The 57,671-nt window shown below is 35.6% G+C and carries 47 protein-coding genes and 1 tRNA gene (2 of these 48 cut by a window edge); 18 read left to right on the plus strand and 30 right to left on the minus strand.

Translation table 11 applies throughout. The features are described 5' to 3' along the window. The 10 genes in view from murC to mraZ are tightly spaced (at most 3 nt apart) and all read right to left on the minus strand, a layout consistent with a single transcriptional unit that may run on beyond the window. Positions 1-428: the start of a UDP-N-acetylmuramate--L-alanine ligase gene (murC, locus tag Q0838_RS04220; protein ID WP_298951748.1), read on the minus strand. 934 nt of this gene lie to the left of the window's left edge; only the first 428 of its 1,362 coding nucleotides appear in the window; it begins with the start codon at positions 426-428; its stop codon lies beyond the left edge, outside the window. Next, complete coding sequence (murG, locus tag Q0838_RS04225; protein ID WP_298951750.1) at positions 425-1,513, minus strand: undecaprenyldiphospho-muramoylpentapeptide beta-N-acetylglucosaminyltransferase; 1,089 nt, start codon at positions 1,511-1,513, stop codon at positions 425-427. Before murG ends, murC begins: the two co-directional genes overlap by 4 nt. After that, entirely contained in the window at positions 1,500-2,702 is a 1,203-nt protein-coding gene (locus tag Q0838_RS04230; protein ID WP_298951752.1) for an FtsW/RodA/SpoVE family cell cycle protein, read from the minus strand. Before Q0838_RS04230 ends, murG begins: the two co-directional genes overlap by 14 nt. Before the next feature lies 1 nt (position 2,703). Next, positions 2,704-4,065, minus strand: a complete 1,362-nt coding sequence (murD, locus tag Q0838_RS04235; protein ID WP_298951755.1) for a UDP-N-acetylmuramoyl-L-alanine--D-glutamate ligase — start codon at positions 4,063-4,065, stop codon at positions 2,704-2,706. Further along, positions 4,065-5,297 (minus strand): phospho-N-acetylmuramoyl-pentapeptide-transferase, encoded by a 1,233-nt coding sequence (mraY, locus tag Q0838_RS04240; RefSeq protein WP_298951758.1) that lies wholly within the window; start codon positions 5,295-5,297, stop codon positions 4,065-4,067. Before mraY ends, murD begins: the two co-directional genes overlap by 1 nt. A 3-nt stretch (positions 5,298-5,300) precedes the next feature. Beyond that, a complete protein-coding gene (locus tag Q0838_RS04245; RefSeq protein ID WP_298951761.1) occupies positions 5,301-6,767 on the minus strand; it encodes a UDP-N-acetylmuramoyl-L-alanyl-D-glutamate--2,6-diaminopimelate ligase in 1,467 nt (488 codons plus the stop codon). Next, entirely contained in the window at positions 6,764-8,755 is a 1,992-nt protein-coding gene (locus tag Q0838_RS04250; protein WP_298951765.1) for a penicillin-binding protein, read from the minus strand. The genes Q0838_RS04245 and Q0838_RS04250 overlap by 4 nt, the downstream gene beginning before the upstream one ends. Next, complete coding sequence (locus tag Q0838_RS04255; protein WP_298951768.1) at positions 8,742-9,071, minus strand: FtsL-like putative cell division protein; 330 nt, start codon at positions 9,069-9,071, stop codon at positions 8,742-8,744. The genes Q0838_RS04250 and Q0838_RS04255 overlap by 14 nt, the downstream gene beginning before the upstream one ends. After that, the gene (gene rsmH / locus Q0838_RS04260; RefSeq protein WP_298951771.1) at positions 9,072-9,989 is read right to left on the minus strand and encodes a 16S rRNA (cytosine(1402)-N(4))-methyltransferase RsmH; all 918 of its coding nucleotides are present in this window, start codon (positions 9,987-9,989) and stop codon (positions 9,072-9,074) included. Continuing rightward, positions 9,976-10,431 carry a division/cell wall cluster transcriptional repressor MraZ gene (mraZ, locus tag Q0838_RS04265; protein WP_298951774.1) on the minus strand — a complete coding sequence of 152 codons (456 nt, stop codon included), beginning with the start codon at positions 10,429-10,431 and terminating at the stop codon, positions 9,976-9,978. Before mraZ ends, rsmH begins: the two co-directional genes overlap by 14 nt. A gap of 293 nt (positions 10,432-10,724) precedes the next feature. Between mraZ and Q0838_RS04270 the strand changes: the two genes are divergently transcribed. Together Q0838_RS04270 and yihA are read left to right on the plus strand one after the other, a co-directional pair. Then, positions 10,725-11,492, plus strand: coding sequence for an alpha/beta hydrolase (locus Q0838_RS04270; protein ID WP_298951777.1), 768 nt, complete (start codon positions 10,725-10,727; stop codon positions 11,490-11,492). A gap of 100 nt (positions 11,493-11,592) precedes the next feature. Next, positions 11,593-12,192, plus strand: a complete 600-nt coding sequence (gene yihA, locus Q0838_RS04275; protein ID WP_298951779.1) for a ribosome biogenesis GTP-binding protein YihA/YsxC — start codon at positions 11,593-11,595, stop codon at positions 12,190-12,192. A gap of 5 nt (positions 12,193-12,197) precedes the next feature. On the opposite strand, the gene Q0838_RS04280 is transcribed toward yihA, so the two are convergent. The 3 genes from Q0838_RS04280 to Q0838_RS04290 are packed head-to-tail and all read right to left on the minus strand — an operon-like array spanning position 12,198 to position 13,786. Next, complete coding sequence (locus Q0838_RS04280) at positions 12,198-12,449, minus strand: DUF3820 family protein (protein ID WP_298951782.1); 252 nt, start codon at positions 12,447-12,449, stop codon at positions 12,198-12,200. 15 nt (positions 12,450-12,464) lie between these two features. After that, on the minus strand, positions 12,465-12,809 hold the full coding sequence (gldC, locus tag Q0838_RS04285; protein ID WP_298951785.1) for a gliding motility protein GldC: 345 nt from the start codon (positions 12,807-12,809) through the stop codon (positions 12,465-12,467). Further along, positions 12,809-13,786: a gliding motility lipoprotein GldB gene (locus tag Q0838_RS04290; RefSeq protein WP_298951788.1), complete on the minus strand. Its 978-nt coding sequence runs from the start codon at positions 13,784-13,786 to the stop codon at positions 12,809-12,811. Before Q0838_RS04290 ends, gldC begins: the two co-directional genes overlap by 1 nt. A 54-nt stretch (positions 13,787-13,840) precedes the next feature. Between Q0838_RS04290 and nadE the strand changes: the two genes are divergently transcribed. Together nadE and Q0838_RS04300 are read left to right on the plus strand one after the other, a co-directional pair. After that, complete coding sequence (gene nadE, locus Q0838_RS04295) at positions 13,841-14,629, plus strand: NAD(+) synthase (RefSeq protein ID WP_298951791.1); 789 nt, start codon at positions 13,841-13,843, stop codon at positions 14,627-14,629. Positions 14,630-14,731: 102 nt separating this feature from the next. Beyond that, positions 14,732-15,355 carry a response regulator transcription factor gene (locus tag Q0838_RS04300; RefSeq protein WP_298951792.1) on the plus strand — a complete coding sequence of 208 codons (624 nt, stop codon included), beginning with the start codon at positions 14,732-14,734 and terminating at the stop codon, positions 15,353-15,355. Here the strand turns inward: Q0838_RS04300 and dnaG are convergent. The 7 genes from dnaG to Q0838_RS04335 form a co-directional block, all read right to left on the minus strand. Beyond that, complete coding sequence (gene dnaG / locus Q0838_RS04305) at positions 15,348-17,345, minus strand: DNA primase (protein ID WP_298951794.1); 1,998 nt, start codon at positions 17,343-17,345, stop codon at positions 15,348-15,350. The two genes, Q0838_RS04300 and dnaG, sit on opposite strands and share 8 nt — an antisense overlap. Positions 17,346-17,451: 106 nt before the next feature. Further along, positions 17,452-17,524: transfer RNA gene (locus tag Q0838_RS04310), tRNA-Met, on the minus strand. Between the two features lie 122 nt (positions 17,525-17,646). Next, complete coding sequence (locus tag Q0838_RS04315; RefSeq protein ID WP_298951796.1) at positions 17,647-17,826, minus strand: CPXCG motif-containing cysteine-rich protein; 180 nt, start codon at positions 17,824-17,826, stop codon at positions 17,647-17,649. Further along, positions 17,823-19,190, minus strand: coding sequence for a TolC family protein (locus Q0838_RS04320; RefSeq protein WP_298951798.1), 1,368 nt, complete (start codon positions 19,188-19,190; stop codon positions 17,823-17,825). Before Q0838_RS04320 ends, Q0838_RS04315 begins: the two co-directional genes overlap by 4 nt. Then, complete coding sequence (locus tag Q0838_RS04325) at positions 19,177-22,395, minus strand: efflux RND transporter permease subunit (RefSeq protein WP_298951799.1); 3,219 nt, start codon at positions 22,393-22,395, stop codon at positions 19,177-19,179. Before Q0838_RS04325 ends, Q0838_RS04320 begins: the two co-directional genes overlap by 14 nt. Next, the gene (locus Q0838_RS04330) at positions 22,392-23,546 is read right to left on the minus strand and encodes an HlyD family efflux transporter periplasmic adaptor subunit (protein ID WP_298951800.1); all 1,155 of its coding nucleotides are present in this window, start codon (positions 23,544-23,546) and stop codon (positions 22,392-22,394) included. Before Q0838_RS04330 ends, Q0838_RS04325 begins: the two co-directional genes overlap by 4 nt. Before the next feature lie 79 nt (positions 23,547-23,625). Further along, a complete protein-coding gene (locus Q0838_RS04335; RefSeq protein WP_298951801.1) occupies positions 23,626-25,554 on the minus strand; it encodes an ABC-F family ATP-binding cassette domain-containing protein in 1,929 nt (642 codons plus the stop codon). A 57-nt stretch (positions 25,555-25,611) separates the two neighbouring features. Here Q0838_RS04335 and Q0838_RS04340 point away from each other — a divergent pair, with 57 nt between their 5' ends. Further along, positions 25,612-25,995 carry a DUF983 domain-containing protein gene (locus Q0838_RS04340; RefSeq protein WP_298951802.1) on the plus strand — a complete coding sequence of 128 codons (384 nt, stop codon included), beginning with the start codon at positions 25,612-25,614 and terminating at the stop codon, positions 25,993-25,995. 86 nt (positions 25,996-26,081) lie between these two features. On the opposite strand, the gene Q0838_RS04345 is transcribed toward Q0838_RS04340, so the two are convergent. The 7 genes from Q0838_RS04345 to topA form a co-directional block, all read right to left on the minus strand. Beyond that, a complete protein-coding gene (locus tag Q0838_RS04345; protein ID WP_298951803.1) occupies positions 26,082-27,137 on the minus strand; it encodes an FAD-dependent oxidoreductase in 1,056 nt (351 codons plus the stop codon). Between the two features lie 101 nt (positions 27,138-27,238). Beyond that, positions 27,239-28,168 carry a gliding motility protein GldN gene (gene gldN / locus Q0838_RS04350; protein ID WP_298951804.1) on the minus strand — a complete coding sequence of 310 codons (930 nt, stop codon included), beginning with the start codon at positions 28,166-28,168 and terminating at the stop codon, positions 27,239-27,241. A 20-nt stretch (positions 28,169-28,188) separates the two neighbouring features. Further along, complete coding sequence (gene gldM, locus Q0838_RS04355; protein WP_298951805.1) at positions 28,189-29,733, minus strand: gliding motility protein GldM; 1,545 nt, start codon at positions 29,731-29,733, stop codon at positions 28,189-28,191. A gap of 47 nt (positions 29,734-29,780) precedes the next feature. After that, positions 29,781-30,434 (minus strand): gliding motility protein GldL, encoded by a 654-nt coding sequence (gene gldL / locus Q0838_RS04360; protein ID WP_298951806.1) that lies wholly within the window; start codon positions 30,432-30,434, stop codon positions 29,781-29,783. A gap of 50 nt (positions 30,435-30,484) precedes the next feature. Next, the gene (gene gldK / locus Q0838_RS04365; RefSeq protein WP_298951807.1) at positions 30,485-31,864 is read right to left on the minus strand and encodes a gliding motility lipoprotein GldK; all 1,380 of its coding nucleotides are present in this window, start codon (positions 31,862-31,864) and stop codon (positions 30,485-30,487) included. A gap of 111 nt (positions 31,865-31,975) precedes the next feature. Continuing rightward, positions 31,976-33,133 (minus strand): formimidoylglutamase, encoded by a 1,158-nt coding sequence (locus Q0838_RS04370; protein ID WP_298951809.1) that lies wholly within the window; start codon positions 33,131-33,133, stop codon positions 31,976-31,978. Between the two features lie 4 nt (positions 33,134-33,137). Then, on the minus strand, positions 33,138-35,681 hold the full coding sequence (topA, locus tag Q0838_RS04375; protein ID WP_298951811.1) for a type I DNA topoisomerase: 2,544 nt from the start codon (positions 35,679-35,681) through the stop codon (positions 33,138-33,140). 336 nt (positions 35,682-36,017) lie between these two features. On the opposite strand from topA, the gene miaB reads away from it, so the two are divergent. The 9 genes from miaB to Q0838_RS04420 all read left to right on the plus strand — a co-directional run bounded on the left by miaB (position 36,018) and on the right by Q0838_RS04420 (position 45,098). Further along, complete coding sequence (gene miaB / locus Q0838_RS04380) at positions 36,018-37,490, plus strand: tRNA (N6-isopentenyl adenosine(37)-C2)-methylthiotransferase MiaB (protein WP_298951813.1); 1,473 nt, start codon at positions 36,018-36,020, stop codon at positions 37,488-37,490. A 1-nt stretch (position 37,491) separates the two neighbouring features. Beyond that, positions 37,492-38,802 carry a sigma-54 dependent transcriptional regulator gene (locus tag Q0838_RS04385; protein ID WP_298951861.1) on the plus strand — a complete coding sequence of 437 codons (1,311 nt, stop codon included), beginning with the start codon at positions 37,492-37,494 and terminating at the stop codon, positions 38,800-38,802. Then, on the plus strand, positions 38,792-39,304 hold the full coding sequence (locus tag Q0838_RS04390; RefSeq protein ID WP_298951816.1) for an LptE family protein: 513 nt from the start codon (positions 38,792-38,794) through the stop codon (positions 39,302-39,304). Before Q0838_RS04385 ends, Q0838_RS04390 begins: the two co-directional genes overlap by 11 nt. Further along, positions 39,298-40,194, plus strand: a complete 897-nt coding sequence (locus Q0838_RS04395; RefSeq protein ID WP_298951819.1) for a hypothetical protein — start codon at positions 39,298-39,300, stop codon at positions 40,192-40,194. The genes Q0838_RS04390 and Q0838_RS04395 overlap by 7 nt, the downstream gene beginning before the upstream one ends. Further along, the gene (secG, locus tag Q0838_RS04400; protein WP_298951821.1) at positions 40,194-40,544 is read left to right on the plus strand and encodes a preprotein translocase subunit SecG; all 351 of its coding nucleotides are present in this window, start codon (positions 40,194-40,196) and stop codon (positions 40,542-40,544) included. The genes Q0838_RS04395 and secG overlap by 1 nt, the downstream gene beginning before the upstream one ends. A 143-nt stretch (positions 40,545-40,687) precedes the next feature. Next, positions 40,688-40,963, plus strand: coding sequence for a co-chaperone GroES (locus Q0838_RS04405; protein ID WP_104515795.1), 276 nt, complete (start codon positions 40,688-40,690; stop codon positions 40,961-40,963). Positions 40,964-41,060: 97 nt separating this feature from the next. Continuing rightward, positions 41,061-42,698, plus strand: coding sequence for a chaperonin GroEL (gene groL / locus Q0838_RS04410; RefSeq protein WP_298951828.1), 1,638 nt, complete (start codon positions 41,061-41,063; stop codon positions 42,696-42,698). Positions 42,699-42,984: 286 nt separating this feature from the next. Further along, entirely contained in the window at positions 42,985-43,503 is a 519-nt protein-coding gene (locus Q0838_RS04415) for a hypothetical protein (protein WP_298951830.1), read from the plus strand. A 233-nt stretch (positions 43,504-43,736) separates the two neighbouring features. Continuing rightward, complete coding sequence (locus Q0838_RS04420) at positions 43,737-45,098, plus strand: M28 family peptidase (RefSeq protein ID WP_298951831.1); 1,362 nt, start codon at positions 43,737-43,739, stop codon at positions 45,096-45,098. A gap of 50 nt (positions 45,099-45,148) precedes the next feature. Here Q0838_RS04420 and Q0838_RS04425 read toward each other — a convergent pair whose 3' ends face one another. After that, the gene (locus Q0838_RS04425) at positions 45,149-47,080 is read right to left on the minus strand and encodes an endonuclease (protein ID WP_298951832.1); all 1,932 of its coding nucleotides are present in this window, start codon (positions 47,078-47,080) and stop codon (positions 45,149-45,151) included. Between the two features lie 402 nt (positions 47,081-47,482). On the opposite strand from Q0838_RS04425, the gene Q0838_RS04430 reads away from it, so the two are divergent. The 4 genes from Q0838_RS04430 (at position 47,483) to Q0838_RS04445 (ending at position 56,414) form a co-directional block, all read left to right on the plus strand. Further along, positions 47,483-50,689: a SusC/RagA family TonB-linked outer membrane protein gene (locus Q0838_RS04430; RefSeq protein WP_298951833.1), complete on the plus strand. Its 3,207-nt coding sequence runs from the start codon at positions 47,483-47,485 to the stop codon at positions 50,687-50,689. Between the two features lie 11 nt (positions 50,690-50,700). Next, complete coding sequence (locus Q0838_RS04435; RefSeq protein WP_298951834.1) at positions 50,701-52,056, plus strand: SusD/RagB family nutrient-binding outer membrane lipoprotein; 1,356 nt, start codon at positions 50,701-50,703, stop codon at positions 52,054-52,056. 220 nt (positions 52,057-52,276) lie between these two features. Then, the gene (locus tag Q0838_RS04440) at positions 52,277-54,742 is read left to right on the plus strand and encodes a zinc-dependent metalloprotease (RefSeq protein ID WP_298951835.1); all 2,466 of its coding nucleotides are present in this window, start codon (positions 52,277-52,279) and stop codon (positions 54,740-54,742) included. A 193-nt stretch (positions 54,743-54,935) separates the two neighbouring features. After that, a complete protein-coding gene (locus tag Q0838_RS04445; protein WP_298951836.1) occupies positions 54,936-56,414 on the plus strand; it encodes a hypothetical protein in 1,479 nt (492 codons plus the stop codon). Positions 56,415-56,440: 26 nt separating this feature from the next. On the opposite strand, the gene galE is transcribed toward Q0838_RS04445, so the two are convergent. Both galE and Q0838_RS04455 read right to left on the minus strand, forming a co-directional pair. Beyond that, positions 56,441-57,457: a UDP-glucose 4-epimerase GalE gene (gene galE / locus Q0838_RS04450; protein WP_298951837.1), complete on the minus strand. Its 1,017-nt coding sequence runs from the start codon at positions 57,455-57,457 to the stop codon at positions 56,441-56,443. A gap of 85 nt (positions 57,458-57,542) precedes the next feature. Next, positions 57,543-57,671 carry the 3' portion of an acyl-CoA dehydrogenase gene (locus Q0838_RS04455; RefSeq protein WP_298951839.1) on the minus strand. The gene runs 1,014 nt beyond the window's last position, so only the last 129 of its 1,143 coding nucleotides appear in the window; the start codon falls outside the window, past its right edge; it ends in the stop codon at positions 57,543-57,545.

Below are 57,671 nucleotides of genomic sequence, written 5' to 3' on the forward strand. Positions count from 1 at the left end.
GTAACTTTTACATCACTTTTGTAAAGTAGATGTGCAAGAATAGCGCTAGTGGTAGTTTTACCATGTGTTCCTGCAATGGCAAGACAGGTCATCGTTTTAGATATTTGACCTAATAATTGCGCACGTTTTAGGATGTTAATTCCGCTTTCGCGAAAGCGAACTAATTCTCCAAAATCCTCGGGAACAGCTGGCGTATAAATTACTTGTGAGGTTTCTATATTCTTAAACGGTTCAGGTATTTTACAAAAACTATCTGAATAATGAATGTCAATACCTTCATCTTCTAACTTTTTAGAAAGAGCTGTTACCACGCGGTCATAACCAGCAACGTGCTTCCCTTGATCATTTAAATAACGGGCAAGCGCACTCATACCTATCCCACCGATACCGATGAAATAGAAATGCGTTATGTGTTCTAGTTCTTTCATTTTAATAATTGCTCTAACTCGTTAACTATAGTTTTAGTAGCATCTGGAAGTGCTTGTTTCTTTATATTTTCAGAAAGTCTTTTCTGTAATTCTATATTTGATAATAAACCAGTCCATGACGTTTTAAAGTCTTGATCTAGGTCTGCTTCTTTAATCAAAAACGCAGCATTTTGAGCAGTAATTGCTTGTGCATTTTTAGTTTGGTGATCTTCGGCAACGTGAGGTGAAGGAATAAAAATCACGGGCTTACCGACTATACATAATTCTGAAATAGAGCCTGCGCCTGCTCTGGAGATAATAAAATCTGCAGCGGCATATGCGAGATCCATTCTATTTAAGAAGGCATGCACCTGAATTCCTGCTTGCGACTTTTCTTTATATTCCTGATAATAAAACTTGCCACACTGCCAGATTACCTGAATATTCTCTTCTTTAAATAGTTTTAAATTACTCTCTATTAATTGATTTACTCTTCTTGCCCCTAGACTACCGCCTAGAACTAGTAATGTTTTTTTGTTTGTATCGAGTTGATAATGTGATAAAGCGTGTGCTCTTAAAGAGTCTACATTAAGTAAATCCTGGCGTACTGGGTTACCTGTTAAAACTATCTTTTGCTTTGGAAAAAATCGCTCTAGACCTGTGCTCGCTACACATATTTTATTTACCTTTTTACTTAGTATTTTATTAGTAATTCCAGGATATGAGTTTTGCTCTTGTATCAATGTAGGAATTCCTTTTTTATTTGCCATGAAAAGCAAAGGACCGCTAGCAAATCCTCCAGTACCGATGGCTATATCTGGCTTAAAAGAATTAATTATCTTACTGGCGTCGTATAAACTCTTTATCACTTTAAATGGGAAGATAAGATTTTTAAGCGACAGACTTCTTTGTATACCACTTATCCACAATCCTTTAATATCATAACCAGCTGCAGGGACTTTTTCCATCTCCATACGATCGCTTGCTCCTACAAAAAGTATCTCACAGTCTGCCCACCTTCTCTTGCATTCATTTGCAATAGAAATAGCTGGGTAGATGTGGCCACCTGTTCCTCCTCCTGATATGATTATTCTATATGGCTTCACTAAGTACGTTTAGAGGGTTCATTTCATCTTCTTTTATTTTCTCTTGAGCCTTTAACTCTTCTCTTTGCGCACTAACACTTAACACTATTCCTACTGCCATACAAGTCATTAAAATAGAAGTACCTCCACTACTTATTAATGGTAAAGTCTGTCCAGTAACCGGTATTAAGTTTACGGCAACAGCCATATTAGTTAGTGCCTGAAAAACAATAGGAAATCCTACACCTATAACTAGCAACTGTCCAAAAACAGAGCTTGCTTTAGTTGATACTATAATAAGTCTGAATAAGAAAAAAAGGTACAGGGACAGAATAATCAAACCACCTATAATTCCAAATTCTTCTAATATGATAGCAAAGATAAAATCACTTGCAGACTGAGGTAATACATGCTTAGTAACACTTTTACCGGGACCTACACCTACTATATATCCATTTGCGATAGCTGTTTTTGCTCGCTCCACTTGATAAGTAGAATCAGAATCGCCTTCACCACCGAATGTGGCAATGCGTGACACCCATGTATCTACACGATTAGGTAATAAACCAGGAAAAGCTTTGGCCGTTAAAATGAAGAAAGTAAGCGCTATAAACCCTACCCCTAACATAGCTATTAAATACTTTAAAGGGTACCCACCTACAAAACAAATTAACATAATCATCGCAAAAATGAGCACCGCAGTAGACAGGTTAAAAGGAACAATAAGTACTAAAATAATCCCTATAGGAACCCATAATGGCAGTATAGACTCTTTAAAGGACACCACTCTATCCTTTATAGAGGCTAGATATTTTGCTGTGTATGCCATAAGAACTACAAAGGCAAAGGTACTGGTCTGAAACTTCATTCCTATAACAGGAACTGTCATCCATCTACTTGCACTGGCACCACCCATAACTGTACCTTGCATAGCAGTATAACCTAGTAAAACTATTACCACTGGTAACAATAAAACACTTAATCCTCTGAAGTATCTGTAAGGTATTTTATGAACTGAATACAACAGTCCTAAACCTATCACTACATGACCAAAATGCTTTACTAAAAACTTAGTAGTATTACCAGTTCCTTTACCTATATAGGCAAGATTTGCACTTGCACTATACACAGGTAGAAAAGAGAACACCAGTAATATGATCACTAGCGCCCACAAAAAGGAATCCCCAGATATGTAGTTTTTAATCTTCAATTTATAATCCTCTTACTGCATTTTTAAACTGACGTCCACGATCTTCATAATTCTTAAAAAGATCAAAACTTGCACAAGCAGGACTCAACAGGACGTTATCTCCAGCCTGGGCTAGCTTATAAGCTACTCTAACCGCGTCTTCCATATTACTAGTCTCTACCATTTGCTCTACACAATTACCAAAAGCTTCTACTATCTTAGAATTGTCCTCTCCTAGACACACGATTGCTTTTACATTACGATTTACGAGACTATAAAGTTCTGAGTAATTATTGCCTTTATCGACTCCTCCTACTATCCATACTGTAGGTTGTTCCATAGTATCTAGTGCATAATAAGTAGCATTTACATTAGTAGCCTTTGAATCATTTATGTACTGTACTTTATTTATTTTCAGCACATTCTCTAGACGGTGCTCCACTCCTTCAAATGAAGTAAGACTTTGTCTAATAGTCTCTTTTCTTATTTGTAAAAGTTTTGATGCAGTAGAAGCGGCCATTGCGTTTGCAGTGTTGTGCTTTCCTTTAATTGATATTTTTTCTGTAGGCATAGTAAATACTGTGTTATGGGTGTTAATGTATAGGTTATTATCGAGCATAAATGCTCCTGTTTTTAATTCTCTTTCCATTGAAAAAGGAATGAGCTGTGCTTTTATATCTAATTTTTCTATGGCGTCGGTAATTGCTTTATCATCGATATTGTAGATAAGGTAATCGTTCTCATCTTGATTTATCGTAATACGCATTTTACTAGCGACATAGTTTTCAAACTTGTAATCATATCTATCTAGATGATCGGGAGTGATATTCAGTATAATCGCGATGTGAGGTTTAAAACTGGTTATTCCATCTAATTGAAAACTACTCACTTCTAGCAATCTATTTTCTGACTTACCTTCAAATACCTGCTGTGCAAAACTCTTACCGATGTTCCCACCAGTGGTATGATCTAACCCAGCCACATTTAAAATATGATCTATAAGACTAGTAACGGTAGTTTTACCATTTGCTCCTGTCACGGCTATAATATTTTCTTCAGTAAAACGGGACGCAAATTCTATTTCAGAAATGACTTCAATACCTTTAGATTTTATCTTTAAAATCATCGCAGCATTATCTGGTATACCAGGGCTTTTTACCACGAGTGATGCATTGAGAATCTTATCCATAGAATGACCTCCAGATTCATAGGTAATGGAATGTTTTTGTAACGCTTTCGCGAAAGCGTAACCTAAATCACCACCATCACTTAAAAAAACCTCATAGCCTTTTTGAGCACCTAATATTGCTGCTCCTATGCCACTAATTCCACCACCAAGTATAACTAGGCACTCCTTATCTATATGTTTCTGCGATTTATTCATTATCGCATTTTAAGAGTTACCACACTTATAATCGCTAGTAAAATACCTACGATCCAGAACCTCACGACTATTTTACTTTCATGAATACCGCGTTTTTGATAATGATGATGCAATGGCGACATTAAGAATATACGACGGCCTTCTCCATGTCGTTTTTTAGTATACTTGAACCAGCTGACCTGCATCATCACAGAAAGGTTTTCCATTAAGAAAACCCCACACAATATGGGTATTAATAATTCTTTTCTAGTCGCAATAGCTAGTACCGCAATAATTCCTCCTATAGTTAAACTACCTGTATCACCCATAAATACCTGCGCTGGAAAGGTGTTATACCATAAAAACCCAACTAATGCTCCTGCAAATGCGGTAACAAAAACTACCATCTCACCAGAGTTAGGTATATACATGACATTGAGATAATCTGAAAAAACAATGTTTCCAGAAATCCAAGCAAATAAGGCCAGGGTTATGACAACTATAGCGCTGGTTCCTGCAGCCAGACCATCGATACCGTCTGTAAGGTTTGCACCGTTAGAGACTGCTGTCACTATTATAATCACTATAGGTATAAATACTAACCAGGCCCAGTTTGCAAGACTAGGATCTATCCAGTCGATTAAGCTCGCATAATCGAACTCGTTATCTCTTACAAAAGGAATAGTTGTTTTAGTCGACTTTTTTGCTGCTTCAAACTCGATAGGTAAGTTTTGAGTAATTAATTCTTGTGAGTTCTTTGCGTTTGCTTTTTCTTCTTTTATAGTAACTCCATCATGAAAAAACATAATAGAACCTATAATAGCACCTAAACCTACCTGACCTATTACTTTAAATATACCTTTAAGACCACCTTTATCTTTTTTAAAGATTTTAATATAATCGTCTGTAAATCCTATTAATCCCATCCACACTGTAGTAATGATGAGCATAACCACATAAATATTATCTAGTTGACATAATAGAAATACCGGTATTAAAGTCGCTAGTATAATTATAACACCACCCATGGTAGGTGTACCAGCCTTTTGTGCCTGACCTTCTAGCCCAAGATCACGTACAGTCTCGCCCACTTGTTGCCTTTGTAAAAATGCAATAATACGCTTACCGTAAATGGTAGAAAATGCTAAAGAAAGAACAAATGCTATGGCTGCTCTGAAGGTTATGAAACCAAAAAGTGATGCACCAGGCATATTGAATTCTTCTTCAAAATATTTGAATAAATAATATAACATTTGTTACTTGTTGAGGTTATTAAGGATATCGGCTATTACTTTACGATCATCAAAATCTGATCGCACACCATTTATCTCTTGGTATGTTTCATGACCTTTTCCTGCTATAAGAATGATGTCGTTATTACCTGCCATTTTTGCTGCTGCTTTTATAGCCTGACCTCTATCTAAGATGGTTATAGTCTTTTTATAGTCTTGGGGCTGTACTCCTACTTCCATATCGTCTAGAATCGATTGTGGATCTTCAGTACGTGGATTATCGCTCGTGAAAATAACTAGATCACTTAGAGCAGCGGCTATATGTGCCATTTTTGATCTTTTTGAAGTATCTCTATCACCGCCGCAACCTACCACTGTAATTACCTTCTCATTTCTAGTTCTAATAGAATTAATAGTCTCTAGAACATTCCTAAGAGCATCTGGAGTATGAGCATAGTCTACAATCGCAGTAATACTATTTTCTACAGTAGTAAAATATTGAAACCTACCTGAAACAGCTTCTAACTGTGAGATTACCTCTAATAGCTCTATCTCTTCTAGTCCTAATTCTATAGCACAAGCATAAATAGCCAAAACGTTATAGGCATTAAATTCTCCTACCATTTTAGACCATACTTCATGATTATTAATCTTTAACAATAGCCCTCCAAATTGATTTTCTATGATCTGAGCGCGATAATCTGTATATGTCTTTAAGGCATATCCTAGCTTTTTGGCCTTTGTATTTTGCAACATTACAGCACCATTCTTATCGTCTAGATTTGTTAACGCAAATGCGCCTTTAGGCAATTCATCAAAGAATCTCTTCTTGACATCTCGATATTCTGCAAAAGTGCTGTGATAATCTAAATGATCATGGGTAAGATTAGTAAACACACCACCTGCAAATTCTAGACCTGTTACTCTTTCTTGAGCTATTCCATGGCTACTTACTTCCATAAAGCAATAATCTACACCTATAGCAACCATAGCTGCTAGATGTTTATTTATAGTCATAGGGTCTGGTGTGGTATGCTTTGTAGGCACTACTTTTTCATCAATTAATATCTCTACGGTAGAAATTAAACCTGATTTAAAACCTGACTTTTTGAACAATTGAAATAATAAAGATGTCGTTGTAGTCTTACCATTTGTACCTGTAACTCCTATCAACTTCAGTTGTCTAGAAGGGTTTCCATAAAAATTAGATGCCATTAAAGCTAGGGCTTTGTGTGCGTTCTCAACTTTTACATAAGTTACATTTTCATCTTGGTAATCTGGCATCACCTCTAGAACAACCGCCTTAGCTCCTTGTGAGACCGCTTTTTCAATGTAGTCATGACCGTCTACAGTTGCTCCTTTTATCGCTATAAATAGATCTTCTTCATTAACAGTTCTAGAATCAAAATGTATATCATTTACTTGAACATCTGTTGAGCCTATAACTGTATCTAGACTTACTTTATATAATATGTCTTTTAGAATCATCATATCAATGTTAGAATTACTTTATCTGACGGAGCTATTTTAACACCTGCTTTTATACTTTGTGATGTTACTTTTCCAGAACCTTTTAAAATGACATCAGCACCTAAATTTTCAACTATCGCGATAGCGTCCATCGCTTCCATACCTATCAAATTAGGAATCTTCATGGAAGCAACTTCACTCTGAGCATGAACTTTATTTAAATATGAATTTGCAGACACAGTCATTTGTGATGGTATATCTTGCTGCAACTCTAGTTGATCTATTAAAGGATTATTAGCATATATTTTTTGCGCTATTGTTTTAAAAACAGGTCCAGCTACTATATTACCATAATAGCCTTTTCTAACACTAGGTTTTGTTATCACCACGATGCAACTATATTTAGGTTTATCTGCTGGAAAATAACCTGCAAAAGAGGCTATGTAATTACCAGAAGACTTCCAGTACTCTGTCTGACAGGTTCCTGTTTTACCAGCCATAGAAAAGTTTTTACTATACAAATTATCTGCAGTACCTCTTTTCACCACGTTCTCCATCATTACCTTCACCTTATCAATAGTATTTTGAGAGCATATCGCAGGATTTATTATCTCTCGATTAAATTTTTCAATTACCTTCTCCTTTGATTTAACTTCTCTAATTAATCTAGGCTTTATCATAACACCATTATTTGCAACAGCATTATAAAACGTAAGTGTTTGTAAAGGTGTTAATTGAACCCCATAACCGAAGCCCATCCATGGCAGTGATAATCCACTCCAGTTTTCATCATCAGGATGAGGTATCATTGGGACACCTTCACCTTTAATAGGTAGATTCAATTTCTCATTAAGATTCATACTATATAATCTATCTACATAATCTTCTGGATTAGATTTATAATTATTTTGAATCATTTGTACTAGTGCTGTATTTGAAGAAACTTCAAACGCTTTGGCCACGCTTATTTTACCATAACCACCATATTTAGAATCTCGTACATTACGTCCGTAATAAGTAATTTTACCACCTTTCGTATCAAAAACAGTATTAGTATCTACTACTTTATCTTCTAGTGCAGCGATAACACTCATTAATTTAAATGTAGAGCCAGGTTCATGAGATTCCCACACGGCATAGTTTCTTTTTTCAAAATATTTACCTTTATCACCTCTTCCTAAATTAGATAAAGCTTTTATTTCACCGGTCGCCACTTCCATCACTACTGCAGTACCATGATCTGCCTCAAAATACTCTAACTGTTTTAATAACGCATGATGTGCGACATCCTGCATATTTACGTCTATAGTGGTGTATACGTCATAACCATCGTTAGGGGCTAATTCATTCTCACTATTAATAGGTTTCCATTGGTTCTTACCTATTTTTTGTTCTAGCTTAACACCATCACTACCTCGCAGGTAAGGAGCAAAAGCACCTTCTAATCCCACAGGAGCACTTCCCTTGCGATCATACCCTACTATACGCTCTGCCATTTTCCCTAATGGGTGCTCACGTACTATTCTTTTTTCTACAATTAAACCACCACGGTAAGGACCTTTTTCAAAAAGAGGAAACTCTCTTATCTTTTTGTAATCTCCATAGTTAAGGTTTTTTGCAATGAGCATGTAGCGATTTTTATTACTATGCGCCTTTCTTAATTTCTGTAAATAATAACTTTTAGACTTGTTAAATTTCTCTCCTAACTCCTCAGCAAGAGCCGCTATATTCTCATTAAAATCTTTACTAGACGGCGCTAAGGCATCAAATCGTATATCGTACTTACTTATAGAAGTTGCTAGCAACTGCCCATTTGCATCATATAAATTACCTCTAGTAGAAGGAATCGTATCGTTTCTAAAAACACGTTGCTCCGCTCTGGCGCGATACTCATCACCTTCAATAAATTGAATATTAATAATTTGAACCACTACTAATAACGCAACAACCACAAACAGTGCACTGACTAAGTACATCTTGTTCAAAATATCTTTATTAGTTGTCGCCATCTTTGTTTTTTACAATTACTATTTTCTGCGGTGGACTCTTAGCAGGAGCAATCCCTTTATTCCTTATTTTTCTTGCTATGCTAGACTCCATTTGCATAAACATTAATCTTCTTTCTAAATCAGTATACTCACTATGCAGCTCTGTAACCTGCTCATTTACCGCAGCCAGCTTATGCACTTTTCTTTCATAACTATGACCGGTAAAAATCATAGCAATTGCAAGTACTGCAGCAAATAGTATAAAACGCCAGTTTTTAAAAGCATCATCATTAGTTAAAAAAGTACCCTTTAATATATCATAGACTTTGGCAGCCATTTATTCGCTCTCTATTTTTTCAGCTATACGCAACTTTGCACTTCTCGCCCTATTATTCATTTTCACTTCCTCTTTAGAAGGGATAATCATTTTACCTATTCTCTTAAAAGGAACACTAGCCCTACCGAAAACATCCTTCTCTGGCTCTCCTTCAAAAAGACCATTACGCATAAATCTTTTTACAGGTCTATCTTCTAGAGAATGATAAGATATAACACTTAATCTACCACCCACTTTAAGCACATCTTTTGTCTGTCTTAAAAAATCATACAGCACCTCCATCTCTTTATTCACCTCTATACGTATAGCCTGAAACACCTGAGCCATTAATTTATGCTCAATTCTCTCTGGCACTAGTGGAGAACAAATCTCTTTAAGACCTGCCACAGTTAATATCTCAGACTCTTCTCTAGCACTTACTATTCTTCTAGCCAGTTTATGCGCTATACGCAACTCACCATAAGCTTTAAATATTCTAACTAAATCTTCTTCATCATACTCATTAACCACAACCACAGCATCTAACTCTTGATCTTGATTCATGCGCATATCGAGTCTAGCATCAAATCGAGTTGAAAAACCACGTGCCGCCTGGTCGAACTGATGAGAACTAACGCCTAAATCAGCCAGTATACCGTCCACCTGTTTTACCCCATATAGTCTCAAAAACCTTTTCATGTAACCAAAATTTTGATTAATCAACATAAAACGATCGTCATCTATAGCATTACCCAGCGCATCTGCATCTTGATCAAATGCAAATAACCTACCCTCTGGACCTAAACGCGAGAGAATCTCACGAGAGTGACCACCACCACCAAAGGTGACGTCCACATATATTCCTGACGGATTTACATTTAGTCCATCTACGGTTTCCTTTAAAAGAACCGGATTATGATAAGAGTTAGATTGTGTCATTTCCCATTACTTCTTCAGCGAGATCAGCAAAGTCATCTAGCGAGTCATCTATAGCCGCTTCATACTTCTGCTTATCCCAGATTTCTAATATATTAACCGCACTTGAAACGGTTACTTCTTTTGTAATTCCAGCAAGGGTGATAAGATCCTTAGGTATCAACAATCTTCCATTTGAATCTACCTCAACAGTTTTAACTCCCGCTGTAAAACGACGTATAAAATCATTATGCTTTCTATTGAAAGGATTTAAACCGTTCAACTTTTCCATCATTTTATTCCACTCACTCATAGGATACAGCTCTAAACAAGGCTGGAAAACAGCTCGTTTAATAACAAAACCATCCTGAACGACCGGTGTCAGTTGCTTTTTTAAAGCAGCTGGCATCATAAATCGCCCTTTGGCATCTGTTTTACACTGGTATGTACCTATAAAATTGTTCACTAGAAATAGCCTTTTGGAGCTACTAAATCAAAAATAAGAAATTAAATCCCACTTTTTACCACATTTTACCACATTGTTGATAAAAGGACCCTATTCTGAATAACTACCCTAGTTATTAACAATTTAAGAATAATTATTATACCAGTAAAAAGGATAATAATTCCGCTTTCGCGAAAGCGAGACCGCAACATTTATTATTTTAAATAAAAACTGAGTTTTCTCTTTAAAAACTGAAGAAATTGAGCCATCTTGCTACATTCAAAACAACTATATTTGCTACTTAGAATTACCCTATGACGCACGACTTAATCAAAGACGGTAAATTTGAATACTATATTACTGGTGAAGGATTACCTATTATCATACTTCACGGTTTAATGGGTGGATTAAGTAATTTCCAGGGCGTGATCGATTATTTTCCCTCAAAGGGGTATAAAGTAGTCGTTCCCACTTTACCCCTATACAGTACGCCACTTATTAAAACTAGTGTCGGTACATTTGCAAAGCATATCAATGCCTTTATAGACCATATGGGATGGAAAGAAGTTATCCTATTAGGTAATTCTCTAGGAGGCCATATAGGACTAGTTACTACAAAGTTATTTCCTGAAAAAATAAAAGCTCTTATAATCACCGGTAGCTCTGGTCTTTATGAAAGCGCGATGGGTGAGAGTTATCCTAAAAAAGGTGATTACGAGTATATCAAAGAGAAAAGTCAAGATGTATTTTACGATCCTGCCATTGCTACTAAAGAAATAGTAGATGAAGTTTTTGCTACGGTTAACGATCGTAATAAACTACTTAAAACACTAACCATTGCAAAAAGCGCAATTAGACACAACATGTCTAAGGACTTACCAAACATGAAAACTCCTGTTTGTATCATATGGGGCAAACAAGATAGTGTGACACCGCCTGCAGTTGCAAACGAGTTTCATGAAAAACTTGCTGATAGCGACCTCTACTGGATAGATAAATGTGGTCACGCTGCTATGATGGAACACCCTAATGAGTTTAATAAAATTCTTAACCACTGGCTAGAGCAAAGATTCTTAAAATAAGAAAGAAATATTTTAAAACTACCACAGTTACTTATTATACAAGAAGCTCCTACTAACACGTTGATTACAAATCTAGCAGAATAACCACTACCTTTGCCATATGAAAATTACTAGTGCAGAATTTGTTATATCGAACCAAGACGTAAAAAGATGTCCTAACTCTGGTATTCCAGAATATGCATTTATAGGCAGGTCTAATGTAGGAAAATCTTCTTTGATCAACATGCTTACCAATAAAAAAAGTCTAGCAAAAACGTCTGGTAGACCAGGTAAAACACAGTTAATCAACCATTTTCTGATTAATAAATCTTGGCACCTAGTTGATTTACCTGGTTATGGCTATGCAAGAGTTTCTAAGACCAGTAAAGCTAAGTTTCAAAAATTTATCACTAAATATTTTGAGCAGCGCAAGCAGTTAATCTCAGGATTTGTATTAGTAGATGTAAGACATGAACCGCAACCTATAGATGTTGAATTCATGGAATGGCTAGGCGAGAGTGGTATTCCTTTTAGCATTATCTTTACCAAAGCAGATAAACTAAAACCCAAAGCTTTAGAACGCAATGTAGAAACTTATAAGAAATACCTTCTTGAGGGATTATGGGAAGAAATGCCTCCATATTTTATAACTAGCTCTTCAAATAATCAAGGAAAAGAAGAACTATTAGAATACATAGGCAGTATAAACGACACTTTATAAGTTTATTAAAAAACCGGCCTATCATTAACGGTTATTTTACGTGTATCACGCAAAATACCTTCTATTCCATTTACCTTCATATCAAAAACACTTGACATGTAGTTACCTAATTTGCCGTTAGGAAAACCCTGCCTTTTAAACCAGATGTAATACGACTCCGGCAACTCACTAAGGAATTTACCTTTATGAGCACCGAAGGGCATTTTATACCATGACATTTCTATCAACATTTGAGGATCAAATAACGGCTCTTCCATTTATTCAAAAAAGGATTATTTACTCTCTTTAAGATTTAATTTTTCTGCAAAATAATCACAGAAATCAATCATCGTATCTCTCATTTTATCATCATTAGTTGCACGATGATAGGTGTCTGCCATAGAAACAAGAGTCTGATGAAAAAAGACTCTCATCTCATCTACAGGCATATCCTTAGTCCATAAATCAATACGGAAAGACTCCTTTTCTACACTATCCCACATAGAAACCATCATAGCCTTAGCGTCTGCGGCATCCACACCACCATCGGGCGCACTCCATCTTATATGTTCTGGCACTCTATTTTCATCAAGTTCGATCCCTATCTTAATAGTAGATCTATTTTTATTATCTGACATTATTGTAATGGTTTATATTTAGATCGTTTAAAAATTTCTTCTGGTTTTAATTGCAGCATAGTCTCTATACCTACCTCATTATTCTCCATAAATGATTTTACTATTCTGTACCCTATATAACGACCTACACCACCTGGTGTCTGCTGGTCTACCTCGAGATAGAATTTAGAAAAAGGCGCTGGTAATATGAAACGAGATAATAACTTTGAATCTGTATCATATAACAGTTCATTATCAATGAAGTACCTCCACATTTCACCCTCATTTTCTACAGTAAAAACATATTTATCTGGAGTATAACTAAACAGTTGATAACCAGATGAATTAGGCGTAAATAATTCTTGTAAATAATGCAACTTACCATGGTACAGCATGTGACCCAATAAACTACGCTCCACATTAGGCTCCACAAAGAGACGTGCATACGCTAGTGAAGCATCTGCAGGTAATTGTTCTATATTTAAACTCTCTCTTTGATATTTATTAATCCCTGTATATAATACGTGATCTTTACCCAGATACGTGTCTATAGAAACTATTAATAGACTAGAAGTCGGTATCACCTTTTGTCTATAATTAACATCAGATAGCACTGTGACAACTGGAGTAGGTACAAAGTCTGGGAAATAATACACCACGTGTCGCATGACATCTTCTAACTCTTCTTCTATTTGTAAGTAATTAAAATGAGCGTCATTTACAGCCGTTTCTAAAACATTATGTATGGAGTCCCTGCCCTCCATTTTAGAAATCCACACACTATCTGGAACAGTGGCAGGAAAGAATAAAGGATAATCTTCTTTTAAAGTAGGTAGTTCTCCTTTTTGAGCATTAGAAAATTCCTTGTGAAACTGTATAAACTTCACATCTATAGGTATATTAGATATTTCCTCCTCTACTTTTGTTGTGGATGTACATGAGGTTATCGCTTTCGCGAAAGCGATAATAATAAAAAACTTAAATAACTTAATCTTCATACATCAATAACTCGCTATAATTTTATTTATTTTTAGGCTTGCAAAAATACGATTATGAAAACTGATAAAGTTACTGATTATATAGTAAAATGGTTAAAAGATTATGCCACTAAAGCTGGAGTTAAAGGTTATGTAGTAGGTGTAAGCGGTGGAATAGATAGCGCAGTTACCTCTACATTGTGCGCTATGACTGGGTTAGACTTACTTTGTGTAGAAATGCCTATACACCAGCATGAAGACCATGTGACAAGAGCGCAAGAACACATAAAACAATTAAAAAATCGCTATAGTAATGTTACAGATATACGTAGTGACTTAACTCCTGTTTTTGATATTTTTAAGTCTAATATGCCTCATACAGAGAGCAGTCCACAGGTAGAGCTTACCTTAGGTAATACCAGGGCTAGATTAAGAATGACAACACTTTATTATCATGGAGGTGTGAATGGATTATTAGTCGCCGGTACAGGTAATAAAGTAGAAGATTTTGGAGTTGGTTTTTACACAAAATATGGCGATGGCGGTGTAGATGTTAGCCCCATTGCAGATTTAATGAAAAGTGAGGTTTATGCCATCGGTAAACAGGTAAACGTACCTAAAAGCATCATGAAAGCAGCCCCTAGCGATGGACTTTATGGAGCTGAAAAAACAGACGAAGATCAAATAGGCGCTAGTTATGACGAGCTAGAATGGGCTATGAATCAAATACATAAAGACGATAACATTGACAATTTAAGCGCCCGAGAGAAAGAAGTATTGAACATTTACAAATCATTTAATAGAAAAAACCAGCATAAAATGAACCCAATTCCTGTGTGCGAAATCCCCACCGAATTAAGGTGATTTTCAACTTCTAATTCTCTGTAATGTAAGACAATACGCACAGTTAATTTTGTAGGAATTACTATTAGCACTTTATATTTGTAGTTACAATAACTATAAAAAATGGACATTTTATTAGCAGACCATCACCCCATCTTTAAAAAAGGGTTAAAAGCTATGATGAAAGACTATAAAGACTTTCATTTTGTAGGTAAAATAGATGATGGTAAAGATCTTATTGCTGGCCTTAAAAAACACGATCCAGACATGCTAATTCTTGAAGTAGACTTACCTAATTCTAACGGTGTCGGTTCTCTTAGAGAAATAAGGTCTCATTTTCCAGATATAAAAATTCTAGTTGTAAGTTGTCATCCAGAAGAAATTTATGCTATAAGTTCAGTAAAAGCTGGAGCAAATGGCTATATAGCAAAAACTCGTTCTATAAAAGAAATAAGAAAATCATTACTTGCCGTCGCTAGTGGAGAGACATTTCTATCTGAGGACATTAAAAACCAACTCAACAATAAGCAAACTAGTAATATTCTCAAATTCAAAAAATTATCTACACGAGAAATAGAGGTTCTTAATTTACTTTCCCGAGGCAAGCGCAACAAGGAAATAGCACAACAGTTATCTATTAATGAGAAAACAGTAAGTACTTATAAAACTAGATTGCTTAAAAAACTAAATGTTGACAACATAGCAGACCTTATACATCAATCGCGCTTATTACAAATCACTAATTAAACAAGAACCGGCTTAGACCGTCAGAAGGTATAACTGTTCTGTTCTTTAAATCAATTTTAGTCCTCAATAAATTATAATCCATTACTTGTCTTAATGCTTCTTGATTATCCACGTCAGGTGAATTCTTTGCTATAATTCTATTAATATCTTCTACAAGATCATAAATAAGAAACTGCCTAAAATGCAATAAAACTTGACTAGTATACTCCGACACTGACTGATCTTTACGTTTTGGAAAAATCTGATTTCGTTCCCAGTCGTGAAGACTATACTTATCATCTGACATAGTAATATCTGCAATCACATTTGCATATTCACCCTCAAATGCAGAAAGTATTAATTGGACATCAAGCTTTTGTTCTAACAATAGCACATCAATTATCTTAGTATATATAATCTGAAAATCGGGATTAGCAAATTTTATCTCATCAGAGTGTAGGTCCATGTATATTTTCTCATAGACACGTTGTTCCCCTTTTACTGTTTCATACTCTACTTCTACACCACTCCCATCCTGTATATATTCATCTTCAAAAACCTCATCTTTCCCGCCATAAAGAAGTAAAATAGCAATAATAGAACGTTCTAAAAGTCCCCTTCTATCTACTTTTAAATCCTCTGGAGAAGTCTCCACTTTAGACATAGAAGTTTGCGCCTGTTCTTTAACTTGCTTCTTTCTTTGCTCTATAAGTCCAGAGTTACGTACTTGTGCCAGTGTAGAAAACAATACATCTTCACCTATACCTAGAATAACAGCACTTTCTCTAACATAGATCTCTCTAGATATATCGTCAGGTATTTTTGCTATACTATTTACTATATCCCTTATCATATCAGCTTTCTTGATGGGATCACCTGCCGCTTCTTCTTTTAAAAGATTTGATTTAAAAGAAATAAAATCACGAGCGTTATTCGTAAGAAAATCTACTATTTCAGATTCTGTATGCGATTTTGCAAAAGAATCTGGATCCTCACCGTCAGGAAAAGTACAAACGCGCACATTCATTCCAGTTTCTAATATAAGATCAGTACCTCTTATAGCCGCTCTCATACCAGCCGCATCACCATCGTACAACACGGTTATATTCTTAGTAAGCCTCTGTATCAACCTAATTTGTTGACTAGTCAGCGCAGTACCAGAACTAGAGACTACATTCTTTACGCCAGCCTGGTGCAATTGTATTACATCTGTATAACCCTCTACAAGATAACAAAGATCTTCTTTTGCTATGGCCTGTTTTGCCTCATATATACCATAAAGAACATTTGATTTGTCATAAATCTCACTCTGTGGGGAATTAAGATATTTAGCGGCTTTTTTCTCATTATTAAGAATTCTACCACCAAAACCTAAAACTCTTCCCGAAAGACTACGTATAGGAAATATTACACGTCCCTTAAATCGGTCAAATTTCTTGTCCTCTTTAATAATCGTAACACCTGTTTTATTCAAAAACTCTGGTTGGTAACCTGCCTTAATAGCAGCGTCTGTAAACGCACTCCATTGATCTGGATTATAACCTAATTGAAAATAATCAATCGTTTGATCTGTAAAACCACGTTCCTTAAAATAACTATACCCTACTGCTCTTCCTTCATCGGTTTTTAATTGCCCCTGGAACCATTCTGCTGCATACTTAGAAACAAGAAACATGGATTCCTTTTCATCTTGAGCTTGTTTCTGCTCATCAGTTTGTTGTGTTTCTTCAACTTCAATTCCATACTTTTTTGCCAGCCATTTTATCGCCTCAGGAAAGGTAAAGTGCTCATGCTCCATGATAAATGTAACAGCATTTCCTCCTTTTCCAGAACTAAAGTCTTTCCAGATTTGCTTAACTGGACTCACCATAAAACTAGGTGATCGCTCTTCAGTAAAAGGACTTAATCCTTTAAAATTAGAACCAGACTTCTTTAATTGAACAAAATCGCCTATCACCTCCTCCACACGAGCAGCGTCAAATACGGCATCTACAGTTGTTCTTGAAATCATTTAAAAAATATTCTAATAAAAAACTAGCGAGCTCCCATAAAACGGGCGCCACCTAAATTTATAAAACCAAAAAAGCCCTTGATTTCTCAAGAGCTTCTTTTCTTAGTAGCGAGGACTGGACTCGAACCAGCGACCTTCGGGTTATGAGCCCGACGAGCTACCTACTGCTCTACCTCGCGATTTAAAAACAATCCGTTACTTGTTTTACAACTTCAGATCATTACTCTGACAACTTACTGTTCTAGTGGGCTGCAAATATACGCAGCCTTTAAACCTTACACAAGCTTTTTTTGAAAAAAAATTACTGCCCAATCTTTAAAGCCTCAAAACCAGACATTTCTCCCTCAAAAAAACTCGTTTTTATTTCAATGGGATTACAACATACTTCACAATCCTCTACATATATTTGAGAATAATCTGGATCTAATAACATAGATATTTCTTGCCAGCAATGAGGACACATAAAAAAGTGTTCTATCATAAAGGTAAATTAAGCAATTGACCAGCCAGTTGCAGCAATTGATACTCGGCTAGTTTTGCATCATACTTTGCTAGATTCTCAATAGTTTTTGCATTTAAAAGATTTAATTGCGCCTGTCTGAACTCTATACTCGAGACTTGTCCTAGCTTAAATTGCTCTTCAGTTCTTTGAAAGTTACTGCTATTAGTTAGCACATTTTGCTGTTGCATTCTATAAATAGCAAGTGCATTAGTATAATTCCCCTTAGCATTTGCTACATCTCTAAGGACTTCTTGTTCTACTTGCATTTTAAAGAATTCTTCATTCTTATAGGCTATACGAGCATTGCGCAACTCTGTAACACTTCTACCACCATCAAATATATTCCATGTTAAAGATGCTCCTAGATTAAAAGAACCACTAGTCCTCGTAGTAGCAGGAAAGAAAGCACTCGATGGACTATCTGTTTGATTCCAGCCGTAAGAGCCTGATAATCCTACAGTAGGCAGCAACAGCGCTTTACTCGTCTTTATGTCATAATCACTTATTTGTAGGGTAGATGCAGTCTGCAATAAACGTATATTATTATCACTTATTTTTTCTAGATAGCTATCTACTGTCAGTAAATTCTGAAGTACAATACTAGTGTCTACCATGAACTCACTTGTTAAATCTCTATTTAACAATAAATTGAGATCGCGTTTAGAATTGCGCAATTGTTGTCTTGCATTAAGAACATTAACGCTATCCATATTTATATCTACCCTAGCATTAAGAACTTCTAGTTTATTAACCTGGCCGTACTCAAACTGGTATTGCGCTCTTTCTTCTCGTTGTTTAGAGACTTGTAAGGTTTGCTCAAAAACCCTTAAGTTCTCTGTAATTCTAGAAACTTCTAGATAAACACTCATCAATTGTAAAGTCGTATTCTCCACGGTTGCACGGGCATCTAACTTACTTAAACTATATTGCTCTTTTAAACGCTTGTAATTATACAACCTACCTAACCCATCAAAAAGTGTATAATTTAAAGCTAGACCTGCGTTGTACTGTCTAGTTTCTGCGTTATTAATCTCGATATTCTCGCGTGGCGTCCCACTTGCTTGTAGCGCACCGTCAAAGTCTGTGGTAGAATCTGTATTATCATAACTAGCACCAGCCGTTGTTTGCAAAGAAGGTAGGTAACCTGAATTTAAGATACCTGCATTATTCTCAGCAATTTCTGTCACGTTTTTAGCTATTTTAATTCCGTAGTTATTTTGTAGCATGAGCTCAACAGCCTGCTCTCTACTTAGTAACGTCTCTGTGATTTGTTGGGTGTACGCTTTCGCGAAAGCGAAACACATAACAACACATAAACTATATAATTGCTTATTCATTTTCATTATCATCTAGTTCATTTTGCTCTGGTACGATACCTGTCAAATCTCTTTTTTTAGCCTTTTTACCAGTACGTAACCAATATATAGCAGCCTCTGTACTATTACCAAAACTTAAAAATAGCGGCAACATAATCAAGGTTAGCACAGTAGCCATTGCGATACCATAAGAAATAGAAATAGCCATAGGTTTTAAGAATTGTGCCTGTCTACTTTTTTCTAGCAACAGCGGTGCGAGACCGGCTATAGTAGTTATGGAGGTTAAGAAAATTGCTCTGAAACGACTTTTTCCTGCTTCAAATAGAGCGTCATCAAAGCTCAATCCTTCTTTTAAAGAGCTATTAAACTTACCTATAAGCACTAGTCCATCATTTACCATTATACCTATCAAGGCGATAATACCCAGCAGTGATAAAATATTAACCGGAAAACCATGAATCCAGTGTCCCCATCCTACAGCCACAAAACTAAAAGGTATAAGAACAATAAGCATAATAGGCTGCAACCAACTACGGAAGGTGAATGCAATCACAAAATAAATCAACAGTAAGATAACAGGACCTGCTACATTGAGGCTGGATAAAAATTTATCTGCCTCACGTGCCTGCCCACTCAAATAATTAGGCGATATAGTAGGATATTTGTTTTGTAGACTAGGAATAACCTCTGTTTTAATATTTTCTAATATCTCTGTAGCATCTTGGCTTGGGTCTTTAAGATCTGCACTAATAAGAACCTCTCTTCTACCTTCTAGGTGATTGATGACAACATCTCCTCTTTCTATAGTATAAGACGCTACATCTCTTAGTGGCACACGGTCACCAGCAGGAGTTAATACCCTAAATTCATCTAAGTCTTTAATACTATTGCGATTATCTCTATCATATCGCACCCACACTCTTATTTCATCCTGACCACGCTGAAAACGTTGTGCCTCTGTACCAAAGAAACCAGATCGCACCTGTGCCATTACTGTTCTAGTGGTTAGACCTAGTGAATAGGCTGTCTCTTTTAATACTAGATTGATTTCTTTTATACCAGCAGGGTCGTTATCTTCTATATCTTTCAACAAAGGATTTGCTGCTAGTATTTCTTTAAACTCTGCTGTGGCTGCTTTAAGCTCTGTAATATCATTACTAAGTAAAGATACTGCCACAGGACTACCACCAAAGTTACCTCCAGAACCGTAAGTAAGGGTTTCTGCGCTAGGTATAACACCTACGAGATCTCTTAAATAATTAGAAACTATGGCGGCATCTAGATCATCTGGCCTGCTCTCTCCAGGTAATAGATTGATACGTAAACTAGCTGACGAAGAAGATGTTTGTGATTTAATGATGTTCTCAAATAACTGGATACTGTCTCCATAAATCTCGTCTTGTAGATATTTTGCGGTAAACTCTATATTAACTTGAAGTGCCTTTGATTCTATTGAATTAATGATAGAGTCTGTTATAAATTCTGAAGTACCGTTAGGCATAGCCAGTGTCACTGTAACTTGATCACTTGATATACGTGGAAAAAAAGCTTTTTTAATAATACCACCGTTCATAGATCCTACTGTTAAAAATAAAGCGGCAAAGAAAAGTGAGAAAACAAACAGCTTGTTAGATAATGAAAATCTTAAAACAGGTGCGTACAGTTTATCACGCATCCAGTTCATAGATTTATCTCCATATTTATTAATAACGCGCATTTTTTGAAATGCTCTAGCGATACCTTTTTTAGGAATATCAGATTTAGGTTGTAAGGCTTTAGAATGTGCTAAGTGAGCTGGTAGAATAATAAGTGCTTCTACTAGTGACACGATAAGTGTTAAAATAACAATCACAGACACTTCTCCAAAAATATCTCCTATCCTACCTTCTAAGAATAAAAATGTAGAAAACGCGAGTAATGTAGTTATGATAGCACTTAAAATAGGTGGAATCACCTCCATAGTACCATCGATAGCTGCTTGTACTGGTGACTTACCATCTTCATAATGTTGGTAGATATTTTCGGCTATCACAATACCGTCATCTACCAGAATACCTATAACGATAATCATCCCAAATAGAGAGAGTACATTTATAGTCACGTCAAACTGACCTGCAAATATAAACATACCTAAAAATGCAATAGGTAAACCAAAGGCTACCCAGAATGCTAGTCTAGTATTTAAGAATATAGAAAGAAATAACAACACTAGCAACATACCGACTATTGCATTTTCTGCGAGTAGTGCCGTACGTTGATTTAAAGTTACAGAGAGGTCTCTAACTATATCTAGGTGAACGTTAGTAAATCGCAGATTGTAATTTTCTATGTATTCTTTAACTTTATCTGCCGCGTCTATTAAATCTTCAGAATTTGTACTGGTTACTGTTATATTAACAGCTAGTTTACTATCAAAATAAGTTGCATTAGGCGTTTCAGAAAAGCGATCTCTTATAACAGCTACATCTTTTAAAAGGACACTTGTACCATCAGACAATGTTTTTACAGGAATGTGACTCAATTCGGTTCCATAATAAGATCTACTATTTGCTCTTATCAGGTATTCTTCTGTATCAGTTTTAATATTACCTCCTGTAGTAAGAATATTAGAACTGGATACAGCGTTAGAAATATCTTGAAAGCTGAGACCATATCCATTGAGCGTATTTTCATTAACCGCAATCTCTATTTCTTCTTCTGGATATCCTTCTATGGCTATTTGAGAAATCCCTTCTATGCTTCTTAAATCATTTTCTATTTCTCGAGCCAACTGTTTTAAGGTTTTAAGCGGCACATCTTCACCACTAAGAGCAAAAGATATAGTCGGTCTAGATTCTTGTCTTTTAGAGACAACTAGCGGCTCCATACCTACAGGAAAGGAAGAAACGCGATCTACTGCGTTTTTTACTTCTAACAACATGAAGTCTATATTATACCCTTTAAGTATCTCTACAGTAATACTACCAGAATTTTCTCGCGATGCAGATGTGACCCTATCGATTCCCTCTATACCTTTAAGATTATCCTCGATTTTAAGAACGACGCCTTCTTCTATCTCTTGAGGCGATGCTCCAGGATAAGTTGCATTAATATTTATTATTTTTGAATCAGTAAGTGGGAAGAAGGAAGATTTAAGAGAAACCATCCCAAAAACTCCAAAAATTATCATTCCTACAATTACGACATTTACAGCAACACTATGCTTTATGAAATAACCTATTATTGATCTCATGCTGCTTTTTTAGAATCTAAATCTTGATTACTAGCTTTATTTACAGCATCTTCTGTCTCTACCATCATTCCTTTATAAGCTCCAGGCACAGATTGAGATATGATAACTGTCCCGTCTTTGATACCTTTTACCACGACGGTTTTATCTGAGTAATGAATAGGTTGTACGGTTATTAAATCTAGCTTACCATCATTAACGGCAAATAATTGATTCTCGTTTTGTATTAAGCTACGATCCAGCTCTACTGCGTCTTTAATTTTTTGAGCATCTAGATTTGCTGTAAGATACATTCCTTCTTTAAGATTCTCATGATTTACTTCTATAACAGTAGTAATGGTTTGAGATGCCTGATCTACTTTTCCATTTATACGAGTCACCTTTCCTTTATAAGATTTCAAACTAGAAATATTCTGGAGCTCTACCTCTTCTCCTACTTTTAACATGTCTGCAAAATCTGCACTAATAGCGACCTGCAATTCATAAGATCCTGTCTGTATAAACTCACCTAGCTGCTGCCCACTTCTTATGAGAGTACCTTCGGTCACCATAGCTTCAGTAAGGACACCTTTAAAAGGAGCGGTGATTCTATATTTACTTAAACGACTTTCTAGATTTTTAATAGTATAATAAGTAGTATAGATATTACGTCCTGTAATAAAGTACTTTTCTTTCTCATTTACAGCTGTAGGTAACGCTGGAGTGCTTGCGTTACCATTCCAGTTAGAAAGATAAGACTGCCACTGTGCAAAAGAATCTGGGTAATCCAGTCTTAGATCGGGCATGATGGCAGTAATTTGATTTTTAAGATTACTTCTAGCACTTTGAACCTGTGCATAGAACTCTCTATTATCGATGCTTATCATGGTCTGACCTGCGCTGTATTCCTGACCTTTTCTAAACAGCTTACCTGTAGAATTAAAAACACCACTTACTTCTGCATATAATTCTACACGCTTTTTGGCTTGTAAAATTCCATTTGCTGGGATTATGATGGGCACCATAGTGTTATAAATAGTGTCTGTAACAACTATTTTAACGTCCTTTTTTACTATGGGTCTAGGTGTCGTTTTACTGTCTGCAATTATTTGTGAACCTAAATAAGCTCCTATGATAATTATAACAGCAAGTATAGAGAGTATTGCTTTGCGCATTGTATTGATTTAGTGAGGCTTTACAGCGACCCCAAATCTACTTCAGCAAAAATTTACGAATCTTAAATTAACCTTAAAGCTATCCATTAAATAGATCTATTTCTTCAGATACCGTTTCCCACTTTGTCATCCACTCTTCTAGTTCTTTCTTTTTTGCCTGATAATTATCGAAGAAACCTTCTTTCCCTACCAGTTCATCATAATTTGCAGCGAGTTCTGCATCTAACTTTTGAATGATTTTCTCTAGGTCATTAATTTTAGCCTCGGCTTTTGAAAGTCTATTGTTAAGGGATTTTTGCTTTTTCTGATCTTCATAAGAGAGTTGTTTCTTTTCTGTTTCTTGCTTTCGCGAAAGCGAAACATCCTTAACCACTTCTACTTTTTCAATCGCCCTCATATCTTCGGCCTTTCTTTTACCTAGATAATAATCTATATCACCGAGGTAGAGGTTCAATTTATGATCACGGAATTCATAAACCGTCTCTGTTAAGCCCTGCAAGAATTCCCTATCGTGGGATACTACTATTAAGGTCCCGTCAAATTTTAATAAGGCGGCCTTAAGTACATTCTTAGACTGGATGTCTAGGTGGTTAGTAGGCTCATCCATTATAAGCACATTAAAGGGTTGTAGCAGCAACTTACAAAGTGCTAGCCTATTGCGTTCTCCACCGCTGAGTACTTTTACTTTTTTTTCTGCCTCGTCACCTCTAAAAAGAAAAGAACCTAACATATCACGTACTTTTACTCTATTACTGTCTGTTGCAGCATCTAGCATAATGTCAAGAACCGTTTTCTCTCCATCTAAATACTCTGCCTGATTTTGGGCAAAGTATCCTAATTGAACATTATGTCCCAAATTAATATCTCCTTGAGCTTTTACATCACCTACAATAATTTTTGCCAAGGTAGATTTCCCCATTCCATTCTGTCCTACAAAAGCGACACGCTTTCCTCTCTCTAGAGTAAGACTTACTTTATCTAACACATCTTTATTGCCAAATGATTTACTCACTTGATCGATCTCTAGAACTATTTTACCAGGCTGTATGGACTTAGCAAAATTAATATTCATCGCTGCGTTATCTGTCTGCTCTATCTCTACCACGTCCATGCGATCTAGTTTTTTAACTAGGGACTGTGCCATGGTGGCTTTACTGGCTTTGGCTTTAAATTTTTGAATTAACTTTTCTGTACGTTCTATTTCCTTTTGTTGATTCTTAAAAGTAGCTTCTTGTTGTTCTCGCATCTCTGCACGTAAGGCTAGAAACTTAGTATAAGGTTTAGGATAATCATAAATACGGCCCAGGCTTATCTCTATGGTACGATTAGTTACATTATCTAGAAACATCTTATCGTGACTTACTATAACGACTGCACCTGGATACGTTTGTAAAAATGATTCTAACCATAGAATGGAATCTATATCAAGGTGGTTAGTAGGCTCATCTAATAGAAGAATGTCGTGCTTTTCTAATAATAGCTTTGCGAGTTCGATCCTCATGCGCCATCCACCAGAAAGCTCATCTGTGAGCTTATCAAATTGCTCTGGTTTAAAAGCAAGACCTTTAAGAATTTTTTCTGTTTCTCCCTTATATTGATAACCTCCTATGATCTCATATTCATGATTAAGATCTCCTATATCTTCTATTAATTTAGAATAAGAGTCAGACTCATAATCGGTTCTAGTGACTAGCTGCTCGTTGATTATCTCTATTTGAGCTTCTATTTGTTTCGCTTTTGCAAAAGCGGTATACGCCTCTTCTAAAACCGTACGGCCTTTTACAAAGTCGATGTCTTGTTTAAGGAAACCTATACTGATATCCTTCTCAATAGCAATATTACCCTGGTCATAAGGGATATCGCCAGATATAACTTTTAAAAGTGTAGATTTTCCAGCACCATTTTTACCTATTAAACCTACGCGGTTGCCCGGATTAAGTCTAAAGGTAATTTCTTCAAATAACGGTTCTCCACCGAAACTTACATGTAAATCGTGAACGTTGAGCATAGTCGTTTTGTATCTTTGCAAAGATGCGCAACTGCGCGTTAACACTAAAGCTTTCTTATGCTAAAAGGCACTAAATTATACAGCATTTTTACAGGAACTTGCCCTGTATGCCAAAATGAGTCCATGTATACCAGTCACAATCTCTATAATCCTAGTAAAACGCAAGAAATGAATGAGAGATGTAGTCATTGTGATACTAAGTATAAAATCGAACCTAGTTTTTTCTATGGATCCATGTACGTAAGTTATGGAGTAGGCGTGGCAATAGCTATGGCTACTTTTGTTTTAGGCTATTATATATTAAATTTATCTAGATGGAATATATTTATAGCCATTACTTTTATTTCTATTTTCACCTTACCTATGGTTATAAGAGTGTCCAGAAATATATGGATCAACATATTCATGGATTATGATAAAACAAAGGACAAGAAAAGATAATTAGGTTACCGCAACAAATTAATTAAAAGTGCCATTAAACATTTTAAAACCGCTTTTATAATTTTAACACATGGAATAAAGGTGAATTAATTAAAACACCGATCCACATTCATTTCTTCATTAATCACTGCGTCGTTATACATTGTATCGTATAAATTTTGAGCAGCCCACGGTGCTATTAATACGGCTCTACTGCCCATGCCATTAAAGACATAATAGTTCTTATAATCTCTATGTGCTCCTATAAACGGTCTCCTATCTATTGTAGTGGGTCTTATACCATGTTTATGATCTATCACTTCATAAGCTAAAGTCAAGAAACGTTCTAACCTAGAGGTTAAAAACTCTTTTGCGGTTTCTGTAGAATTATCGGTAAGATCTTCTCTACTATAGGTAGCACCTACCCAAAACAAATCATTACTATAAGGCATTAAAAAAACAGATGATTTAATAATATGATCTAACTTTAAACCTGGCACTTTTATAGTAAGCACCTCACCTTTATTGCCCTGCAACGGTAGGTCTTTAAAATATGGATTAGATCGCAGTTTAAAACCTTCGGCAAAGATAATCTTACCTGCCTTCCACTCTTTATAACAAATATGATCTTTATGATGGGACAATTCATCAAAATCGAAAGACTCTAAAATAAGAGAAGACTGACTCTTCAAATAATCCAAACTTGCATTCATAAAACCTATGGTATCTAACCAACCGGTTTGCGTTACCAGACCAAAATTAAATGGAGCATCTATACCATAAATATCACGATGGACAATATCTGAAGACATAAAATCCTTTAAATCTTCCTTATAAGACTTTTTTACCCAAGTCTTAGTTTCTTTATTATCATGAAATCTTCTAAGAATATTAATGGGATGTAGTAAAGGAATACCTGTTATTTGCTCTACTAGTGGATAAAATGAATTCAACACCTCTAACTGCTGCGCAGATTTCCACACGCTAGTAAATCTTTTTAATATAGTAGGGTTATACACACCTGCTGCAACGGCTGAAGAACCTTTCTCAACGTCAGAAATCAAAATAACAGACTTCCCATTTAAAATCCATTGCCAGGCAAGAGTGCAACCAGCGATTCCCGAACCTACAATTACTATGTCTACTACTTTTTTACAACTCATAAAATGGATAAAGATGAAATATGTTACAAATATGAATAAAAATAAAAAAAATGCCTCGCTGTTGCGAGGCATTAATTATAATAATATATGTAAACTATTTATTAATAGTTCCACATATCAAGTTCAAAATTACGAACGATCTCTTTAAGTCTATCCGACTCTAAAAGTTGCATCATAGAATTGTCAGAAATATATTGATCAATTTCTCTATCTCCTTGAACGTTATCCATCTTATAAATAAGAGCATTAAACCTTCTGGAGTTTAATATATGATCAAAAGAGATAGGTCTAGCAGAGTTAAGAGTATTAAATGCTTTAGAATTATGTAACATTTCTCTAGCGTCTGGATAGTAGATCCAAAATAACTCAACACCAGTTGGGTCATCTGGAAAATTCACATCTGGAGTTACAGGACAAATTCCTAATAATCTGTATCGCAACTCACTTTGACGAGTGTCAAAATACCATAGACCTCTTATTCTATACTCCTTCACATCATCTGCACCGATAGTTTTAGTCTCGATATACTCATCAAAACCAGGAATATTATAGGTAACATCGATATCCAAAGGCCTAACACCTTCTTCAACAACAACACCTTCGTCATTAAGAACATCAATACCAGCATTAGTAATAATCTGACTTTTTAAAGTGCTTTCAATTTCCTTAAATTCACGAGCCTCGTTAAAATAAGAATCTCCATATAAGGTAATCTCACCAGACATGGCTGCCTTAGTTAAGACATGATATAAAGAACGACGCTCCTTACCGACATAATTAGTATCTACAGGATAATATAACGGAAAATTTACTCTTTCATCAAGATCGATAGATTCCCATACCGTACGTTGCCATAATATATCACGATCACCTACAAATCCATAAGGCAAAGGCTTATCATTATCATTTTCCAACTGTGATTCAGTTTTAGTACCGAATTCAGCAGGACTTTTAGCGTTAAGTATATTGTTTTGAGCGTAGGCCGTACCTGAAAGCACAACTGCAGCAAATAAAACTATGATCTTATTCATAATTTGAATTTAAATTTTTATTAATCTGTAATTTCAATAGCAATGTCAGAAACACTCTTCACATTAACACCTGGTAAAGCAGCTTTAATTTTAGTGATCTGTACGATATCTCCTTTACGTGCTTTCTTCAAAGTATTCTTTGCAGCAGAGCTTAACTTAGTTCCAGAAACAGGTACTGAAGGCTGCCCTGGAACCTTAAATAAGAAGCCAGTAACACGAGGTTTCAAGTCAAAATCAAAATCTAAAAACTCGGCTGAAACAGTTGAAATACCTAGATTAGAACGAGTCTTACTAACATTTTCATATGACTTACTTATCATACCAGTTGGTCTTGGTAAGTTCTTTATACGGAATTCTTTAGAATCAGAAACCTTTGCTCCATCAGGTAAAGTTCCAGTAACATTAATTTTTACCTTTTTACCTCTTCCAGGACTCATAACATAACTATTACCGCTCTTTTTAGTCAGACCAGGTGCAGAAGCATTTACCCTATTTCCAGAAATACCAGCAAATGAAATAGTCATAGGATTTGACACACCACGGTAAACTACATTCATCTTATCAGCAGCAATTGTTGCAGAGTTAGGTTTAGGAATAGTTGCAAATGATTGTTCCACTGGAATAAACTCTTCTTTACCATTTTCATCAAAAATAAGTTTACCAGTAATTTTGTGATCTCCAGGATTACCTGCACCTACTTTAAGTTGCACTTTACCTTCTAAGATTTCAAAATCTATATTTTCTTTAAGCGTTCTTCCATCTAATTTAAGCTCCACTCGTTTAGGCTTAAAAGCAGCATCTTTTTTACCTAAGACAATACTACCATCAAATTTCTCACCATTATAATAAGCCGATTTAGGTTGCTCCATAAGAGTCGTTAATTTTGTAACACTTAAAGCTTTGGCCTGCTCATTACTTATCAAGCCACTCAAAACTTGCGTTTCAATATTTTTGATCTCACTTTGTAATAAAGTCAGTTTTGCAATAGAAGCAATTAAAGGGTAACCCTTATAATTGTAGTCTAGATATGACATGGTAACCTGTTCGTCAATTTTAACATCAGCAGGAGTAAACTTTTTATCCAGTTCAGCTGCTAATTTACTGTTGTTCGGAACAGCGTTCTTTACAGCATCACGATATTCTGTCATACGATTTAAGAACTCCTGGCCGTCCTTGGTAATAACGCCACCTTCTAAAAATTTCACATCAAGAAAATCACCTTTATCCATAACGGCATATTCAAAAGGATCTTCAACAGTACCTTTCATTTCCGTCTTAAGATCTTCAATATAATCATAGTATTCCTTAGACACTTGATCTACCTTCATCCCCTGTTCTTTGGCTTTACCATATTGTTCAGGCTGAGCGGCTGCTAATTCTATAAGACCATCCATAGCGTCGGTGTTCTTACTTGTAGAAGCAACATTACTCTCTTCTATATTCACATTAAGTAGTCCAAATGCGTTAAGCACCTCTTTACTCATGTTTAATGCTAACATTGAGATAAAAACCAGATACATTAGGTTTACCATCTTCTGTCTTGGGGATTGTTTTCCTCCTGCCATAATATTCTAATTAGTTACTGTTAATAATAGATTTAATAAATAACTAATTAAGCTTTCATAGCTCCTAACATGTTACCATAAACTCCATTAAGAGAAGACAAGTTATTAGTAAGGCCTGCCATTTGCTCCTGAAGTTTTGTTGCATTTTCTGCAATCGCTTCATTTGCTTGTGCCTGACGAGAAGAGCTTTCAACTTGTACTTTGTAAAGGCTATTTAAAGATTCCATTTGAGCAGCAGCAAGAGCCATTTCTTCAGAATACTTTTTAGTTGAAGACATAGCTTCAGCAGTTGGTGCCATTCCCTTTGCAGCTCCTTCAAAAGAACGGATGCTATTACCTAGACTAGACATTAACTCACTATCAAGCTTAGCTTCTTTAAGCATGGCATCTAGTTTTTGAGATAACAAACCTTGAGCGTCTTTAGGCTCCTCTTTTTTAACTGACTTCTTACCAACTGATTGTTCACCTGCTAATTCTGGGTAAACTAAAGACCAGTCTAACTCATTTTCTACAGGTTCAAAAGCTGAGATGAAGAAAATAACTGCCTCTGTAATCAAACCGATCATAAGAAGATTATTTCCTGAGAAACCGTATCCAAAATCCCAGTGAAGGATTTTAAATAATGCTCCAACAATTACTACTGAGGCTCCGATACCGTAAGCCATGTTAAATATTTTCTTTACTGTTTTAGATTGTGCCATTGTTTTAAGTTTTTAAGTTGGGTTTATTTATTAATTGCTTAATTTAAAATCTAGTTAGTTCCAGCGTTAAGAGTAACATCAGTACCCATATACGATTGTACCGTACGGAAACCTATATAACTTCTTGCGCTATCTTGATATTCATAATCACGAGTACCTACCTGAAGGAAATAAGAAACATCTTTCCATGATCCACCACGTACACCTTTACGTTTATTATTATCATCATTAACTACAGGACTCATGGAGGACATATGCTCATAAGCACCAGCTTCATAAGAAGAGTTTACCCATTCAGAAACATTTCCTGCCATATTATAAAGATTATACTCATTAGGTTCATAAGCATCAGCTTCTACAGTATATAAAGCCTGGTCTGCAGCATAATCACCTCTTAAAGGTTTAAAGTTAGCTAAGAAACAACCTCTGTCATTTTTTGCATAAGGCCCACCCCAAGGATAAGTTGCGCCTTCTAAGCCACCACGTGCAGCATATTCCCATTCTGCCTCTGTAGGAAGTCTGTACTCATTTACACGTTCTACATTTCTTTGTTTACGGTAAGCATTATGATATAAAGTTCTCCACTGACAAAAAGCCTTAGCCTGATTCCAGTTAACACCTACTACAGGATAATCACTATATGCTTCATGATAAAAATAATCATTGTGCATCGGCTCATTATAACTATAGTTAAAATCACGAATCCACACTGTTGTATCTGGATAAATTTTAACAGGAACTTGCTCAATAAAATCTTTTCTAGATTTAGACTCATCACGATTTCTAGCAGCTGCACTTAAATCAAGACTCGTATAAGTAAAGATAATCTTTTCAGTATCAATGGTACGCTCTCCATTATACGCCTCTTCAAAAGGTATAATCATATTATCGTAAACTTCAGCATAAAATTCATCAGGGATCTCTGCTGTATCCCAAATTAAATCAACATCGTGATTTAATTTACGACCTTCATAACCAGTAGGACCTAACCCTACATAGTTATCTTGTACATATTGCTCCCATGGCGTAAGCTCTTCCCCTTCGACACCTTCAGAGTCAAGGAATGCAAATTCACCAATTCCTTCATCTCCAGGAAGCGCCCCATTCTCATCAGCCATAATCGCTAGATTAGTTCTAAATAAAGAATCTCTAGTCCAGTACACAAACTGACGGTATTCTGCATTAGTAATTTCTGTTTCATCCATATAATAGGAAGGAACTGTAACGGTTTTGGTAGGCGCATTACGAGTCGCTGCGATATCATCATCGGACTTACCCATAATAAACGCACCACCTGGTACTAATGTCATACCATAAGGTTTTTCTGGATGCCATTTTTTTCCACGCTCTCCTGTAACCATTCCTCGGTCTCCTTTCCCACAACTCGCAAAAAGTGCTACTACTGCTAAAAGGATAAATAACTTTTTCATAAGGGTATTTTAAGTTTTCTTTATGAATTTAGAATGTAAACCTATTTAAAAGATTTCGATTCCACAACTTTTTTTATGTCAATAAATCAAATAAAGAAAGTAATTCTTTCTTTAAATTTCGTTTTTACGTCTCGCTTTCAACCATCTTTCAGGAAGAATTTGATCACATGCCATTTCATAATCTCGTCGATCGCATGGTAATAACGTATTTTGTTTTAGTTTATTATTACTATTTGAAATAAACGGTAAATCTATCCACCATCGACCACTATCATAAGATTTGTAAAAGGTAAGGGTTTCTTCGTCAATAGGTACTTTGTAGATCACATATCTATTTGCAATATCGACAGGATACTCAAAACTTCGATAATTGACACCTTCTATGAAGTACCAAATCATCTCTGCTACAAGTTGAGATCCAGAATTCTTCTCACTTTCAATCTCAAAAACTCCAAAAACTTTAAGCCTATCGCTAATTCCAGCATACCTCGACAAACTGCACACTTGCTTACCATCTAGCCCATTCGGATTTGCTTTTTCCCACGATAAATCTCCTGCTCTTACTACATTCATGTCTACCCCAACAATATCTGCATCTCTCATAATAGGCTCTGCTAAGGTTATATCGCTATCTAAGTGACCTAAACGTATAGCATCAAAAAACATTCGGTCTAACAGATCTATCTCTTCCTGCGAGTTAAAATAGGTTTGAAAACCTAGATTGCTATAATTAAACAGATTATAAGGCTCTGATGCTATCATTTTACCCACATAATTACGAGAAGTAATAGGAAGCTCAATATTACCTAAATCAAATCTACAGTCCACATTAACCAGATTTATCATGTGTTGAAATTCGTCAAACGCACGATATATAGGATACATTAAATCCTGACTACCTCCTAAGAAAATTGGAATAATACCTTCTCTTAAAAAGTACTCTGTAATTTGTTGCACTACATAATATGTATCTTCCACACTATCTCCTGCATGAATATCTCCAAGATCAGCCAGTACACTACTCCAGTTTCCAGGGTATAGCTCATATAAATTCTCACGTACTTGATCAAGACTTTCTACTTGAAAAAGGGCATTAGCATCTCTACGATTTTCTAGCACACCGATAATCACTAACGACACACCATTTAAACTAGGCAAACCATCCTGTATAGTATGTAGCCTTATATTGCTTGCTATAGTCTCGCTAGGTTGCAATCCCGCATGTGTAACTACAGTATCGTTGAGAGGTTTTAAAAACTCTAAAGACATTTACTTATTTCTTGGTTGTTTTCTTTTCAACCGGAGCTTTTTTCTTAGCAACGGTTTTCTTTTTTGCAGGCGTCTTCTTTTTAGCCGCCGCTTTTTTCTTGGGAGCTTTTTTTGCGATAAGCTCTTGAGCTTTTTCTAACGTTATCTTTAATGGATCAATATCCTTAGAAAGCTCCACTTTCACTTTACCTTTAATAACATTATGCCTACCCCATCTAGCCTTCTCAATTCTTATCCCTTCTTCTTCCCAGTCTACAATAAGTTTATCCTTCTCTTTTTGAATCTTATCCTTTATCAAGGTTTCAATATCGTCGTTAGAAAGATTATCAAAGTCATATTTCTTATTCACAGAAATAAACATTCCTGCCCATTTTATATATGGACCGAAACGACCTACACCCTTAGTCACAGGTTGCTCATCATAATTATAAATAGGAGCATCTGCCTTTTCCTTCATCTGAATTAACTCTGCAGCGCGCTCAAACGTAAGAGTCATAGGGTCATCTTCCTTCTCCAGACTTACAAAGGTCTTCTCATTAAACTTCACATATGGACCAAAACGTCCTTGATTTACCTCTACAGGATAACCGTTATATTCACCAACAGTTCTAGGCAATTTAAATAACTCCATCACCTCTTCTAAAGTAATGGTATTCAAATGTTGAGTAGGTAATAAACTAGCAAACTCAGGTTTCTCTTCATCTTCTACCGTACCTATTTGCGCCATCGCACCGAATCTTCCTAAACGCACACTAATAGGCTTACCACTTTCTGGATGGATTCCTAAAACACGCTCCCCTACTTCACGCTCAGCATTCTCTGCAACATCTTGTACTGTAGGATGAAAGCTCTTATAAAAATGCCCCATCATGTCGGTCCATTCTTCCTTACCTTCAGCAATATTATCAAAAGACTCTTCCACATTTGCTGTGAAATTATAATCTAAAATACTACCAAAGTGTTCTACTAAGAAGTTATTCACCACTCTACCTACATCTGTAGGAATCATTTTATTTTTATCAGACCCAGTCTTTTCAGTAAGCTTTTTCTCTGCCACCTTATCTTTACTTAAAGTAAGTTGAACATAATCTCGCTCAAGACCTTCTGACTGGCCCTTTTCTATATATTTTCTATTTTGAATAGTAGTAATAGTAGGTGCATAGGTAGATGGACGTCCTATACCTAGCTCTTCTAACTGTTTTACTAGAGATGCTTCAGTATATCTATAAGGTGGTCTAGTAAACCTCTCTGTAGCTGTAATTTTTTTATTTAATAAGGATTGTCCTATTTTAAGATCTGGCAATAACCCTTGCTGCTCAAGATCTTCATCATCCGTACTTTCTAAATATACTTTTAAGAAACCTTCAAATTTTACAATCTCACCACTAGCAGTAAAATTTTTCTCGTGCTTATCTGCAGATATAGTAACATTAGTACGCTCTAATTTTGCATCACTCATCTGACTTGCTATGGCTCTTTTCCAGATCAACTCATAAAGACGTATCTGGTCGCGATCTGCTCCAGCACTATGGACAGCAAAATTAGTAGGACGTATAGCCTCGTGTGCCTCTTGAGCACCTTTAGACTTTCCTTTATAGTTACGCTCTTTATGGAATTCACTTCCATAAGCTTTATGTATCTCTTCTTCAGCGCCTTGCTTTGCTTCCTTACTTAAGTTAACAGAATCTGTTCTCATATAAGTAATTAAACCAGCCTCATAAAGACGCTGTGCCAGCTGCATGGTACGACTTACATTAAAAAACAATTTACGTGAGGCTTCTTGTTGTAAAGTAGACGTAGTAAATGGTGGTGCAGGAGATTTCTTTGCAGGCTTTTTAACAAGATCTGCTACCTCAAATTTTGCTCCTTTGTTCACCTCAAGAAAATCCTGAGCCTCTTTAAGTGACTTTAAATTACTAGGTAATTTTGCTTTAAGCAATGCTCCTTCTTCCGTATTAAAATCGGCATCGACCCTGAAAAAATTATCAGAATTAAAGTTCAGTATTTCATCTTCTCGTTCTACGATTAAACGCACAGCAACAGACTGCACACGTCCTGCACTGGCTCCACCTTTTACCTTGCGCCATAGGATAGGAGATATTTCATAACCCACGATACGGTCTAATATACGACGTGCTTGTTGCGCATTAACCAGGTCATAATCTATAGTACGTGGGTTATCAATCGCGTTTTGCACTGCACTTTTAGTAATCGCATTAAACACGATACGTTTCGTGTTTCCTGCTTTAAGATCCAGCTGTTCTGCCAGGTGCCAGGCTATCGCCTCACCTTCTCGATCCTCATCACTTGCTAGCCAGACCATCTCTGCATCTGCAGCCATTTTTTTAAGTTTTCTAACAAGGTCTTTCTTGTCACTACTCACTATATACTTAGGCTCAAAATTCTTATCCACATCTACGCCCAATTCCTTTGAAGGTAAGTCTGCGATATGCCCAAAACTGGACGCTACTTTAAAATCTTTACCTAGAAATTTTTCTATCGTTTTTGCCTTAGCTGGCGACTCTACAATAACAAGATTCTTTGCCATTAAACTATCATTTTTAAAACGCAAAGGTATGAGTTATTTTTATGACCTACACAAACATCTGTTAAACAGATAGTTAAAAATATAATATAATTTTAAACCACTCATTTATTGACCTTTAAGTTCATTAACTCAACTGCACCTTATCGATATTTTATCTTTTAAAAATGATTTTTATGTAAAAAGATGTTTAGAATTCCGCTTTCGCGAAAGCGAGACCGCAGCAAAAACTGTCCTTATTATAAAGATTATTAGATCAATGAAAAATATTAAACAACTTAATGCTGCCATTGTGTCATAAAACATATCTTTGCAATGTTATATTAATGATGACGATCGATGGAAAAGATTATAGAAGAAGATAAGCAAGGAACTGCTATCGTGTTAGAACATAATGCCACAAACACGCGCAAACTCTATATAGAGAGTTATGGATGCCAGATGAATTTTTCTGATAGTGAGATAGTTGCATCCATTCTTGCAAAGGAAGGATTTAACACCACTAACAACATGGAAGAGGCTGATCTAGTATTAGTTAACACCTGTTCTATAAGAGACAAAGCCGAGCAAACCGTACGTAAAAGGTTAGAAAAATATAACCGTGTTAAGGAACGTAAGAACCCTAACATGAAGGTAGGTGTTCTAGGCTGTATGGCCGAAAGACTGAAATCTAAATTTCTTGAAGAAGAAAAAATTGTAGACATGGTCGTAGGACCAGATGCTTACAAAGATCTACCTAATCTGGTCGCCGAAATTGATGAAGGAAGAGATGCAGTAAATGTTTTACTCTCAAAGGAAGAGACTTACGGAGACATCGCGCCGGTAAGATTAAATTCAAATGGAGTAACTGCTTTTGTATCCATTACTCGTGGATGCGATAATATGTGTACATTTTGCGTGGTTCCTTTTACTCGTGGTCGGGAACGCAGTCGTGACCCACATTCTATTCTAGAAGAAGTGAATGATTTATGGAATAAAGGTTTTAAAGAAATTACTTTATTAGGACAGAATGTAGATTCTTTCTTATGGTACGGCGGCGGTCTTAAAAAAGATTTTAAGAAAGCTAGTAAAATGGCAAAGGCAACTGCGGTAGATTTTGCACAGTTATTACATAAGGTAGCAAACGCACATCCTGATTTAAGAATACGTTTCTCTACAAGTAATCCACAGGATATAAGTGACGACGTTTTACATGCTATTGCCGCACATAGAAACATATGTAATTACATACACCTGCCTGTACAATCTGGTAGTAACCGCATCTTAAAAGAAATGAATCGTTTGCACACGAGAGAAGAATACATGAATCTAATAGATCGTGTACATGCCATTATACCAGAATGTGCAGTCTCTCAAGACATGATCACTGGTTTCCCGACAGAAACAGAAGAGGACCACGAAGACACATTGAGCCTTATGGAATATGTGAAATACGATTACGGCTTTATGTTTGCTTACTCAGAGCGACCAGGAACTATGGCTGCCCGTAAACTAGAAGATGATGTACCAGAAGAAGTAAAAAGCAGGAGACTTAGTGAGATTATAGCTGTACAAAGAAGAACTGGTCATGAAAGAGCACAGTACTTTGTAGGTAAAACTGTAGAATGTCTCATTGAAAAAGAATCTAAAAAATCTGATCAACACTGGGCAGGAAGAAACACCCAAAATTATGTGGCTATTTTTGATAAAGAAGATTATAAAGTAGGTGAATATGTAATGGTAGAAATAACCGACTGTACCAGCGCAACTCTTAAAGGTAAAGCCATAGGATATAGCGACATGAAAGGACCTTTAACTTATGACACTGTATAATATGGAAAGTGTACAGTCCGTAAAACAGCGTTTTGAATTAATAGGTAACGACCCTGGTTTTAATAGAGCTATAGAAAAATCATTACAGGTTGCTCCTACAGATATTTCTGTACTAGTTACTGGAGAGAGTGGAGTCGGTAAAGAAAGTATACCTAAAATAATACACTCACAATCCTTTAGAAAACATGCAAAATACATAGCTGTAAACTGCGGTGCTATTCCAGAAGGAACAATAGATTCAGAATTATTCGGTCATGAAAAAGGTGCTTTTACAGGTGCTACCTCTACTCGATCGGGATATTTTGAAGTAGCAGACGGCGGCACTATATTCCTCGATGAAGTAGGTGAACTTCCCTTACCTACTCAAGTACGATTGCTACGAGTATTAGAAAATGGAGAGTTTCTTAAAGTAGGATCTTCTACCACGCAAAAAACTGATGTACGCATAGTCGCAGCTACTAATGTAAGGATGTATAATGCTATTGAAAAAGGGAAGTTTAGAGAAGATCTTTACTACAGACTAAGTACTGTAGAAATAGACTTACCTCCATTAAGAGAACGTAAAGGTGATATACATTTGCTTTTCAGGAAATTTGCAAGCGACTTTGCAATGAAGTACAAGATGCCCACATTGCGTCTAGATGAAAATGCTATTTCCATGCTCACTAATTATAGATGGAGTGGTAACATAAGACAGTTGCGCAATATCGCAGAGCAAATAAGTGTTCTAGAAAAAGAAAGAAATATAACCGCGGCAACTTTACACAACTACTTACCAGACGCCGGTAAAAACTTACCTGCTGTTATAGGTGAAAAGAAAAAAACTGATAGTGAGTTTGCAAACGAGCGCGAGATCTTATACAAAGTCTTATTTGACATGAAAAATGACTTGAACGATCTCAAAAAACTTACTAATGAATTAATGGAAAGTGGTAACGCAAAAGATGTAAGAGAAGAAAATCCTGGTTTAATAAAACGTATTTATGGAAACCATAAAGAAAACGAGCAGGATTATGAAGACGTTATAGATAACGCATACGACTATACACAAGAAGAACACATAACACCTGTTCAAAAAACAAACATAGATAATCATTATATAGAACCTGTAGAACCTGTAGAACCTTCTAACGATCGTTATGACTTTGCTCAAGAAATAGAAGAAGAAGAGTCACTCTCTCTAGCCGATAAAGAAATAGAATTGATTAAAAAGTCGTTAAACAGACATAAAGGTAAAAGAAAAGCAGCTGCAGATGATCTAGGAATCTCAGAACGCACGCTATACCGTAAAATTAAACAATATGGTCTTTAAAAATCTTCCCTTATTAATTACTGGACTGGCTTTTTTAAGCTTGAGTTCTTGTGGGTTTTATAGTTTAAGTGGAGTAACCATACCGTCCGACATTAAGACATATCAAGTAGACTATTTCGGTTATCAAGCAGCACTTGTAGAGCCAGGTATAGAAAGAGATTTTAAAATAAAATTAGAAGAACTTATTCAAGATCAATCATCTTTAAATCTAGTTAACAAAAAGGGTGACTATATCTATCAAGGAGAAATCACTAGATATTTTATTGCACCTATGACTGCTACTGCAAATAGTACAGCCTCTCAAAACCGATTAACTATAGAGATAAATGTAAGATTTACAGACACTAAAAGAGACGAAGAGAGTTTTGAAAAAAAGTATAGTTTTTTTTATGATTATGATGCAAATATTCAACTACAAGGTCCTGCGTTAGATACAGCACTAGAGGTTATCTATGAGCAAATTACACAAGACATTATAAACGATACACTAGCTAAATGGTAGATGCAAACGATTTAAACTACGTGCTTGCACAACCTGATCAGGTTACAGTAGACCACATAGCATTGCTCGAAGAGACGCTAGTAGAATTCCCTTATTTTCAGGCAGCACGCAGTATTTATCTTAAAGTGTTAAAAAATGAAAGCAGTCCTATATACAACAAAGAATTACAAAGAACTGCCTCACACACAACAGACAGGTCTGTATTATTTGATTTCATAACATCTGATTCATTCCTACAAAATCGAATTAGTGAGCAAATAAGACAACTTCAAGAAGAAAAAAAGGAGAATCTAAATACAGAAAAAATATTATCCAGTAGCCCTGAAGTAGTCGCTATTCAAAAACCCAGAGAAGAAGATCTTAATGCCAGTACAGATTTTACACAAGTCACTGATATCGATCTTTTTGAAAAGAAGAAAAACAATTCTATAATAAACGAGCCATTAGAATTTAATCATAATGAAACCTACAGCTTCTCTCAGTGGTTACAATTAACAAGTCTACAGCCCATAGATAGGACACAAATTGATGATGAAAAGCAAGATTTCACAAAAAAAATAGAAGAAATAAATGACAATCCAGCATCTTTAGAAAAAAATCTAGAAGAAGATGATCGAGCTAAGAAGATGGCGCGCATTGATCAATTTCTTGCAGAAAAACCAAAAATAAAGCCTCGTAAATCCCTCAGTCCCTTGATTAATATAGCAAATGATTATCAAGATCCTAGTCAGTTTATGACAGAAACTCTTGCCAAAGTTTACCTCGCACAAAAAAACTATTCCAAAGCCTTGAAAGCTTATGAGGTTTTAGTATTGCAACATCCAGAAAAAAGTGGTTTATTTGCAGACCAAATTCAAGAAATTAAGAATTTACAAAGTAACAAAACATAATGACAACATTTTATATTTTTTTAGCACTCATCGTTTTAGTATCATTTTTACTAATAGTGGTTATCATGGTACAAAACCCTAAAGGCGGTGGATTATCTTCTAGCTTTGGAGGCGGCGGTACACAACAATTAGGCGGTGTAAAGAAAACAGGTGATTTTTTAGATAAAAGCACATGGGTACTTTCTACAGCACTTCTTGTTCTTATACTTCTTGCTAGTACCTCTTTAATTCAAGGTAAATCTGTAAGTACTATCGAGGTAACAGATCCTAATGCTATAGAAAGCACAACTAATAATATACCTAGCGATGCTACTGATACTAGTGCAGGAACAGACACTGACACTGAATAGTATATTACTACATCATAAACTGACAAAATATCCAGCCCGCAAGGCTGGATATTTTTGTTTACAGCAGTTTTGTCAGAGAAAATTAATTGGCATATTTATGGCACACACGAGGTCATTAATAATCAAAAAAAACATTTTTTAAAATGGCATTAAATATTCAACCTTTATCAGACAGAGTAGTTATAGAACCGACTGCTGCAGAGCAAAAAACAGCCTCTGGTTTATATATTCCTGATACAGCAAAAGAAAAACCTCAACAAGGTAAAGTAGTTGCTGTAGGGAATGGAAAAAAAGACCACGACATGACTGTAAAAGTAGGTGATACCGTGCTTTATGGTAAATATAGTGGTACAGAATTAAAACTAGACGGCAGCGATTACCTTATCATGCGTGAGGATGATATACTGGCAATAGTTTAATATGTATTCCGCTTTCGCGAAAGCGAGAACAACATCAAAAATTTTAACGATTAAAAAATAACTGTTCAAAACAGTAAGTTTTAAAAAAATTAATAAAATGGCTAAAGACATAAAATTTGATATAGAAGCAAGAGACGGAATCAAACGAGGAGTTGATGCACTTGCTAATGCAGTAAAAGTAACGTTAGGCCCTAAAGGTCGTAATGTAATTATAGGAAAATCATTTGGTGCTCCTGTAGTAACAAAGGATGGTGTGAGTGTTGCCAAAGAAATCGAGCTAGAAAACGAGCTGGAAAACATGGGTGCACAGATGGTAAAGGAAGTTGCTTCTAGAACTAATGACCTTGCAGGTGATGGTACTACTACTGCTACCGTACTTGCACAAGCGATCGTAAAAGAAGGGCTTAAAAACGTAGCTGCAGGAGCAAATCCTATGGATTTAAAACGCGGTATCGACAAAGCTGTCGAATCTATCGTAAAAGATCTTGAAAAGCAAGCAAAAAAGGTAGGTGACTCTAGCGAGATGATTAAACAAGTAGCATCTATATCTGCAAATAACGACGAGGTAGTAGGTGATCTTATCGCTAAGGCTTTTGAAAAAGTAGGTAAAGAAGGTGTCATTACTGTAGAAGAAGCAAAAGGAACAGAGACTTATGTAGACGTGGTAGAAGGAATGCAGTTCGATCGTGGATATTTATCTCCATACTTCGTAACAAATTCTGAAAAAATGACTACCGAATTGGAGAATCCTTACATCTTGTTATTCGACAAGAAGATCTCTACCATGAAAGAATTAATGCCGGTTCTAGAACCAGTTGCTCAGACTGGAAAACCACTTCTTATTATTGCTGAAGATGTAGATGGAGAAGCTCTTGCAACATTAGTAGTTAACAAATTAAGGGGTTCCTTAAAAATTGCTGCTGTTAAAGCACCAGGTTTTGGAGATAGAAGAAAAGCCATGTTAGAAGATATTGCTATTCTTACTGGTGGTACTGTAATATCTGAAGAAAGAGGTTTTACGTTAGAAAACACAACCCTGGAGATGTTAGGTACTTGTGAAAAAGTAGATATCAATAAAGACAACACAACTCTAGTTAACGGTGCTGGAAACAATACCGATATTAAATCTAGAGTAGGACAGATCAAATCTCAAATCGAGAATACTACATCTGACTATGATAAAGAAAAACTTCAAGAACGTCTAGCAAAACTTGCTGGTGGTGTTGCTGTACTTTATGTAGGTGCTGCAAGTGAAGTAGAAATGAAAGAAAAGAAAGACCGTGTAGATGACGCACTTCATGCAACTCGTGCAGCTGTAGAAGAAGGTATAGTAGCTGGTGGTGGTGTAGCGCTAGTACGTGCAAAATCTGTTCTTTCTGAAGTTAAAGCTATAAATGCAGACGAAGAAACAGGAATCTCTATCGTAGCTCGTGCTATAGAAGCACCTCTAAGAACTATCGTAGAAAATGCTGGTGGTGAAGGAAGTGTTGTTGTATCTAAAGTTTTAGAAACTAAAGGCTCTAATGGTTATGATGCTAAAAACGATAAATACGTCGACATGCTTAAAGAAGGAATTATCGATCCTAAAAAAGTAACTCGTGTAGCATTAGAAAATGCAGCATCTGTTTCTGGAATGATACTTACTACTGAGTGTGCACTGATAGAAATTAAAGAAGAAAACGCTGGTGCTGGTATGCCTGCTGGTATGCCAGGAGGTATGGGCGGCATGATGTAAATCATTTTTCTTTATCTTATTTTTAATAAAAGCCAGCTCTTTTGAGGTGGCTTTTTTTATTTACTAACTTAAGCTAGATCTAAAAATAACAGCAATTCTATTATAAATAGTGCTATACGAAGCACATTATACCAAAGCAAATCATTGTTTACAATAAAAAAACAGACAGATAGACCACTCTTGTGATTTAATTATTATCTTTAAAACCAAATATATACGATTATTTTGATCTAATTCTTAGGTCCATCTATCTTTAATACAACTAGAAAACTCATAGTTTAAACTTATGAAAAACATAACCCTTACCATAGCATGCCTATTCTTATTAGGTTGTAAATCTGAAAAAGAAGCAGAAGTAACAACAACGGTAGAAACAAGTACAGCCATTCCTGTAGAAAATAGAAACACATCAAATTCTAGTAGAACAGCTGTTTCAGGAAAAATGGAAGTCTATCTAGAAGACCTAAAAACCCTTGAAGACACAAGTAAAGGAAATCCTATTGAAGTATTTCAAGAACTTGCCGAAGAATATGCCGCAGAGAAAATTGATATAAGTAAAGATAACTTTGCCCAAGCATTAAAAACAGCGTCAAAGTATAAACATGTCTACATTACGGTTAAAAACCATACGATTGTAAAAATAAAAGATATAAAAAATTGCAAACCATCTGGATCTTGGGCCACTTGTGTTCCTTATGCAACAGGTTATATCAAGAAAGGTGCGATGCAATACAGAGAGGACTATGCAAATAATATTATCGGTAGACCAGATACGCAACAACGAGTGATGTATTTGTTTCATTAATGATGGAAGGATGAATGAAAATCCTGTTGTACCTTTAAGCAGGGGTTTTATGTGTTTAACATTCTTAGAGTCTATGCAATAAAAAGAATATCTTATTGCATCCCATGCTGATAGAAGGACAAACACACTAATTTCTTTAAAAAAAACAGATATAGCACGGCCGTAAATGTTATTTTAAAAGATGGTTAGGTAAGAATATATTACTTTTAATAACACCCTATAAACCTCTTCTCATGAGAAATATTCTCCTTGTTTTAATCGCTTTTCTATCCTTAAATTTATCTACTGCTCAAACAGTACAAGACCTTATAGATGAAGTGGACTCTAGCAGATTATTAAACACTCTCAATGAATTTTCTGGAGAAGTATCTACAGTGGTAAATGGCAATACTGTTACCATTTTAAATCGTGTGAGTTCTTCAGGAAATGATCTTGCCGCAAACTATTTAATCGAGCAATTTAACAGTTATAACAATCTCGTCGTTTCTGATGATGTTTACTCTACTAGCGGTAGAAATATTATCGCTACTCAAACTGGTTTAACACAACCTAATAACATCTATATTATCTCTGCACACTACGACGCTGTAACAAACTATTGTGCAGACGATAACGCTTCTGGAACGGCCGCTGTTCTTGAAATCGCAAGAGTTTTATCTAAGCAATGCACCGATACAACAATAGTTTATGCTCTTTGGGATGAGGAAGAGATAGGTCTGGTAGGAGCTCGTAATTACGCTACAGCTGCTGCCTCAAGAGGTGATAACATTTTAGGAGTTCTTAATATTGACATGATGGGTTATGACGGTGACGGAGATAATGAATTTGATATTGATGTGCGCAATATTGCAGGTTCTATTGCTATGAAAGATGAAATTGTAGCGCTATTAAACACCTACAATGCCAGCATTAATCTTAGTGTTAATGTAGTAGATCCAGGTACGCCCTTGAGTGACCACAAGCCTTTTTGGGATCAAGGCTTTACTGCCTTACTACTAGGTGAAGCATGGTCTAAGAACGATCAAAACTCTGCCTATCACACTAGTGATGATCGTATTAACTTAATAGACATGTCATACTATCACGATATGGTACAACTTTGCATGGCATATATGGCTACTAAGGCTGGTGTATCAAGTAACGACACTTCTATCACACAAACAGCAAACACCTTACAAGTAAATCAAACTGGCGCCAGTTACCAGTGGATCAACTGTGACACAGACGCTATTATTCCAAGTGCGACAAATGCAACATACACTGTTTCATCAACCGGCGACTATGCCGTAAATGTTACTATTAATGGTTGTACAGAAAAAAGTAATTGTTTTAATGTACGTTCTTTAAATGAAGCTCATTCATATGTTACCATTGTCTCACTTTACCCTAATCCTGTAAAGGATCAATTAAACATTACTTTATCTATGGACGAAGCGAACCTTAAGATTTACGATATCAATGGTAAATTAATTATAAACGAGAGTCTTACAAATAGAGAAAACACCATTGATACGAGCAATTTAAAATCTGGACTTTATTTTTCTATTATAAAATCAAGAAATATTACTAATACTCAAAAATTAACTAAAAGATAAAACCTCAACATTTTAAAAAAGTGAGGCTTTTTTTTCATGAATTAAGTGAGTTAATTCTTAACGACCTTTTTAGTAACTTTAGAAACTTTATTACTAAGTTGAATAATATAAACACCATTAGGTAGAGAAGATAAGTCGACAGATTTACTTACCTGCTTATTTATTAACTTTTGTCCTAAAGTATTAAATACAACGATCTCTATTTCTTGATCTCCTATATTCTCAATAAAAAGAATATCCTGAGTTGGATTAGGATAGACCCTCAGTTCACTTATTTCTGGATGCAATTGAGGTTTTGCAATAAATATTTCTTCTTCGCTGGCATTTCTAGAGTTTGTTCCTAGACAGAAATTTCTGGTTTGTGTAGCGTTAAAATTACCACCAGAAGTAACCATATTACCACTATCCAGTCTTGTTAAACGATAAGCTCCATTTCCATATTGACAACACATCCCATCTCCAAAAGAGTCATTAATGACAAAAGAGTAACAACCTGCAGGAACCGTACGATTTATATTCAGAGTAGATCCCTGAACCTGCGATCCATAATTACCTCCAGATGCTACGACCTGATTAGAACTGTTTTTTAATTGCCAGCTCGTCTCGACTGGGTATTGATCAAAGGTTAAGGTAATTCTTATATCAAAGTTTGAAGAAAGTGGTGGCATTGATCCAGTTGTAACTTTAATATCATCCACCGCCATATCTCCTTGCCATGTTGTTCCTGTAACTCCATTTAATCTAAGTTGCACATTTCTCCCGCTATAAGCTCCTAAATCAATACTAGCTGTTCTCCAAGAATCCCCTTGATTACCAGATTTGCTCCATATACTGGTCCATGAAGACCCATTTGTACTCGCCTCTACTTGCAAACTACCCATATTACTTGCACCGTACATATGATATTTAAAACTAAAAGTAGAAGTATCACTTAAATCTAAACAAGGACCATATAAAATAGCTCTATCACCATTATTATTAGGTGCAGAAGATTCCATATAAATATAATCTGAACCTGCACTAGCCCTTGATGGACCTGTATTACTAGATGGAGTACTTCCAGATCTACGTTCCCAGTTAAAATCATCTCTAGAGCTATTGTTCCAGTTTCCAAGATTGTTTTCAAAACTTTCTGCATAAGGGAAAGTGCTTACAGTAGATGTACATAATGTATCACCATTATTACTACCACCAGTAGAATTACCGAAACGATCTTCAGCCTGTGGACCGCCCCATATTACGGTTGCTAATATAGGGTTATCAATAAAAGGATTTCTATTTCCTTGTATGTTCTCAATAATTGGATTGCGCTGTAATTCAAACGCGCTCACTGGATCATCTACATTCCACTGTAAAAATAAATCTATCATACCGCTATCACCAGAGACCTCATTACCTATACCCACATTAGACGCTAGACATCTACTTCCATATCGCACATACATATACATTATCATACGCGCTACATCACCTTTCCACTCGTCACCTGGATACCAGTTTCCTTGTGTCGTTATATTTGCATTACCACTACCATCAGCAAATCTCCTACTACCTCGATCACCATTAAAAGAAGGATCTGCAGGACGTAAATGATGCACATCAGATCCAGGACCAGAAGACCCTAAATTAGGATTACCTAAAGACCTGGGATACACATGCTCCCTATTCCAGTCTGTAGAAGCACCACCATTAGAGTTTTTGTTTCTAGAACGATCTGTTTTTAACACACCATCATTATCATCATAACCATATACGAGAACAACATTATTAGAATTAATAGGATCTAAGTCTATTTGTTTCAATGCATTCCATACACCAGGCGTATAAGAAGGTGTAGATACATTTGTACTGATTTTTGAAGCAAGTTCAGATTTTAATAACTGTCCTGTTTTTGTTAAATCAACATCATTGTAATAAGAAGGAACTTGAGCTCCTAATGCTCCAGTAATAAGTAAAGCAATTGCCAATAATCTTGTTTTCATATGGTTGGATTAAAGTTATTTTAAAGAATGGAAAATTAATCATACTGATAGTAGAAGTATATAAAGTTAATGTTATCAAATCAAGAATAAATTGGGTTTATCTACAGCTGTGATATTATTAATAAAATGATTTAAATTTAGTTAAGCTGTAATATTTCCGCTTTCGCGAAAGCGAGAACAAATTAATTGATCCCATACATAAAAAAATTATATATACGCTTACAGATATGTTAAAACTTCATTTTATCGATAAAAAGCAAAATGACGTAACTGCTATAAATCAAAGAGTTAAAAAGTGTTAACTAATAATCTAGAAAACTAATAGGGGATTAGTGAATGAAAGTAAACATTTGTTTATACATTGTGAGCTTTTTATAACTAAAACCAAATAAATCTAAACGTATGAAATTGTTTCTACACAAAAGACTGGTGTTTCTATTGATGCTAGTCGTGCAATTTTCTTTTGCACAAGAAAAACAGATCTCTGGTACCGTATCAGACTCCTCGGGAGAAGTATTACTGGGCGTTAATGTTCTCAAGAAAGGAACTAAAACTGGAGCACAAACAGACATTGACGGTAAGTACAGCATTCTAGCCCAAGAGGGTGACGTGCTTGTTTTTTCTTACTTAGGACTGCAAACTAAAGAAGTTAATGTTACTGGAGAGCAAATACTTAATGTTATCTTAACCGATGATGCTGAAGCATTAGGAGAAGTGGTAGTTATTGCGCAAGGAATAAAAGCAAAACCAAGAGCTCTAGGATATGCCATTGCAACAGTAGACTCTGACGAGATCACAAGAGCTAAAGAGGTAAATGTTATATCTGCACTAGCTGGTAAAGCTCCTGGTGTGAGTGTAACTAACTCTTCAGGTTCAGTTGGAGCGTCTGCTAACATTAGAATTAGAGGTAATAGCTCTATAGTAGGTGGAAACTCTCCTTTGTTTATTGTAGACGGTGTTCCTATTGACAACTCATCTACATCTGAAGCAGATGGAGATGGAGGTCTAAGCGGTACTGACTTCTCAAACAGAGCGGTAGATCTTAATTCTAATGACATTGCTAGTGTAACAGTATTAAAAGGACTAGCAGCTCAAACCCTTTATGGTATAAGAGCTTCTAATGGTGTAGTATTAATAACTACTAAGAAAGGTAAGTTAGGTAAAACGACTGCTAGTATTACTTCTAACACAACATTCTCACAATACAATAAAGTTCCAGATCTTCAAAGAACCTATGCTCAAGGTGGTGTTGTAGGTAACGTTTTAACCTACAGAGGTCCAGAAACTTTTGAAGGAGATTCTTGGGGGCCTAACGTTAATACTCTTGAATACGATGGAGCTACTGACTATCCTTTTGACCGTAATGGTCGTCTAGTTGCAGCTGGAACAGGAAATGGACAGGCTGCAAATACTTATGACCATTATGACTTCTTTAAAACAGGGGTTCTTCAAGAGAATAACTTTTCTGTCGCAGGAGGGAATGAAACTATAAGATACCGTGGATCTATAGGAAGATTAACTCAAGATGGAATTTCACCAAATGAACAATTTGACAGAAAAACTTTTAGAGCAGATATAAATGCGAAATTAGATGACAAATTTAGCTTAGACATGTCTGGACAGTATAGTGTATCCGGTGGTAATCGTGTACAAAGAGGTTCTAACATATCTGGTATAATGTTAGGTCTAGTAAGAAGTACACCTACATTTGATAATGGTAACGGTCTTACAGGACAAGATGCTGCAGACAATTCTTCCTCTTACTTTTATGATATAGCAGGTCAGGAATTACCAGGTCAGAGAAGTTATAGAGATGGAATTTATAACAATCCATACTTTACAGTGGCTCAAAATTCTAACACAGATGATGTGAATCGTTTTATCGGTAAAATTGGTCTTAATTACAAATTAACTGACGAAGTTGAAATAAGAACTGCTCTTTCTGTTGATCAATATACAGATCAAAGAAAATCTGGATTTAATATTCTAGACGCATCATTCGGTTCTGGTAGAGTTCTAAATGACCAAATTGCAAATGCTGATATTAACTGGAACATGGTAATCAACGGTTCAAAGCAATTAAATGAAGATTTAGGTTTTACATATAATGTGGGTTATGATGGTTACTATACCAAATTTAGTCGTCGTATTCAAATAGGTGATGGATTAACTATCCCTGGATTCTTTGATGTGAGCAATGCTTCTTCTAGTCAGGTGCGTGAGTCTGCAGGAGGAAAAAAATTAATTGGCGCGTTTGCAACAGCTAGTTTCAACTACAAAGATATGATCTATGTAACTCCATCATTTAGAAATGACTGGTCATCTACATTACCAGTAGGTAACAATTCTTTTCAATCTTATTCTATAGGATCTAGTTTTGTATTTACTGAACTTTTTAAAGAAAATGATTCTTTCTTAGACTACGGTAAACTTAGATTATCATATGGTTCTGTAGGTAAAGATGCTCCTACCCTAGCAACAACTACTGTATTCGGTGGTTCGTTTATAGGTGGTGACGGTTTTATTCAAGGCGTTGCTTTCCCTGCTTATGACACGGTATCTTTTGAGAGATCTGGTCTAGCTGGTAACCCAGACTTAACTCCTGAAAAAGCAAGAGAATTTGAAGTAGGTATGGAATTAAAAATGTTTGATAACAAATTAAAATTTGACGTAACATATTACGACAAACTTTCTTCTGATGTAATCTTACCAGTAGATGTAGCATCTTCTTCAGGTTTCACCAGTAAAATAGATAATGCAGCAGAGATTTCTAACAAAGGGGTAGAAATAGCACTAGGTTATACACCTATAAGAACGGAAGATTTCCAATGGAATATAGATGTTAACTGGACTACTTATGAGAATATTGTAGAATCACTTGCACCTGGGGTAGAGCAGGTTACTTTAAATGGATTCTCTAGCACATCTGCAGTAGCAGCTGCTGGACAACCTTTTAGTGCAATATTCGGTAGTAGTTTTCAAAGAGACGACGCAGGTAATGTTTTAATAGGTGACGACGGTTATCCTATTCAAAGTACTGAGAATTCTATCGTAGGTGATCCTACTCCAGACTGGCAAGCAGGAATAAGCAATACTATTTCTTATAAGGATTTCTCTTTATCATTCCTTTTTGACATTAGAAAAGGTGGTGACGTATGGTGTGGTACTTGTGGTATTTTAGATTTCTTCGGTACATCTGCGCGTACTTTAAATAGAGATCAAACTACCGTTTTTCAAGGTGTTGTACAGTCTACTGGATTACCTAACACACAAGTAGTGCCTTATTATGATTCAACTATTTCTGAAAACAATAACTTCTATAGAAGGTATGGCTTTGGTGGTACTAGTGAAAGTAGTATCTACGATGGTTCCTGGTTAAGACTAAGAGAACTAACTGTTACTTACAACTTACCTTCTAACTTACTAGAAAAAACATTCTTTGAAAGTGCGTCGATTTCTGCATATGGTAGAAACCTATGGTTAAGTACTGATTATCCTGGAGTAGATCCAGAAACTAACTTAACAGGTGATAGTAATGGTTATGGTTTAGATTACTTCAATCAACCTAATACAAAAAGTTATGGTGTAAACCTTAATCTTAATTTTTAAAAAAAGCCGATATGAAAAAAATACAAATATTAATAGGAGTCCTTTTTCTCAGCTTAGTATCCTGTGAAATTACAGACGAGAACATAGATCAAAATAACCCAAATGGCACATCAGTAAATGCAGGTGCCGTTTACCCTGGTATGATTGCACAAACACATAGAAATATGGTTGCGATTAATGCTAGAATAGCAGGAATAGTTACCCAACAATATGAAGGGCTAGATGCACAGCAAATAGCATATGACCAATATAATATCGGTGAAGATGACACTGATGATTATTGGGATGCGGGACTATATGGTACAGGTGCAATGCCAGATTGTTATGGTATCTTTACTAATAACACTGAAGAGGTAGGAGCACTAGCAAAATTATACATGGCTACTAACCTAGGCCTAGCTACCACTATGTGGGGTGATGTACCTTATGATGATGCATTCATTGGTGATCAAGGTAATTTTAACCCAACATTTGATTCTCAAGAAGACGTTTATGCTACTATCCAAAGATTACTAGATGAATCAATTGCTGCAGGAGTATCTAGTGGTATAGGAGAATTTTATGGTGTTGGATCTGGTGGAGCTGATTGGGAAAAAACAGCGAGAGCATTAAAAGCTCGTTATTACATCCATTTAACTTCAGTTGATAATACCGCTGCAGCTAGTGCTCTTGCACAAGCACAGTTAGCATTATCTAGTACAAGTGAACAGGCAGATTTTGTTTATTCCTCGCCTGCAGCAAACTCAAATCCTTTGTTCTTGTTTGACGCTGACAGACCTGGCACACTAGGTGTAAGCCCGCAGTTAAGTTCTTTAATGACAGGAGACCCAAGACTACCAGTTTACACTAACGTAGATGGTGATTTTGCAGGAACTGGCTTATTCTGGGGACAAGCAGACTCTCCTACTCCATTAATTTCTTATTGGGAAGTAAAATTTATAGAAGCTGAAGCTATCGTAAGAACAAATGGCACCGATGCAGATGCTCTTGCTGCATTGCAAGATGCTGTAGAAGCTAATATGATTTACGTAGGAGTATCACAAGCAGATGCAGATAACTACACCGCTGCACTAACTCTTTCTGGAAGTATGGACAATAAAATAGAAACGATTATTACTGAAAAATATAAATCTTTCTATGGTAACGCACCGCTTGAAGCATGGACAGATTTTAGAAGAACAAAATTCCCTACTTTAACGCCTAATCCAAATGCGGTAGGAGGTGTTAACCCTTCTAGAGTTATTCCACGTAGATTTCTATACCCTATTTCTGAAAGATTAACTAACAGTACTAATTATAATGCAGCAATTAGTGCACAAGGTGGACATTTATTAGATAACGACATGTGGGCATTTCCCACTAACTAAGGATTAGCCAACTGTTTAAATTTTGATGTGACATCACATTATTATAGTCCTTTACTAGAAACTCGATAATTTAATTATCGAGTTTTTTTTTGTTTTAAGCTCGCTTTCGCGAAAGCGAAACTAGAAACAACTCTTTTTTTAACCTAACCGTTAACGCTACGTTAAGAATTAATCGATTATATGATAATATATTTAGGCATCATTTATAATTATAAAAATAATGCGTACAATTAAAATGTTGATGGTGCTGCTTTTTGCAGTATCTATGTCGACGAGCTGTTCTATTTTCCAAGGAAAGAAGAAGACACCTGGCATCAGTGCCCCAAAGAAGAAACCTAAAAAGGGTGACTTAAAACCTTATAGTCAGGTGATAACTAAAGAGGCAAAAAGTGACAAAGGACTCTTTACGGTCCATCAGGTGGAGAATAAATGGTTTTATGAAATACCTGATAGCCTATTTAATAGAGAAATGTTAATGGTAACACGTATTGCAAAAACTGCTTCGGGCCTCGGTTTCGGCGGTGGTAAGCAAAACACCCAAACACTGAGATGGCAGAAAAAGAATAAGCAAGTATTACTTAGAGTTGTATCCCATCAAGTAGTTGCAGCAGACTCTTTACCAGTAAGTATTGCAGTAGAAAATTCAAATTTTGAACCTATTCTTTACTCTTTCCCTATTAAGGCTGTAAAAAAGGATAGTGTTACTAACAATACCGTGATCGATGTTACTGACTTCTTTACAAAAGATGTAAAAGCTATAGGTTTCCCACAAAGGGCTAGAACTAGATATAAAGTTAGTAGAGTTGACGCAACGAGATCCTATATAGATACTTTACGTTCTTATCCAGAAAACATAGAAACAAGACACGTAAAAACATACTTTTCTAGTGCACCACCTTCTAATAGAAGCGTGCAATCCATATCAATAGAGTTAAGTAACTCTATGATACTGTTACCTAAAGTGCCTATGAAGAGACGTTACTTTGACCAGCGTGTAGGATGGTTTGCTAGAGGTCAACAAGATTATGGCCTTAAGGATCAGAAAACTAAAACAGTTGCTTACCTAGACCGATGGAGACTTGAGGTAAGAGATGAGGACATGGCAAAATTTAGGGCTGGTGAACTAGTTGTACCTAAAAAACAAATAGTTTACTATATAGACCCTGCAACTCCTGTTCAATGGAGAAAATATATAAAGCAAGGTATAGAAGACTGGCAAGTTGCTTTTGAAAACGCTGGTTTTAAAGAAGCTATAATTGCAAAAGATGCTCCTTCTAAAGAAGAAGATCCAGAATGGAGTCCTGAAGATGTAAGATTTTCAACGGTGAGATACTTAGCCTCTCCTATTCCTAATGCAAATGGACCTCACGTAAGCGACCCAAGGTCTGGAGAAATTCTAGAAAGCGATATCAACTGGTACCATAATGTTATGACTTTATTACACAACTGGTTCTTTATACAAACGGCTGCTATCAATCCTGATGCCCGTATGAATAACTTTGACGAAGAGGTTATGGGACGTTTAATACGTTTTGTTAGTGCTCACGAGGTAGGACACACTCTAGGTTTACCTCACAATATGGGTAGCTCTATCGCTTATCCTGTAGAAAAATTAAGAGACCCTGAATTTACTAAAGAATTTGGTACAGCACCTTCAATAATGGATTATGCGCGTTTTAATTATGTAGCACAACCAGAAGATGGTGATGTAGCATTAATGCCAGATATAGGTCCTTATGATAAATATGCTATCAAATGGGGTTACATGCCTATTCCTGACAAGACTGCAAAGGAAGAAAAGAAAACACTTGATTCTTGGATTCTTGAAAAAGCAGGAGATCCTGTTTATAGGTTTGGTCGTCAACAATTTGGTGTTATTGATCACACCTCACAGACGGAAGATTTAGGTGATGACTCTATGCGCGCTAGTGCATACGGTATTAAAAACTTAAAACGCATTGTGCCTAATCTAAATAAATGGACTGGTGAAGAGGGAGAAAACTATGATCAATTAGAGACAATGTATGGACAACTAGTAGGGCAGTTTAACCGCTATATGGGTCATGTTACTGGAAATATAGGTGGAGTAAAAGAAACTTATAAAGCTTATGGTCAAGAAGGTGCTGTTTATGAGCACGCCTCAAATGACAAACAACAGCGAGCGATGTCTTTCTTACAAAGCCAATTATTTGACACACCAGAATGGCTTATCGATCAAAATATATTCAACAAAATTGAATCTGATGGTGGTATAGAAAGAATAAGAAGTATACAAGTAAGGTCTTTAAACAATTTACTAGACTTTGGACGTATGGCACGTCTGATGGAAAATGAAGAAGCAAATGGCAGTAACGCCTATGGACTTCTTGATATGATGACTGAATTAAGAAAAGGAATTTTTAAAGAACTTCCTAGAGGTAAAAAGATAGACCGCTACCGTCGTAATTTACAACGTGCTTATGTAGAAAGACTCGAGTTTATTATGAATAATGAAGCGTCTAGAAGTCGTTTCGGTGGTACCAGAATTGATGTGGAGCAAAGTGATATTAGACCTATTGTACGTGCAGAATTAATAATTCTTAAAAGAGATGCAAGTCGTGCTGCTAGCCGTACTGGTGATAAATTATCTAAAATTCACCTACAAGATTTAGTAGCTAGAATTAACATGATACTTGATCCTAAGTAATTAATTTACTTTTAATATTTATCAAAAAGCCGATTCAGTTATTTGAATCGGCTTTTTTTATGGGAAAAATGGAACGGTTATAGGATAGGCTCTCTTAAAAGCTATTTTTCTATATTTGATTCTCAACAACGCCCACTTTATCTCTTATAATTTTAAGAACAATTAAAAAGTTAACAAATATTCCAAATGAAATATGAAAGCTAAGATTTTAGAATATTTAAAAAACGACCATCATCACTGGTGGACTGTTGGACTTTTACCAGGCATCTATTCTCTATTATATTTATACCAGAACAACTTTACTTTAGTTAATTCTTGGGAGCAATTTATAGCTTTCTTAATTTATTTTATCGTTGCCCCATGTACAGCGCTTGTTTTACTAGATTTCATATTCAGGAAGAAAATCCATATAGATAGAAAACATTTATATTATTGCTTTTTAATAAATAACCTTGCAGTTATCCTGTCCTTATTTGTCTTTATGAGGTGGAGATGGAAAGCCCTTATTCTAGTATTTATAATAACCATAGCTACTTCTAAATACCTATCTAAATTCTATAAAATCGGTGTATTACTTTTAAGTATCATGATTATTCCTGCGGCATTACAATTAGGCAACTATTATTATCAGTCCATATACAATGTTCAAGAATGGTCACAACCACAAAGTTTTGAAAAATTAAATTTCACAAAAAAACCTAACATATATCTGATTCAGCCAGATGGTTATGTAGGTAAACCTACCATGACTGGCCCTTTATATAAAAACAAAAATCACGAGTTCTACGATACTCTGGAGGCACTCAATTTTAAATTTAATCACTATTACCGTAGTAACTACCCTTCTACACTATCCTCTAACAGTACGTTATTTAACACGCAACATCATTATTTTAACCATGGCAAGGCAAAGAACGAACTATATAATGCCAGAGATAAAATTATGGGGACAAATTCAGTTTTAAGAACTTTTAAAAATAATGGATATGAGACAAATGCGATTCTACAAAGTAACTATCTATTATACAATAGACCTGAGGTATTCTATGATTACATAAACATAGAAATGGAAGACGTATCATTTTTTCCTATATTTCATAATGACATCGATTATTCTTATGATTTTAAAAAAAGGTTAAACAATAATCAAAGCACAGCGCCACAATTTTACTTCATAGAAATATTGAGCCCTAGTCATATTAGTCACAGCAAAAAATTTAGTTTAGGGATTGAAAAAGAGACTGAGATATACTTAGAAAAAATACCTGATATCAATACAGAGATAAATAAACTCATAAATTTTATTATATCTAATGATAAGAATGGAATAATAATCATTGCAGCAGATCATGGCGGATTTGCTGGATTTGAATACACCACTAGTGCTTACCATAAAACTACTAACAGAATAGAATTAAAGAAAAGTATTTTCAATTCTTTACTAGCTATTAAAGCATCAGATGAATTTACCCCTTACAGAAAAAGGATTACCAGCTCTATAAATTTATTCCCTGAGTTGTTTTCCTATCTATCAGACCAGTCACAACCCACTATAACTAGAGATGCTTCTAGCTATATATTTATTAAGGGACCTAAAAACGATGGTGTTTATCAATATTTTAATACAGATGGAGAAAATGTTACCGTAAAAAAGCAGAATCATATTCAGTAAATAGGCTTAAAAAAAAGAATAACGATCTATTTACCCCTTACCTTTTTCTCCCAAGCCCAGGAACTAGCTAGTGCTTCTTCTAGACTGTATTGAGATTTCCATCCTAATGCGCTATTTACCTTATCTGTTTGAGCAAAAGCTTCTACTACATCACCAGCGCGACGGCCCACTATTTTATAGTTTAATTTTTGTCCACTAGCCTTTTCAAAAGCTGTTATTACTTCTATTACTGTTGAGCCTTCACCTGTACCTACATTGAATACCTCAAAATTCACTTTAGCTTTTTTCTCTAACAATCTGGATAATGCAGACACATGAGCTTTTGCGAGATCTACTACATGAATGTAATCTCTTATTGCGGTACCATCTCTAGTTGGATAATCATCTCCATAGACAGATAATTGCTCTCTTAAACCTATTGCTGTTTGTGTAATATACGGCACTAGATTCTGTGGTACTCCTAGTGGCAGCTCTCCTATCAGGGCACTATCATGTGCACCTATAGGATTAAAATATCGCAATGCTATCGCTTTAAAATTAGGATTTACCTTACAAGTATCCTGTATAATTTCCTCTCCTATTTGCTTTGTATTACCATAGGGAGATTCTGCAGCTTTTATAGGTGCATTTTCAGTAATTGGTAAATCATCTGCCTGACCGTAAACAGTACAAGAAGAACTGAATATGAAATTGACTTTTTTATCCTGGATATTTTGCAATAAATACACTAGAGCATTTATATTATTTTCATAATATAATAATGGTTTTTCTACACTTTCTCCCACTGCCTTAGAAGCAGCAAAATGAATAATTCCCTCTATATCATGGTGCCTTTTAAAAAACTCAGATAATTCAGTTTTATCTCTAACGTCTAGCTGTTCAAATTTAGGTTTCAAACCTGTAATAGAATTTATGTTATCTAGAACATCGATAGATGTATTAGATAAATTATCTATAATAACCACATCATATCCTTGTTCTTGTAATTCTACAACTACATGAGAACCTATATATCCCAAACCTCCGGTAACTAATATTTTCATACTCTGTAAAACTACAGTATTTAAATAAATGACAAAAAAAAGAGCTGTAAAAATTACAGCTCTTTAAATATTTTTTTTTCAAACACTAGTCTTTAAGCAGTCCTCTTGAAATTACTATTTTTTGAATCTCACTAGTTCCCTCATAAATCTGTGTGATTTTTGCATCTCTCATTAAACGCTCTACGTGATATTCTTTTACAAAACCATTACCTCC

It is taken from the genome of uncultured Nonlabens sp., from assembly GCF_947495285.1.
In the GTDB taxonomy this organism is placed as follows: Bacteria; Bacteroidota; Bacteroidia; order Flavobacteriales; family Flavobacteriaceae; genus Nonlabens.

Coding starts and splice junctions, on each gene's coding strand:
- murD (WP_298951755.1), bottom strand. CDS start 4,065: ATGAATAAATCGCAGAAACATATAGATAAGGAGTGCCTAGTTATACTT.
- mraY (WP_298951758.1), bottom strand. CDS start 5,297: ATGTTATATTATTTATTCAAATATTTTGAAGAAGAATTCAATATGCCT.
- Q0838_RS04245 (WP_298951761.1), bottom strand. CDS start 6,767: ATGATGATTCTAAAAGACATATTATATAAAGTAAGTCTAGATACAGTT.
- Q0838_RS04250 (WP_298951765.1), bottom strand. CDS start 8,755: ATGGCGACAACTAATAAAGATATTTTGAACAAGATGTACTTAGTCAGT.
- Q0838_RS04255 (WP_298951768.1), bottom strand. CDS start 9,071: ATGGCTGCCAAAGTCTATGATATATTAAAGGGTACTTTTTTAACTAAT.
- rsmH (WP_298951771.1), bottom strand. CDS start 9,989: ATGACACAATCTAACTCTTATCATAATCCGGTTCTTTTAAAGGAAACC.
- Q0838_RS04270 (WP_298951777.1), top strand. CDS start 10,725: ATGACGCACGACTTAATCAAAGACGGTAAATTTGAATACTATATTACT.
- yihA (WP_298951779.1), top strand. CDS start 11,593: ATGAAAATTACTAGTGCAGAATTTGTTATATCGAACCAAGACGTAAAA.
- Q0838_RS04280 (WP_298951782.1), bottom strand. CDS start 12,449: ATGGAAGAGCCGTTATTTGATCCTCAAATGTTGATAGAAATGTCATGG.
- gldC (WP_298951785.1), bottom strand. CDS start 12,809: ATGTCAGATAATAAAAATAGATCTACTATTAAGATAGGGATCGAACTT.
- Q0838_RS04290 (WP_298951788.1), bottom strand. CDS start 13,786: ATGAAGATTAAGTTATTTAAGTTTTTTATTATTATCGCTTTCGCGAAA.
- nadE (WP_298951791.1), top strand. CDS start 13,841: ATGAAAACTGATAAAGTTACTGATTATATAGTAAAATGGTTAAAAGAT.
- Q0838_RS04300 (WP_298951792.1), top strand. CDS start 14,732: ATGGACATTTTATTAGCAGACCATCACCCCATCTTTAAAAAAGGGTTA.
- dnaG (WP_298951794.1), bottom strand. CDS start 17,345: ATGATTTCAAGAACAACTGTAGATGCCGTATTTGACGCTGCTCGTGTG.
- Q0838_RS04315 (WP_298951796.1), bottom strand. CDS start 17,826: ATGATAGAACACTTTTTTATGTGTCCTCATTGCTGGCAAGAAATATCT.
- Q0838_RS04320 (WP_298951798.1), bottom strand. CDS start 19,190: ATGAAAATGAATAAGCAATTATATAGTTTATGTGTTGTTATGTGTTTC.
- Q0838_RS04325 (WP_298951799.1), bottom strand. CDS start 22,395: ATGAGATCAATAATAGGTTATTTCATAAAGCATAGTGTTGCTGTAAAT.
- Q0838_RS04330 (WP_298951800.1), bottom strand. CDS start 23,546: ATGCGCAAAGCAATACTCTCTATACTTGCTGTTATAATTATCATAGGA.
- Q0838_RS04335 (WP_298951801.1), bottom strand. CDS start 25,554: ATGCTCAACGTTCACGATTTACATGTAAGTTTCGGTGGAGAACCGTTA.
- Q0838_RS04340 (WP_298951802.1), top strand. CDS start 25,612: ATGCTAAAAGGCACTAAATTATACAGCATTTTTACAGGAACTTGCCCT.
- Q0838_RS04345 (WP_298951803.1), bottom strand. CDS start 27,137: ATGAGTTGTAAAAAAGTAGTAGACATAGTAATTGTAGGTTCGGGAATC.
- gldN (WP_298951804.1), bottom strand. CDS start 28,168: ATGAATAAGATCATAGTTTTATTTGCTGCAGTTGTGCTTTCAGGTACG.
- gldM (WP_298951805.1), bottom strand. CDS start 29,733: ATGGCAGGAGGAAAACAATCCCCAAGACAGAAGATGGTAAACCTAATG.
- gldL (WP_298951806.1), bottom strand. CDS start 30,434: ATGGCACAATCTAAAACAGTAAAGAAAATATTTAACATGGCTTACGGT.
- gldK (WP_298951807.1), bottom strand. CDS start 31,864: ATGAAAAAGTTATTTATCCTTTTAGCAGTAGTAGCACTTTTTGCGAGT.
- Q0838_RS04370 (WP_298951809.1), bottom strand. CDS start 33,133: ATGTCTTTAGAGTTTTTAAAACCTCTCAACGATACTGTAGTTACACAT.
- topA (WP_298951811.1), bottom strand. CDS start 35,681: ATGGCAAAGAATCTTGTTATTGTAGAGTCGCCAGCTAAGGCAAAAACG.
- miaB (WP_298951813.1), top strand. CDS start 36,018: ATGGAAAAGATTATAGAAGAAGATAAGCAAGGAACTGCTATCGTGTTA.
- Q0838_RS04385 (WP_298951861.1), top strand. CDS start 37,492: ATGGAAAGTGTACAGTCCGTAAAACAGCGTTTTGAATTAATAGGTAAC.
- Q0838_RS04390 (WP_298951816.1), top strand. CDS start 38,792: ATGGTCTTTAAAAATCTTCCCTTATTAATTACTGGACTGGCTTTTTTA.
- Q0838_RS04395 (WP_298951819.1), top strand. CDS start 39,298: ATGGTAGATGCAAACGATTTAAACTACGTGCTTGCACAACCTGATCAG.
- secG (WP_298951821.1), top strand. CDS start 40,194: ATGACAACATTTTATATTTTTTTAGCACTCATCGTTTTAGTATCATTT.
- Q0838_RS04405 (WP_104515795.1), top strand. CDS start 40,688: ATGGCATTAAATATTCAACCTTTATCAGACAGAGTAGTTATAGAACCG.
- groL (WP_298951828.1), top strand. CDS start 41,061: ATGGCTAAAGACATAAAATTTGATATAGAAGCAAGAGACGGAATCAAA.
- Q0838_RS04415 (WP_298951830.1), top strand. CDS start 42,985: ATGAAAAACATAACCCTTACCATAGCATGCCTATTCTTATTAGGTTGT.
- Q0838_RS04420 (WP_298951831.1), top strand. CDS start 43,737: ATGAGAAATATTCTCCTTGTTTTAATCGCTTTTCTATCCTTAAATTTA.
- Q0838_RS04425 (WP_298951832.1), bottom strand. CDS start 47,080: ATGAAAACAAGATTATTGGCAATTGCTTTACTTATTACTGGAGCATTA.
- Q0838_RS04430 (WP_298951833.1), top strand. CDS start 47,483: ATGAAATTGTTTCTACACAAAAGACTGGTGTTTCTATTGATGCTAGTC.
- Q0838_RS04435 (WP_298951834.1), top strand. CDS start 50,701: ATGAAAAAAATACAAATATTAATAGGAGTCCTTTTTCTCAGCTTAGTA.
- Q0838_RS04440 (WP_298951835.1), top strand. CDS start 52,277: ATGCGTACAATTAAAATGTTGATGGTGCTGCTTTTTGCAGTATCTATG.
- Q0838_RS04445 (WP_298951836.1), top strand. CDS start 54,936: ATGAAAGCTAAGATTTTAGAATATTTAAAAAACGACCATCATCACTGG.
- galE (WP_298951837.1), bottom strand. CDS start 57,457: ATGAAAATATTAGTTACCGGAGGTTTGGGATATATAGGTTCTCATGTA.